Source organism: Geodermatophilus africanus, from assembly GCF_900107105.1.
GTDB lineage: Bacteria > Actinomycetota > Actinomycetes > Mycobacteriales > Geodermatophilaceae > Geodermatophilus > Geodermatophilus africanus.
The window spans coordinates 273,006-330,057 of the sequence record NZ_FNOT01000005.1 but is presented as its reverse complement, the minus strand read 5'-3'; the positions used below and the strand labels follow the sequence as shown (position 1 = coordinate 330,057).

The following is a 57,052-nucleotide window of genomic DNA, read 5'->3' as shown; positions in this document are numbered from 1 at the left end:
CCCGCCGCCGCGGGTCACGAAGCCGAGGACGCCGTCACCGGGCACCGGGGTGCAGCACTTGGCGAGCTTGGCCCACACGTCGGTCATGCCGTGGACGACGATGCCCGGGTCGCCGCCGGAGGAGCGCCGGTGCACCGGGCGGCGCATCGGGATGGTGGTCTCGGCGATGTCCTCGACCGCGCCCTCGGTGCCGCCTAGGGCCGCGATCAGCTTCTCGACGATCGACGAGGCCGAGATCTGGTTCTCCCCGACCGCGGCGTACAGCGCGGTGACGTCGGCGTAGCGCAGGTCCTTGGCCAACGTGCCGAGCGCGTCGCCGCCGAGCAGCCGCTGCAGCGGCAGGCCGGCCTTGCGCATCGCGCGGGTCAGCGCCTCCTTGCCCGCCTCGACGGCGTCCTCGCGGCGCTCCTTGGTGAACCACTGGCGGATCTTGGTGCGTGCCCGGGAGGAGCCGACGAACGACAGCCAGTCCTGCGACGGCCCGGCGCTCGGCGACTTGGAGGTGAAGATCTCGACGACGTCGCCGTTGCCCAGCTTGCTGTCGAGCGAGACCAGCGTGCCGTTGACCCGGGCGCCGATGCAGCGGTGGCCGACCTCGGTGTGCACCGCGTAGGCGAAGTCCACCGGGGTGGCGTTGCCCGGCAGGCTGACCACGTCGCCCTTGGGCGTGAAGACGAAGACCTCCTGCGGCCCGAGGTCGTACCGCAGCGTCTCCAGGAACTCGCCGGGCTCCTGCGCCTCTCGCTGCCAGTCGAGCAGCTGCCGCAGCCACAGCATGTCGTCGGGCGACCCGGTCTTGCCGCCGCGGCCCTCGCCCGGCGCCGGCCGACCGCCCGACCTCGCCTTCTCCTTGTACTTCCAGTGCGCCGCGATGCCGTACTCGGCGGTCCGGTGCATGTCGTGCGTGCGGATCTGCAGCTCGACCGGCTTGCCCTGCGGCCCGATCACCGTCGTGTGCAGGGACTGGTACATGTTGAACTTCGGCATCGCGACGAAGTCCTTGAACCGGCCGGGCACCGGCTGCCAGTGCGCGTGCATGATGCCCAGCGCCGCGTAGCAGTCGCGCACCGAGTCGACCAGGATGCGGATGCCCACGAGGTCCCAGATGTCGGTGAAGTCGCGACCGCGGACGATCATCTTCTGGTAGATCGAGTAGTAGTGCTTGGGCCGGCCGGTGACGACGGCCTGGATGCCCGCGGCCTTGAGCTGCTCGGTGACGGCGGCGGCGACCTCGGCCAGGTAGGTGTCCCGGGACGGCGCCCGCTCGGCGACCAGGCGGACGATCTCGTCGTAGCGCTTCGGGTAGAGCGTCGCGAACGCGAGGTCCTCGAGCTCCCACTTGATGGTGTTCATGCCCAGCCGGTGGGCCAGCGGGGCGAGGATCTCCAGCGTCTCGCGCGCCTTCCTTTCCTGCTTCTCGGGCGGGAGGAAGCGCAGCGTGCGCATGTTGTGCAGCCGGTCGGCGAGCTTGATGACCAGCACCCGGGGGTCGCGGGCCATCGCCACGATCATCTTGCGGATCGTCTCGGCCTGGGCGGCGTCGCCGAGCTTGACCCGGTCGATCTTGGTGACGCCGTCCACCAGGTGGGCGACCTCGGGGCCGAACGCGTCGGTGATCGACTCCAGCGTCTGGCCGGTGTCCTCGACGGTGTCGTGCAGGAGCGCCGCGACCAGCGTCGTGGTGTCCATCCCCAGCCCCGCCAGGATGGTCGCCACGGCCAGCGGGTGGGTGATGTAGGGGTCGCCGCTCTTGCGCTTCTGCGTGGCGTGCGCGCTCTCGGCGAGGTCGTAGGCCCGCTGCAGGAGGGCCAGGTCGGCCTTGGGGTGGTTCTGCCGGTGCAGCGCGGCCAGCGGCTCCAGCACCGGGCGGACCACCCCGCTGCGCTGGCCGGCGACGATGCGGCGGGCCAGCCGGTCGCGCACCCGGCGCCGCGGCGGGCCGCCCGGCGCGTCCTCCTCGCCGGGGGGCTCGGCACCTACGTCGTCGGGACGGCGGATCACGGGTCGGCTCGGCAGTGGCTGCCGGTCGCCCCCGTCGGGCGACCCGGCCGGGAGGGCCGGCGCTGCGTCACCGGCCGGGAGGGCGGGCGCGTCGGGCCGCGCGCCAGCCACGTTGGTGGCGGCGTCGGGGCCCATGGCGACTCCTGCTCGGCCGTCGGTCGGGTGGCCCTCCCCATGCTAGACGCGCAGGCCCGGCCCGCGACCCCACCCGGAGGGTCGGCTTCCTCTCAGGTGGTCCAGAGGGCGTGCACGGCATGGGGAGCCAGCCGCTGGCGGCCGCCGAGGTCGACCAGCTCGATCACCACCGACACCGCGACGACGACCCCGCCGAGGGCCTCGACCAGCTGGACGCTGGCGGCCAGCGTGCCGCCGGTGGCCAGGACGTCGTCGACGAGGAGCACCCGCTGCCCGGGCGTGATCGAGTCGGTGTGCACCTCGAGGGTCGCGGTGCCGTACTCGAGGGTGTAGTCGGCCGACAGTCGCTCGCGCGGCAGCTTGCCGGCCTTGCGCACCGGCACCACGCCGACGCCGGCGTCCAGCGCCACCGCCGCGGCGAGCAGGAAACCGCGCGCCTCGACGCCGACCACGACGTCGTAGCCGGTGCCCCCGGTACCCGACGGAGCCAGGGCGGCCGCGCGGGGGTCGCCGAGGGACGGCGCGGCCAGCCCCTCGACCGTGCGGCGGAAGGCCGGCCCGTCGGCGAAGACCGGTGTCAGGTCGCGGAAGACGACCCCCGGCTCGGGGAAGTCCGGGATCTCGACGGCGTGCGAGGCGATCAGCTCGTCGAGCGGGGTGCTGTCCGCCGGCGCGTCGGCGCTCACCGGCGCTTCCGCCCGCCGGAGCGGCGGGTGCCCGGCTGCTGGGGCCGGGCACCGGGCCGCGGCGCGGCGGTCGCGCCGCTGCGGGCGGGCTGCGGCGCCCGCCCCGCGTCGGGACGCACGGATTCCGGCGACTCGACCACCAGGTCGGCCCGGGCCGGGCCCAGGTCCTCCTCGCGCTCGGCGAGAGCGACCCCCGCCGGCCGGCGGGCGGCGCCGCCGGCACGGCGGGCGCTGGCGACCGGGCCGGCCCCGGTGGCGCGGTCGGCGCCCTGGCGCGCCTGGGACGACCGGCGGGCCAGCACACGGCGGCGCAGCGCCTGCACCCCCGGCTCGCGCTCCTTGAGGTCGGCGACGATCGGGGTGGCGAGGAAGATCGACGAGTAGGCACCCGCGGCCAGGCCGACGAACAGCACCAGCGCGAGGTCCTTGAGCGTCCCGACGCCGAGCAGCCCGGCACCCACGAACAGCAGGCCGGCCACCGGCAGCAGCGCGATCACCGAGGTGTTGATCGAGCGCATCAGCGTCTGGTTGACCGCCAGGTTGGCCGCCTCGCCCCAGGTCATCCGCGCCGACTTGTCCAGGTCCTTGACGTTCTCGTCGACCTTGTCGAACACCACGACGGTGTCGTACAGCGAGAAGCCCAGGATGGTGAGGAACCCGATGACCGTGGACGGGGTGACCTCGAAGCCGACCAGCGCGTAGACGCCGGCGGTCACCACGATGTCGTGCAGCAGCGCCGCGATCGCGCCGACCGCCATCTTCGGCTGGAAGCGCACCGCCAGGAAGGCGATGACGGCGACCAGGAACACGGCCAGCGCGACCAGCGCCTGGTTGGTGATGTCCTGCCCCCACTCGGCGCTCACCGCCTCGGGGCTGACCTGGGCCGGGGTCACCCCGGCCGCCGCAGCGACGGCGTCCACGACCGCGCGCTCGGTCTCGTTGTCCAGCGCGCCGGTGCGCAGCAGCAGGGTGTCGCCACCCACGACCTGCGCCGAGGCCACCTCGGCACCGGCGTCCTCCGCGGCCTGCTCCACCTGCGCGAGCTGCTCGGTGCTGCCCGGCAGCCGCAGGCTGTTGCCGCCGGCGAAGTCGATGCCGAAGTTGAAGCCCCGGACGACCATCGCGGCGATGCACAGCAGCACCACGACGGCGGTGATCTGGTAGATCAGCCGGCTGCGGCCGACGACGTCCAGCCCGGCCTCGCCGTTGTAGAGCCGGTGCGACAGCGAGCCGCGGCGGCGCGCGGGCCGGGGGCCGGTCTCGCCCTCCCGGGGCAGGCCCGCGTCGGCCAGCGCGGTCTCGTCGGCGGCCGCGGTGGCGTCGGCGGTCGCGGTGCGCGCGGCCGCCGCCTCGTCCGCGTCGGTGCCGACCGGCAGCTCGTCGGCGTCCGGTCGGGGGTCGCGGCCGGTCATGCGTCGCTCCTGTCCTGCGCGGTGCGGCCGGTGCCGGCTCCGACGAGCTCGCGGTCGGCGGAGGGACGGCGTTCCGGCGTCACGCGCGCGCGGTCGAGGTGGCGGCCCAGGCCGGAGAAGCGGCTGCTGCCGAACACCTTGTACCGGGCCAGCACCGCCATCAGCGGGTGGGTGAAGAGGAAGACGACGACCAGGTCGAGCACCGTGGACATGCCGAGGGTGAACGCGAAACCCTTCACGTCGCCGATCGCCAGCACGTAGAGGATCGCGGCGGCGAGGAAGCTGACCGCGTCGGCCGACAGGATCGTGCGGCGGGCCCGGACCCATGCCCGCGGCACCGCCGAGCGCAGCGTGCGGCCCTCGCGGATCTCGTCCTTGAGGCGCTCGAAGTAGACGACGAACGAGTCCGCGGTGATGCCCAGCGACACGATGAACCCGGCGATGCCGGCGAGGCTGAGCGTGAAGCCGATCTGGCGGCCGAGCACAACCAGGACGGCGTAGACGACGACCGCCGACAGCAGCAGGCTCGCGATCATCACCAGGCCGAGCAGGCGGTAGTAGAGCAGCGCGTAGACGAAGACCAGCGCGATGCCGATGGCACCGGCGATCAGGCCGGCCTCCAGCTGCTCGGCGCCCAGCTCCGTCGAGATCGACTGCGCGGTGGCCTGCGTGAAGGTCAGCGGCAGCGCGCCGTAGCGCAGCTGGTTGGCCAGCTCCTCGGCGCTCTCCTGGTCGAAGGAGCCGGTGATCGTCGTCGGGTTGCTCGTGATCGCGCCCTGGATGGTGGGCGCGGAGATGACCCGCCCGTCCAGGGTGAAGGCCACGTTGTTGCCGACGTTGGCCGCGGTGTAGGCCGCCCAGGTGGACTCGGCGTCGCTCTCGAAGTCCAGCAGCACGACCCACTCGCCGGTGGCCTGCTGCGTGCCGGCGCTCGCGTCGGCGACCTGGGTGCCCTCGATGATCGCCGGGCCGAGCAGGTACTTGGCCGAGCCGTCCTCGGTGCACGCGGCGACGAAGCTCTCGGGCAGGTCGATCTCGGGGGTGGTGTCCTCGGGGTCGCAGGTCAGCGTGGCGTACTCCGCCGCGGCCGCCTCCTGCGTCACCGGCGGGGCGCCGGGCTCGGGCAGCGAGGGGTCGGCGACGGCGCCGTCGGACGGCGCGGCCGGGTCGCTCGGCGCGGCGCCGTCGGTGGGCGCCGTGGGGTCGGTCGGCGCGGCTCCGGTGGGCGCGGCCGGGTCGCTCGGCGCGGCGGGGTCGCCGGGTGCCGCGGGCTCCCCCGGGGCCGGGGTCTCCGCGGCCGCCGGGGCGGCCGGCTCCGGGCCCTGGACGACCGGGCGGAACCGCAGCTGCGCGGTCTGGCCCAGCTCGCGCGCCTGCTCGCCGTCGTCCCCGGGAACGGAGATGACGATGTTCGAGTCGCCCTCGGTCACCACCTCGGCCTCGGCGACGCCGAGGCCGTTGACCCGCTGCTCGATGATCTGGCGGGCCAGCTCGAGCTCGGTCGGGTCGGGGGCCTGGCCGTCGGGCGTGGCGGCGGTGAGGGTCACCGTCGTCCCGCCGCGCAGGTCGAGGCCGAGCTGCGGGGTGCGCGTGTCGCCGGTGAGGAAGACCAGGCCGTACAGGACGGCGACGACGAGCAGGAAGACGCCGAAGTACCGGCGCGCCGGGAGCGTGCGTTGGGCCACGGTGCGCCTCCGGGTCAGCGGGTGCGGTCGGCCGGGCCGCCGTCCGCGTCGTCCCCGGGCAGGACCGTGCCGTCGGCGGCCGGGCCGGCCACCGCCGGCCTGCGGATCTCGAGGACCGCCTGCCGGGCGAAGGTGACGACCACGCCGGGGGCGATCTCCAGGTCGACGGTCCCCTCACCGAGCGCGGCGACGGTGCCGTGCAGGCCCGCCGTCGTCAGGACGGGGATGCCCGGGGTCAGCGACTCCTGCAGTGCCCGCTGCTGCTCCTGGATCTTCTTGCGCTGCCGCGCCGGCACGACGATGAGCAGCACGAAGGCCAGCACGAGGATGACGAGCGGGAACAACTCCACGACAGATGTGCCTCTCTACCGCGGCGTACCGGCCGCGGTGGGTGCGGCCCGGGACGGGGCCGCTCGGGTGCGTCGGCTGCGGCGCGGGGTATCCGGGCGACCGTGCGGAGCGCGCGCGGGCGACGCCGGACGAGTTGCGCGCCAGCGCTCCGCAGTCTATGCGTCGAACAGCGTCTCTGACGACGACCCCGGGGCCTGTGGGTCGGCTGTGACCCGACCGAGGGGGACGCCACCGCGCGGCAGCGGCTGACCGAGGTGCTGCCAGGCCGCCTCGGTGGCCACCCGGCCGCGCGGGGTGCGGGCGAGCAGGCCGGCGCGGACGAGGAACGGCTCGCACACCTCCTCCACGGTGTGCGGCTCCTCCCCCACCGCCACGGCCATCGTCGCGACGCCGACCGGCCCCCCACCGAAGCGCATCACCAGCGCCTCCAGGACGGCGCGGTCGAGCCGGTCCAGGCCGAGGTGGTCGACGTCGTAGAGGGCGAGCGCGGCCTCGGCGACCGCGCGGGTCACCCGCCCGTCGGCGCGGACCTCGGCGTAGTCGCGGACCCGGCGCAGCAGCCGGTTGGCGATGCGCGGGGTGCCCCGGGACCGGCCGGCGATCTCGGCCGAGCCGTCCGCGGTGAGCTCGACGCCCAGCAGCGCGGCACTGCGGGCCAGCACGCGCTCGAGCTCGGCCGGCTCGTAGAACTCCATCTGGCCGACGAAGCCGAACCGGTCGCGCAGCGGCCCGGTGAGCAGGCCGGCGCGGGTGGTCGCGCCGACCAGCGTGAACGGGTTGATCTCCAGCGGGATGGCGGTGGCCCCGGGCCCCTTGCCGACGACGACGTCGACCCGGAAGTCCTCCATCGCCATGTAGAGCAGTTCCTCGGCCGGCCGGGCGATCCGGTGGATCTCGTCGATGAACAGCACGTCGCCGGGCGCGAGGTTGGACAGCATCGCGGCCAGGTCGCCGGAGCGCTCGATCGCCGGGCCGCTGGTGATCTTCACCGCCGTCCCCAGCTCGGAACCGATGATCAGGGCGAGGCTGGTCTTGCCCAGCCCGGGCGGGCCGGAGAGCAGCACGTGGTCCGGCGGGCGGCCGCGCCGCTTGGCGCCCTCGAGGACGAGCTCCAGCTGGCGGGCCACCTTGGGCTGGCCGATGAAGTCGGTCAGCGAGTGCGGCCGCAGCGCCGACTCGACGACCCGCTCCTCGTCACCGGCCCCCGCCGACACCGGGACGTCGCGGGCGAGGCCCTCCGCGGGCTCGGCGGACAGCCCGCGGTCGAAGGGGCCGCTCACCGCGTCACCTGGTCACTCGCGGCCGACGGGGCCGGCACGGTCACGGAGCCGCTCACGACCGCCCCAGCATGCGCAGCGCCTGGCGCAGCAGGACGGCGACCTCGACCGAGCCCGAGGCGGTGACCTGCTCGTCGGCCAGCGGGGCGAGCTGGACGATCGCCGCGTCGGCCTCCTTGGCCGTCCAGCCCAGGCCCACCAGGGCCGAGGTCAACTGGTCACGCCACGGCGCGACGGGGGTCACGCCCGGCAGGCCGGCGGGCGCCACCACGCCGTCGAGCTGGGTGTCGGTCGTGGTCGCACCGAGCCGGTCGCGCAACTCGAGGATCAGCCGCTCGGCGCCCTTCTTGCCGATGCCCGGCACTTGCATGAGCGCCTTGACGTCGGCCATCGACACCGCGCGGCGCACCTCGCGAGGCGGGTGGATGGCCAGCACCGCCTGCGCCAGCCGCGGCCCCACGCCGTTGGCCGTCTGCAGCAGCTCGAACAGCTGGCGCTCGTCGTCGTCGGCGAAGCCGTAGAGGGTGAGCGAGTCCTCGCGGACCACCAGGCTGGTCGCCAGCCGGGCGCTCTCCCCCACCTGCAGCCGGGCGATGGTGCCCGGCGTGCACTGCACCGCCAGGCCGATGCCGCCGACCTCGACCACCGCGCCGTCGGGGGACACCGCGGCGACCCGGCCGTCGACCGACGCGATCACTTCGACAACCCCTGCCAGCGCGGCAGCGTCCGCTGCACCACCGGGGCGCCGATCCCGCCGGCCAGGGCGGCCACCCTGAGCCGCTGCTGCGCCGGCCCGCGCCAGGCGTGGCAGACCGCCAGCGCCAGCGCGTCGGCGGCGTCGGCCGGCTTGGGGGCCGCCGTGAGCCCCAGCACCCGGGTGACCATGAGGGTGACCTGCTCCTTGTCCGCGCGGCCGCTGCCGGAGATGGCGGCCTTGACCTCGCTGGGCGTGTGCCAGGCGACCGGCCGGTCGGCCTGCGCCGCGGCCAGCGCCGCCACGCCCGCGGCCTGCGCCGTCCCCGTGGCGGTGCCCTTGTTGTTCTGGGTGAAGACCCGCTCGATCGCGACGACGTCGGGCCGGTGCTCCCGCAGCAGCGCGGTGACGGCGGTGTGCAGCTCGAGCAGCCGCAGCTCCAGGTCGAGCTCCGCGGCGGTGCGCACGACCCCCACGCCGACGGCGACCGGCCGCGCGCCGGGGCGCCCGTCGACCACTCCCCACCCGCACCGGGTGAGGCCCGGGTCGATGCCCAGCACCCGCATGGAGGCGCCTCCTGATGTCAGCCGAACTGGTGTTCGACCCACGCTAACCGCCCGGGACGACAGCCGGGCACGACACGCCCGCGCCAGCTGACGTGATGGGACAGCCCCCTTGCAGGGGCCCGCCGCGAGCCCGGTGAGTCGCTGGAACGGCCACCGTTCAGAGACCCGCGCCGAGCTCGCGAGGCGTGGGGGAAGGGTGGTCCTTCACCCGATCTTCTCGAGCACCTCGTCGGAGACGTCGTAGTTGGCGTAGACGTTCTGCACGTCGTCGCAGTCCTCGAGCGCATCGATGAGCCGGAACACCTTGCCCGCGGTCTCCTCGTCGAGCTCGACCGAGACGCTGGGCACGAAGCCGGCGTCGGCGGAGTCGTAGTCGATGCCGGCGTCCTGCAGGGCGGTGCGCACGGCGACCAGGTCCGTCGGCTCGCACACGACCTCGAAGCCGTCGCCCAGGTCGCGCACCTCCTCGGCGCCGGCGTCGAGCACGGCCATGAGCACGGTGTCCTCGTCGACGCCGTCGGACTTCGGCACCACGATGACGCCCTTTCGGGAGAACAGGTAGGAGACCGAGCCGGGGTCGGCCATCGACCCGCCGTTGCGGGTCATCGCCGTGCGGACCTCCATGGCCGAGCGGTTCTTGTTGTCGGTCAGGCACTCGACGAGGACGGCGACGCCGCCGGCCGCGTAGCCCTCGTAGGTGATCGTCTGGTAGTCGACGCCGCCGGCCTCGAGACCGGCACCCCGCTTGACCGCGCGGTCGATGTTGTCGTTGGGCACCGAGCTCTTCTTCGCCTTCTGGATGGCGTCGAACAGCGTCGGGTTGCCTGCCGGGTCACCGCCGCCGGTGCGGGCCGCGACCTCGATGTTCTTGATCAGCTTGGCGAAGAGCTTGCCGCGCTTGGCGTCGATCCCGGCCTTCTTGTGCTTCGTCGTCGCCCACTTGGAGTGGTCGCTCACGAGTCCTCCTCGCTGGCGCTCGTCGGCCGCGTTCGCGGCCCCGCTGCCGTGCTCGCCGGTGAGCTCGCGAGCTCGCTCACGAGTCCTCCTCGCTGGCGCTCGTCGGCCGCGTTCGCGGCCCCGCTGCCGTGCTCGCCGCTGAGCTCGCAGGCTCGCTCACGAAGTGCCCCTCCCGTTCCCGGCGTCCACGCCGGCCTGCTCGGCCAGGTGACGGCGGACGATGTCGACGAACAGCGCGTGCACCCGGCGGTCCCCGGTCAGTTCGGGGTGAAAGCTGGTGGCCACCAGGTTTCCCTGGCGGACCGCGACGATCCTACCGTCGGCCGGTCCGCCCACGACCCGGCCGAGGACCTGCACCCCCTCCCCCGCCTGCTCCACCCACGGTGCCCGGATGAAGACGGCGTGCACCGGGCCGCCGGCCACGCCGTCGACCTCGACCCGCGACTCGAAGGAGTCCACCTGCCGGCCGAAGGCGTTGCGGCGCACGGTCACGTCCAGCCCGCCGACGGTGACCTGGTCCGGCGGGGCGTCCAGCAGCCGGTCGGCCAGCACGATCATCCCGGCGCAGGAACCGTAGACCGGCAGGCCCGCGGCCACCGCCGCGCGCAGCGGCTCGAGCAGGCCGAACCGGGCGGTCAGCCTGGCCATGGTGGTCGACTCCCCACCGGGGACGACGAGCGCGTCGACCGCGGCCAGCTCCTCGGGACGGCGGACCGTCACCGCCTCGGCGCCCAGCTCCCGCAGCGTCGCGAGGTGCTCCCGGACGTCGCCCTGCAGGGCCAGCACACCGACGACGGGGGTCCGGGACACGAGGTACCAGGCTACGGCCCGGCCGCCCGCTGCGAACTCCAGGTCAGCAGCCGCTCCAGCGGTCCCCGGCCCAGCCGCCAGCGCCACACCGACGCCAGCAGCAGGGCGGTGAGCGTGAAGCGCACCCAGGTGCCCCAGTCGTCGGAGGAGTCGACCTCCAACAGCCGGATGGCCACCAGCTGCGCGGTGTAGACCGACAGCGCCAGGGCGCCCACCGAGGCCAGCGGGTACGTCAGCCGGGGCAGCAGGTCGGCGACCACCAGGCACGCCCCGATCACGGCGACCGCGACCCCGCCGGAGCCGACCACCTCGAACGTCGTCGACGTGTGCGGCTGCGCGCCCGCGAACCAGACCGCGTCCCAGTCGCCGGAGGCACCGAAGCCGGCCTCAATCCCGTCCAGGTCCTGCCCCGGCGCCAGCTGCCGGGTGCTCAGCCAGCCGCCGAGGTAGCCCAGCACCGCGGCGCCGGTCCCGCCGGCGAGCAGGCCCGCCCGCACCCGGGCCGCTCCCAGGTCCAGCCGGCCGACCGCGAGCCCGACCAGCACGAACGCCAGCCAGACCGCGGCCGGGTAGTAGCCGGTGACCAGCAGGAAGGCGAAGGCGCCGCCCTCCTCGTCGCGCGCCGTGGCGTACTGCCCGACCGCGAGGGTGAGCGGCGGCGCGGCCAGGGCGACGACGCCGGCGGCGAGCAGCAGCCGCGCGGGCGGCCAGCGCAGGAAGGGCAGCGCCAGGACGAAGAGCACCGCGTAGACGCCGAGGATCACCGCGACGAAGGTGTCGAGCAGCTCCAGGACGCCGCCGATCGCGAAGACCCACGCCGCGCGGACCAGCACGCGGGTGCGCGCCCGGGCCAGCTCGCGGCCGGCGTACGGGGTGCGACCGCCCGAGATCAGCGCGATGGAGACCCCGGCCAGCGTGGCGAAGAGGATCGACGACCGGCCGTCGACCAGTGCCCGCCAGGTGGCCGGGTCCCAGCCCAGCTGGCCGGTGTCGCCCAGGTGCGCGCCGAACATCCCCAGGACGGCGAGGCCGCGGGCGACGTCGAGGCCGCCGATCCGCCGTCCGCCGGCGGTCTCCCGCGACGGGCGTGCGGCGACGCGATCGACCTCGTCCCGCTGCGCCGTCACGGACTCACCAGCCGCGGGTGGCGTACCGCTCGCTCTCCGGCAGGGTGGCGACGTTGATGCCGACCATCGGCTCGCCGAGCCCGCGGGAGACCTTGGCGATCACGTCGGGGTCGTCGTGGAAGGTGGTCGCCTGCACGATCGCCGCGGCGCGCTGCGCCGGGTCGCCGGACTTGAAGATGCCCGAGCCGACGAACACGCCCTCGGCACCCAGCTGCATCATCATCGCGGCGTCCGCGGGGGTGGCGATGCCGCCGGCGGTGAAGAGCACGACCGGCAGCTTCCCCAGCCGGGCCACCTCGGCGACCAGGTCGTACGGGGCGCGCAGCTCCTTGGCGGCGACGAACAGCTCGGTCTCGTCGAGCGTGCCCAGCCGGCGGATCCCGGCGCGGATGGCCCGCATGTGGCGGGTGGCCTCGACGACGTTGCCGGTCCCGGCCTCGCCCTTGGAGCGGATCATCGCCGCGCCCTCGGCGATCCGCCGCAGCGCCTCGCCCAGGTCGGTGGCGCCGCAGACGAACGGCACGGTGAACGCGCTCTTGGCGATGTGGTGCGCCTCGTCGGCCGGGGTGAGCACCTCGGACTCGTCGATGTAGTCGACCCCGAGGCTCTGCAGCACCTGCGCCTCGACGAAGTGGCCGATGCGGGCCTTGGCCATCACCGGGATCGAGACCGCCTCGATGATCCCGTCGATCATGTCGGGGTCGCTCATCCGCGCGATGCCGCCCTGGGCGCGGATGTCGGCGGGCACCCGCTCGAGAGCCATGACGGCGACCGCGCCGGCGTCCTCGGCGACGCGGGCCTGCTCCGGGGTGACGACGTCCATGATGACGCCCCCCTTGAGCTGCTCGGCCATGCCGCGCTTGACGGCCATGGTCCCGGTGGTGCTGGTGCCGGTGGTGCTGAGGGGGGTCGCGCTGTGCTCTGCCACGGGACTGCCTCGGTCTCGGACGTCGGGAGGGTCGCCCCTGATGCTACGGGCGCGCCCGGCCGCCCCCGGCGGCGCTGCCGGTGACCTCGCGCAGGTCGTCCTCGATGTCGAAGAACCGGGGCACCGGCCGGGACGCGTGCAGCCGCAGCAGGCTGGGCAGCCGGCGGGTGCGCAGCGCGGCGGTGTCCCGGACGGCGTCGTTGTAGAAGCGGCGGGCCAGGCCGATCCGGGTCGCCGTCCCGTCGAGGTCGGCCCGCAGTGCGGCCGGCACGCCGGGCAGGTCGGCGGGCAGCTCGCGCAGCTCGCGGCCGAGCGCGTTCTCCGCGTGCTCGCGGTCGCCGGACCGCGGCGCGCGGACCTCCCGGGCGCACGCCGCCAGCCGGGCGGCCCGCTCCTCCCCCACCGCGCCGGCGTGCTCGCGGGCGAGCTCGGCGGCGAGGGCCGCGCGCCGCGTCAACTGGGTGTCCAGGGCTGTCCAGGCCCGCCCGACCCGGGCCTCCAGGCGGCGCAGCCGGGTGAGCGTCCACGCCACCCAGGCGGCCAGCAGCAGGACGACGACGGCGGCGGTGAGCAGCAGCCAGACGTCGGGGGTCACGACGGGTCAGGCTAGCGCTGCACCCACCGCCGCAGGGCCGACCAGGACGGCGGGTCACCCGGGCCGGTGGCGAGGCCGGCCAGCCGCTCGTCGTCGTCGTCGGACGCGGTCACCTCGCCGCTGCCCGGCAGCACGACGGTCTCGTAGACGGCGAGCACCCGGCGGGCCACCACCGACCAGTCGTACTCCGCGGCCACCCGGCGGCCGGTCGCGGCCAGCCGCGCGCGGCGCGGGGGGTCGGCCAGCAGGTCGGAGAGGGCACGGGCGAGCTCGCGGGCGTCGCCGCGGCGGACCAGGACGCCGGCGGCGCCGTCCTCGAGCACCGCGGCGAAGGCGTCGAGGTCGCTGGCGACGACCGGCGCCCCGGCGGCGAGGGCCTCGATGAGCACGATGCCGAAGGACTCCCCCAGCAGGTTCGGCGCGCAGTACACGTCGACCGACCGCAGGAAGGCCCCCTTCTCCGCCTCGCTGAGCTCGCCGAGCAGCGACACGTGCGGCGCGAGGTCCTCGCCGAGCAGCTCCCGGACGGCGTCGGGGTCGCCGCGGCCGGCGATGAGCAGCTGCGCGCCGGGGTGCCGGCGGACGACGGTGGGCATGGCCTCGAGCAGCACCGGCAGCCCCTTGCGCGGCTCGTCGTAGCGGCCGAGGAAGCCGATGGTCGGCCCGTCGACGCCGCGGCTGCGGCCCGGGAGCGAGGGCCCCGCAGCGAACGCGCGGACGTGCACGCCGTTGGGAATGATCACTGCGTCGCCGCCGAGGTGCTCGACCTGCACGCGGCGGGCGAAGTCCGACACCGCGATCCGCCCGGAAATCTTCTCCAACCAGGGCCGCACGAGCGGGCCGAACGCGGCCAGGGTCTTGGACCGGGTCGTGGCGGCGTGGAAGGTGGCCACGATCGGGCCCTCCGCCATCATGCAGACCAGCAGGCCGACCGACGGCGGCACGGGGTCGTGCACGTGGACGACGTCGAAGTGCCCCTCGCGCAGCCAGCGGCGCACCCGGGTGGCACTGACCGGGCCGAACTGCACGCTGGCCATCGAGCCGTTGTACGGGACGGGCACGGCACGCCCGGCCCACGTCGCGTGCGCGTCGGGCAGCGACTCCTCGCGCTCGGCGGGGGCGAGCACCTCGACGTGGTGGCCCAGCCCGCGCAGCGTCTCGGCCAGGTCGCGCACGTGGTACTGCACGCCGCCGGGGACGTCCCACTGGTAGGGGCAGACCAGGCCGATGCGCATCAGGCGTCCCGCGGCGGGTCGGGTGGGACGTCCGCCCAGATCCGGCCGGGCACGTGCCAGTCCTCGGGACGCTCGGCGATGCCGGCGGTGAACGCGCCGGCCACGCCCTGCATCGCGGCGGGCACCCGGTCGCGGAGCCGGCCGGGTCCGTGGACCGGCACCTCGGGCCGGACGTCGAAGGCCCAGCCGCGGTCGGTGAACCGGCAGATCGCGGGGTGCAGCGCGGCGCCGGTCCGGGCCGCCAGCAGGGCGGGCCCACCCGGCATGGTCGCCCGCCGGCCGAAGAAGTCCACCGGGACACCGCCCGCACCCAGGTCGCGGTCGACCAGCAGGCAGACCCAGCCGCCGCCGTCCAGCCACTCGCCCAGCACCGCCGAGCTCGACCGCGGCCCTCCGGTGAGCGGGACGACGCGCATGCCCAGCGTCTCCCGGAACGCCAGGAACCGCCGGTACAGCGACTCCGGCCGCAGCCGCTCGGCCACCGTCATGAAGGGCCCGCCCAGGAAGTCCACCAGCCACACGCCGGCGGCGTCCCAGTTGCCGCTGTGCGGCAGCGCGAAGACCACGCCGCGGCCGTCGGCCCGGGCCCGCTCCATGTGCTCGACACCGGAGCTCACGGTGTCGGCCACGATCCGCTCCCGGGACAGCCGGGGCAGCCGGAACGCCTCCTGCCAGTAGCGGGCGTAGGAGCGCATCCCCCGCGTGGTCAGCTCGTCGAGCGCGGCCTCGTCCAGCCGGCCGCCGGTCGCGACCCGGAGGTTGGCGCGCAGCTGCCGCACCCCGCGGCCCTCCCGCGCGGCGGCCCAGCGGCCGGCCGCGTCGAAGGCGCCCCGCGCCACCGGCTCGGGCAACGCCCGGACCGCGCGCCAGCCAGCGGCGTAGCCGAGGTCGGTCAGCTGTGCCGTGGCGCGGGCCCGCAGCCCCGGCTGCCCGGACACCAGCCGGAGCCCGGCAGCCGTCTCCCGCGACCCCGTCCCCGCCGACCGCGCCGCCGCGGCGTCGGCCCCGGGCGCGTCGGTCACGGCACCACGCCCTGGGCGGGCGGGGCGGGCGGGGGCGGGGTGGGCAGGGCCCGACCGCGGGCCTGCCGGTGGACCTCGGCGAACCGCTGCGCGACGGTGACCGCGCTGCCCACGGTGAGCACCCACAGCGCCACGTGCAGCGCGTACGGGATGCCCAGGCCCAGGAACCCGGTACCGACCAGCACGAGGATCAGCCGCTCGGTGCGCTCGACGACGCCGACGTCGCAGCGCAGCCCCATGCCCTCGGCGCGGGCCTTGACGTAGGAGGTCAGCATCCCGAGGACCAGGCACAGCAGCGCCAGCAGCACGATGAGCCGGTTGTCCCCGGCCCCGGAGAACCACCAGACCAGCGCGCCGAAGATGGCCGCGTCGGCGGCGCGGTCGCCGGTGGAGTCCAGGACCGCGCCGAACACCGAGCCGCCGCCGCGGGCGCGCGCCAGGGCGCCGTCGAGCATGTCGAGCAGCACGAAGACGGTCACGGTGAACGCGCCCCAGAAGAGCTGCCCGGTCGCGATCAGCCCGACCGCGCCGCCGATCGCGCCGAGCGTGCCGAGCAGCGTGACCGCGTCCGGGGTGACCCCCGCGCGGGCCAGCCGGGCCACGACCGGTGCCCAGAACCGGCCCACCGCGGCGCGGGCGTTGACGCCGAGCACCTCAGGCCCCCGGCACCGGCCGGCCGTCCGGCCAGTGGTGGGCCAGCAGCGCCCGCGTCTCGCGCAGCACCTGCGGCAGCACGCGGGTCAGCCCGATGACCGGCATGAAGTTGGTGTCCCCGCCCCAGCGCGGCACCGCGTGCTGGTGCAGGTGGTCGGCGATCCCCGCGCCGGCGACCGAGCCCTGGTTCATGCCGATGTTGAACCCGTGCGCCCCGGAGACGGCACGCACCACCCGCATGGCCGTCTGGGTGAACTCGCCCAGCTCGGCGACCTCGGCGGGCGTGAGGTCGGTGTAGTCGGGCACGTGCCGGTAGGGCACCAGCATCAGGTGCCCGGCGTTGTACGGGTACAGGTTGAGGACGGCGAAGACGGTCTCGCCGCGCGCGACGACCAGCCCCTCCTCGTCGTCCATCTGCGGGATGAGGCAGAACGGGCAGTCGTGGGCGCCGGTGGGCTTGCCCTCACCGCGGATGTAGGCCATGCGGTACGGCGTCCACAGGTGCTGGAACACCGTGGTCGGCCCCTCGTCCGCGGTGACGGGGAGCCGGTACGCCTCCGGGACCTCGCCGCTCATCCGGCCACCAGGGCCTCGGCGATCGGGTCGGTGTTGGCCCGGCTGGCGACCCACTCGGCGATCGCGGGGACGGCCTTCTCCACGGGCACGCCGTTGTGCTGGCTGCCGTCGCGGAACCGGAAGGACACCGCCCCGGCCTCGGCGTCGGTCGCCCCGGCGATGAGCACGAAGGGCACCTTCTGCTTGCTGGCGGTGCGGATCTTCTTCTGCATCCGGTCGTCGGAGTCGTCGACCTCCACCCGGATGCCGCGGGCACGCAGCTGGAGCGCGACGTCCCGCAGGTAGCCGACCTGCTCGTCGGTGACCGGGATGCCGACCACCTGCACCGGCGCCAGCCACGCGGGGAACGCCCCGGCGTAGTGCTCGGTGAGGACGGCGAAGAAGCGCTCCATCGACCCGAACAGCGCCCGGTGCAGCATCACCGGGCGCTGCCGCGAGCCGTCGGCGGCGGTGTACTCCAGGCCGAAGCGCTCGGGCAGGTTGAAGTCGACCTGGATCGTCGACATCTGCCAGCTGCGGCCGATGGCGTCGCGGGCCTGGACGGAGATCTTGGGGCCGTAGAACGCCGCGCCGCCCGGGTCGGGCAGCAGCTCGAGGCCGGAGTCCAGCGCCGCCTGGCGCAGCGCCTCGGTGGCGGCCTCCCAGCTCTCGTCGGTGCCGACGGACTTCTCCGGGTCCCGTGTGGACAGCTCGAGGTGGAAGTCCGACAGGCCGTAGTCGGCCAGCAGCCCGAGGACGAAGTCGAGGAGGCCGCGCAGCTCACCGGGCATCTGCTCGGGGGTGCAGTAGATGTGCGCGTCGTCCTGGGTGAAGCCGCGGGCGCGGGTCAGCCCGTGGACGACGCCGGACTTCTCGTACCGGTAGACGGTGCCGAACTCGAACAGCCGCAGCGGCAGCTCGCGGTAGGACCGGCCGCGGGACCCGAACACCAGGTTGTGCATGGGGCAGTTCATCGGCTTGAGGTAGTAGTCCTGCCCCTGCCGGCGCACGTGGCCCTCGGTGTCGCGCTCCTCGTCGAGCTGCATGGGCGGGTACATGCCCTCGGCGTACCAGTCGAGGTGACCGGAGACCTCGAACAGCCGCGCCTTGCTGATGTGCGGGGTGTTGACGAAGGAGTAGTCGGCCTCCTCGTGCCGCCGGCGGCTGTAGTCCTCCAGCTCCCGCCGGACGACGCCGCCCTTGGGGTGGAACACGGCCAGACCCGAGCCGATCTCGTCGGGGAAGCTGAACAGGTCCAGCTCCGCACCCAGCCGGCGGTGGTCGCGCCGCTCGGCCTCGGCCACCTGCTCCAGGTGGGCCTTGTGCGCCTCCTTGCTCTCCCAGGCGGTGCCGTAGATCCGCTGCAGCTGCGGGTTCTTCTCGCTGCCCCGCCAGTAGGCGGCCGCCGACCGGGTCAGGCTGAACGCGGGGATGCTGCTGGTCCGCGGCAGGTGCGGACCGCGGCACAGGTCGGTCCAGACCAGGTCGCCGGTGCGCGCGTCCCGGTTGTCGTACATGGTCAGCTGCGCGCCGCCGACCTCGACGTCGGCGCCGTCGGCAGCCTCACCCGCGCGCCCCTTGAGCCCGATCAGCTCGAGCTTGAACGGCTCGTGCGCGAGCTCGGCCTGGGCGTCGGCGTCGCTGATCTCCCGCCGGGAGAAGTACTGGCCGGCCCTGACGATCTCCTGCATCCGCTTCTCGAGGGCCGCGAGGTCCTCGGGCGTGAAGGGCCGCTCGGGGTCGAAGTCGTAGTAGAAGCCGTTCTCCACGGGCGGCCCGATGCCCAGCCGGGTGCCCGGGAAGAGGTCCTGCACCGCCTGCGCGAGCACGTGCGCGGTCGAGTGGCGGATGACCGCGCGACCCTCGGGGCTGGCGGCGGGCACCGGCTCGACCTCGGCGTCGGCCTCGGGGGCCCAGGCGAGGTCCCTGAGGTCGCCGGTGGCCAGGTCCCGGACGACGACCGCGCCGTCGGCGCCCTTGAGCGGGATGCCGGCCGCCTTGAGCGCGTCCTGGGCCGTCGTCCCCGCCGGCACCCGGATCGAAGCGGGAGCGGCGAGGGTGGGCGCGGCTGACACGGGGGCTCCTGCGGGGTCGAGGATCGGGTACCTCCGAGCCTAGTGCGCGGCGCACGTCACCCCCGGACGCCCGGGCCGGCTCAGCCGGGCAGCACCTCGACGCGGTCGCCGACGCGCACCGTCCCCGGCCGCCGGACCTCGGCGTAGACGCCGAGGCAGTGCTTGGGGGTGCGGGTGACGGCGACCTCCACCTCGCCGAGGCGCACGGTGCGACCGACCCACGACCGCTCGTCCTCGCCTCCGGGCAGGTCGAGCAGCAGGTTGGCGCGCGGATCGTCGGCCGCGCACCCCTCGGGGACGTCGCCGGCGTCGGCGCGCGCGATCGCCCCGCGGCTGACCAGGTGCACCGCGGCGGCGTCGACCTGCGGCTCCCCGGACCGCTGCAGGCGCACCGGCCGGCCCAGGACCTCGGTGAGCGTGATCGTGTCGGCCTCGTCGTCCCCGGTGGCCACGACGCCGGCCATCTCCGGGGTGCTCTTGACCGTCACGCGCTCCCCCGTCGCGGCGTCGACGACGGTCCAGGCACGGTCGCCGACCAGGCCGGCCGGCTCGACCCGCGCCTCCCCGACGGTCCGCCCACCGAGGCTCTTCACCGGGTAGACGCTCACCTGCACGACGCTGCCCGCACTCGTCACGAGGCGACCGTACGTCCATCCCCCGAGGGCGGTCGCCGGCGGCGCAGCCGGCGCAGCTGCGCGTCGAGGTAGGGCCGCGCCCGCCGCTGGCCGCCCTCGCGGTCGATCGCGGCCTGCAGGGCGTCCAGCGCCCGGCCGAGCCGGCCGGCGTCGGGCTGCCAGCCGCGCCGCTCGCACTCCTCCAGCCAGTCGACCGGCGCCCGGTGACCGCGCTCAGCGTTGCAACGGCGGCAGGCGGCGACCTCGTTGGCCAGCCACGAGGGCCCGCCCTTGAGCCGGGGGACGACGTGCTCCGTGGTCGGCTGGACCAGGCCGCCGAGGACCCGGCCGCACCAGATGCAGGTGTCGCCGTCCCGCTCGAGCACCTCGGTCAGGCGCTCGGCGCGCCCGGGCTGGCGCGGGCGGACCGGCACGGGCGGGGCGGGTGGCCGGCGGCGGGACATCGTCCCCATGGTCCCCCGCTCCGGGCCCGCGTGCCGGGGCGTCGGCCGCGGGCTGCGCCCGGGGACCCGGTCGGAGAGGTCGCGGGGCACCCTGCCCGGACGGCGCGCTGCCCACCGATGAGAAACGGGATCGGCCAAGGTCTCCCCCACGACACCGACTCCCGGCCCCGCGACGACCTCCGCGGCCGGGCCCCAGCACACACGGAGGACCACAGATGGGCGCGATCAGGGTGCACGAGTTCACCACCGTCGACGGGGTCGTCGACGCACCGATGTGGACGATGGACTACGGCTTCCCCGACGACCTGGCCGCCTCGATCGGGGCGATCACCGCCCCGGCCACGGGCATCCTGCTGGGCCGCACGACCTTCGAGATGTTCGCGCCGGCCTGGTCGACGCGCACCGTCGAGGACGACCCGGGCGCGCCGTTCTTCAACGACACCCAGAAGTACGTCGTCTCCTCGACCCTCACCGACGCCGAGTCGGTGTGGCGCAACTCCACCGCGATCGGCGGCTACGACGCCGGCCGGATCCGCGAGCTCAAGCAGCAGGGCGACCTCTACGCCAGCGGCAGCGCCACGCTGGTGCGGGCACTGCTGGCCGACGGTCTGGTCGACGAGCTGCACCTGTACGTCTACCCGGTCGCGGTCGGCACCGGCATCCGGCTGTTCCCCGAGGGCACCGCGCAGAAGCTGTCGCTGCTGGGTGTGGAGGACCTGAGCAACGGGGTGGCCCACCTGACCTACGGGCCGGCGACCGCCTGACGACAGCCGGGTGAGCAGCGCAGCGAGTTCTGCGAGCGGGGAGCGGAGCCCGGCGCGGAGGCAGGCCGTGGGGGCCGCCCGACCCCTGGACGGCGGGAGGCCCGGGTCCGACGGACCCGGGCCTCTCATGCTGTGGGCGATACTGGGTTCGAACCAGTGACCTCTTCGGTGTGAACGAAGCGCTCTACCACTGAGCCAATCGCCCCGCGGCAGTCATTCTGCCAGACGCTCAGCGCCAGAGCGGCACCCACCCCGGCACCCAGTCCGGGACGCCCATGGCGTGCAGCACGACCACCAGGACGCCGTAGACGAAGGCGGCGGTGGCCAGCCCGACGGCCACCCGCACCCACACCCGTTGCCGGCCCAGCCACTCGGTCCACGCCCGAACGTGCCGGCGGGTGAAGTCCAGCAGCCGCTCGGCCCAGGTGAACTCGGTGGCCAGCAGGAACAACCCGGCGATGACGGTGAGCCAGCCGGGGCCGGGCAGCGGGATGGTGACCAGCCCGAAGGTCACGACCAGTGCCCCGACAGCGCCGACGACCAGCCGGTAGCCGTGGTCGAGCGGACGGCGGGCGGCCAGCCGCCGGCGCCAGTGCGTGGCGGCCACGCGCTCGCGCAGCCTGCGGTGGTGGCCCTCCTCGGACGCGCGGGGCCGCCGCGCCGCCGACACGGGAGCCACCGGCTGGCCGGTGCCGGAGGAGGCCACCGTCTCCGGACCGTTCAGCTCGGCACCTCCCCCGACGCGACGACGTCACTGGGCTCCGGCGGAGCCGAGCGGCCGGGCTCGAGGCTCACCGCGTAGCCGGTGTAGGCGTCCGACCCGGACGTTCCCGAGCCTACGGTCCGGAGCGCCGGTTGCGGCGACGTGACGTCGAAGACGCCCAGCGGGGTGGGCGCCCCGGGGCCGAGCCCCCACACCACGTACGTCTGCTCGCGGACGTCGTTGGGCGCCAGCCCCTGGGACACCACCTGCAGCTCGCCGTCGCGGGCGACGACGGTGGCGACCGTCGCGCCGTCGGCCGACAGCGGCGCGATCGTGGCCTGGCCGGGGACCAGCAGCGCGTCGACCAGTTCGGCCTGCTCGGTGGCGGCCGCCTGCGCCTCTTCGCGGGCCGAGTTGAGCACCACGTTCCACGTGCCCAGGGCGAGGATCGCCGCGACCGCGGCCGCCACGAGGGCGTTGGGCACCACCCGGCGCCACGGGGACCGCGGGTCCACCGCGCCCGCCGGCACCGGCGCCCGGTGCGCGCCCGCGGCCGAGATCTCGAACCGGTAGACGGGGACGGGGTCGTCGGTGGCCGCGGGCGGGACCGGCGGCGTCCGCTCGTCCCCCCGGGCCGGGCGCGGCAGCTGCTCGGTCTCCTCCACCGCGGCGCGCAGCCGGTCGCGCAGCCGCTCCGGGGGGTCGACCGGCGGCAGGTCGCCGACCAGGGCGCCCATGACGTCGGTCGTCTCGGTCACCGTCCGCCGGCAGCGGGGGCACGTGGGCAGGTGGGCGGCGAAGAGCTCCTCGTCCTCGGGCTCGAGCGCGTGCAGCGCCCAGCCGACGGCGAGCTCGTCGAAGGTCTCGTGCTCCTCGCGCCGCGGGTCCTGGGGAACGGTCACCGGCTCGTCCCGTCGGCCGGCGCGGACGCGCCGAGGGCGCCGCCCGGAGCGACGCCCGCGCCGCCGAGCTCCTCGCGGAGCCGGCGCATCCCGGCGAGCATGCGGGTCTTGACCGTGCCCAGCGGCGTGCTGGTCAACGCCGCGACCTCCCGCTGTGTGTAACCGCCGTAGTAGGCGAGGGTGAGCGCCTCCCGCTGGGGGGCGGGCAGGGCGCTCAGCGCGCCGCGCACCTGGTCGGACACCACCCGGCTCCACGCCTCGTCCTCGACGTCGCGCGACGACGTCGGGGACGCCAGGGCGAGGTCGTCCCCGGCCCGGGTCTGCCGGCGGCGGTGGGACTCCTCCCGGCGGACGGCGTCGACCGCCTTGTGGTGCACCATCGCCATCAGCCAGGAGGAGAAGGAGCCCCGGGCGGCGTCGAAGGCACCGGGGTCGCGCCACACGCTGAGGAAGACGTCCTGCACGACGTCCTCGGCCAGGACGTCGTCGGCGAGGATCCGCCGGGCGAGCGCGAAGGCCGGGCGGCTGTACCGGTCGTAGAGCTCGTCCACGGCGCCCCGGTCGCCCGCGCGCATGCGCAGGAGGAGGTCGGCGCCCACGGGGTCGTCCCCGACGCGCCGTGCCGGACTGCTCACGAGCCCCATCGTCACACGCGGTCTTCGCGACAGGAGGGCGACGCGGTTCAGCTGTGCCCGGAAGGGGCACACAGCGGAACGACACGCCCGGTGATCGCCGGGCGTCACCTCGGTCAGGGAAGGTCGTTGTTCGAGACATGATCAACCGCGCCACGCCCGGGTACACGTGCCCGACGACGTTGCACCTGGTCGGTCCGCAGTCGTGGACCGAGGTGCCCGCTCTGCTCAGCTACGAGGTGAGCGACCCGTTCGCCGTGCGGATCACCTTCGGCGACGGCGCCGAGGAGGACGGCATCTCCTGGCTCGTGGGCCGGGACCTGCTGCAGGCCGGCCTCGGTCAGCCCACGGGCGAGGGCGACGTCCGGCTGTGGCCGTCCCGCACGTCCGGCGACGTCCTCTTCCTGCACCTGCGCGCGCCCTCTGGCGAGGCGCTGTTCGAGGTGTCCCGCGGCACGGTCGCCGGCTTCCTCCAGCTGACCGCGAGCGTCGTCCCCTTCGGCGAGGAGTCCTCCGTGCTCGAGGTGGACGGTGAGCTCGCCGCCCTGCTGTCCAACGGCGGCGCCGACCCGACGGGTCGGTGAGCCCGGGGAGACCCCCTGCGAACCCCCACCCGGGGTCGGGTATGGTTCTCCCTGCACACAGCAACGCGGACGTGGCTCAGTTGGTAGAGCATCACCTTGCCAAGGTGAGGGTCGCGGGTTCGAATCCCGTCGTCCGCTCGGAACCTCGGGCGCTGGTCGTCAGATCGGCGCCCCCGTGCGGTGGAGTGGCCGAGAGGCGAGGCAACGGCCTGCAAAGCCGTCTACACGGGTTCAAATCCCGTCTCCACCTCGGCCCCGCCGAGAACGGTGGAGCGGACCGGCCGGTCGGCCGGAACGGGCGATTGGCTCAGTGGTAGAGCGCTACCTTGACACGGTAGAGGTCACTGGTTCGAACCCAGTATCGCCCACGGCGCGAGAGGCCCGGGTCCCACGGACCCGGGCCTCTCGCCGTTCCCGGAGATGGACGCCCGCCCGGGACCGGTGTCCCCCCGCCGTCGGCGACCCGTCAGTCGAGGGCCGGCGCCACGCGTTCTGCCCAGAAGCGCTCCACCTGCGCCTCGAGCTCCTCGACGGTCCCGCTGTTGTCGAGAACGACGTCGGCCACCGCGCGGCGCTGCTCGTCGGTCGCCTGCGCCGCGATCCGGGCCCGGGCGTCCTCCTCGGACAACCCCCGGCCGACCAGCCGCCGCACCCGGGTGTCCCGGTCGGCCTGCACGACGAGCACCAGGTCGTACGAGCCGGCCTGGCCGGTCTCGACGAGCAGTGGCACGTCCTGCACCACCACCGCGTCCGGCGGCGCCGCGGCGACCAGCTCGGCCGCGCGGGCCCGCACCAGCGGGTGCACGATCCCGTCGAGCCGGCGGCGGGCGTCGGGGTCGGCGAACACCACGGCGGCGAGGGCCGGGCGGTCCAGGGCGCCGTCGGGGGTCAGCACGCCCCGCCCGAACGCCGCAACGACGGCCTGCAGGCCCGGCGTGCCCGGCTCGACGACCTCGCGGGCGATGCGGTCGGCGTCGACGACCCGCGCGCCGCGGGCGGCCAGCAGGCCGGCCACCGTGCTCTTGCCCGATCCGATCCCGCCGGTCAGCCCGATCCGCAGCACGCACGGACAGTAGCCAGCGCCCGGGAGACGGTCACGGACGGGTAACACCCACCTGTCGTGCCCGGCGCGTCGCTCCAGTCACACGTGCCCCATGGGCAACTCTCTCCCCGGCGATCTCCCCCGCCCAGAGAGGCAGAACCGACCATGTCCCGTCCCGCGCACGCCGCCCCCTCGTCGACCCCCGCCGCCACCCGACGCAGCCCCGGTCGGCACCGGCTCGACCGCCCCACCGGCGTGCGGTGCACGGACCTGCCCATGGTCCGCGAGCGGCTGGAGCGCAACGCCGCCCGTCCGCGCAACGCCTTCCTCCGCTGGCTGTCGGCGACCGCCCCGGCCGGCCGGCACACCTGGCAGTTCCTCGCGAACTCCGGCGGCCGCCCGCGCACCGCGTTCGCGATCATCCTCAGCCTCTGAGCAAGGACCCCGTCCCACCCGGCCGCCCGGCCCTGCAGGGTCCCGCCGCGAGCCTGCGGGTGGCGGGGGCAGGGGTCCTCCGATCGTCCCTCTTCGGGGATGGGAGGGACGACCGAGGCCCGGGACCCCGCGGGGTCCCGGGCCTCGGCCTCAGGTGGTGCTGCTCAGCCGCGCTGAGCGCGGGTCACTCGCCGCCGGCGAGCTTGGCCCGCAGAGCCGCGAGCGCCTCGTCACTGGCGAGGGTCCCGGCGGAGGTGTCCCCGGTCTCGACCTCGCCGCTGGAGTAGTTGCCGCCGGCCGCGGCCTCGGCGTCGGCCTCGCGAGCCGCCGCGATCTGCTTGCGGTGCGCCTCGAAGCGGGACTGGGCCTCGGCGTACTGCCGCTCCCACGTCTCGCGGGCCTCCTCGTAGCCCTCGAGCCACTCGCCGGTCTCCGGGTCGAAGCCCTCGGGGTAGATGTAGTTGCCCTGGTCGTCGTACGAGGCGGCCATGCCGTAGGCGGCCGGGTCGAACTGCTCCTCGTCGCCGATGACGCCTTCGTTGGCCTGCTTGAGGGACAGCGAGATGCGGCGCCGGTCGAGGTCGATGTCGATGACCTTGACCAGGATCTCGTCGCCGACCTGCACGACCTGCTCGGGGATCTCGACGTGGCGCTCGGCCAGCTCGGAGATGTGCACCAGACCCTCGATGCCCTCGTCGACGCGGACGAACGCACCGAACGGCACCAGCTTGGTGACCTTGCCGGGCACGACCTGGCCGATCTGGTGGGTCCGGGCGAACTGGCGCCACGGGTCCTCCTGCGTCGCCTTGAGCGACAGCGAGACCCGCTCGCGGTCCAGGTCGACGTCGAGGACCTCGACGGTGACCTCCTGGCCGACCTCGACGACCTCGGACGGGTGGTCGATGTGCTTCCAGGACAGCTCGGAGACGTGCACCAGACCGTCGACGCCGCCCAGGTCCACGAACGCACCGAAGTTGACGATGGAGGAGACGACGCCGGTGCGGACCTGGCCCTTGGCGAGCTTGTTGAGGAACTCGCTGCGGACCTCGGACTGGGTCTGCTCCAGCCACTGCCGGCGGGAGAGGACGACGTTGTTGCGGTTCTTGTCGAGCTCGATGATCTTCGCCTCGAGCTCGCGGCCCACGTAGGGCTGCAGGTCGCGGACGCGGCGCATCTCGACCAGCGAGGCGGGGAGGAACCCGCGCAGGCCGATGTCGAGGATGAGGCCACCCTTGACGACCTCGATGACGGTGCCGGTGACGACCTCGTCGGCTTCCTTCTTCGCCTCGATCGTGCCCCAGGCGCGCTCGTACTGGGCGCGCTTCTTGGACAGGATCAAACGGCCTTCCTTGTCCTCCTTCTGGAGGACGAGGGCTTCCACCTCGTCGCCGACGCTCACGACCTCGTTGGGGTCGACGTCGTGCTTGATGGACAGCTCGCGCGAGGGGATGACGCCCTCGGTCTTGTAGCCGATGTCCAGCAGCACCTCGTCCCGGTCGACCTTGACGATGACGCCTTCGACGATGTCGCCGTCGTTGAAGTACTTGATCGTCTGGTCGATGGCGGCGAGGAAGTCCTCGGCGGTGCCGATGTCGTTGACGGCGACCTGGGGGGTGCTGTTAGGACGGACCTGGGTGGAGGTCATGTGGTCGAGTGCTCCGGACGGGGGGTGCGTAGGGACAGGACGACCCGCGGCCGGGTGACCGCGGGGAGCGGGGAGAGCCGGCGCGCGCCGATCCCGACGGGGACAGCACTGACAGACCTCTGGCGCATTCCCATGGTACGGAGCCCGGCACCGCCCGGTCCACCTGGGTCGACCCCCTCGCCGGGACCTCCCGGCGTGTCACGATCGGCGTGTCATGGACACCCCGGCCGCACCCCCACCCGCCCTGTCCCTCGCCGACGACGGCTACCCGGCGCCCAGCGGTGTCGCCCGCCGGCCGGCGGGGACGGCGGAGTCGGTGCGGGCCAACCGCCGGTGGTGGGACGCCGCGGCGCCGGCCTACCTGGCCGAGCACGGCGGCGACCTCGGGGACGTCGACTTCCTGTGGTGCCCCGAGGGGCTGCGCGAGTCCGAGGCGCACCTGCTCGGGGACGTCGCCGGCCGCCGGGCGCTCGAGGTCGGCTGCGGGTCGGCGCCGTGCGCGCGCTGGCTGCGCCGGGAGGGGGCCGACGTCGTCGCCCTCGACCTGTCCGGCGGGATGCTGGCCCGGGCCGCCGCGCTCAACCGCGCCACCGGCATCGACGTCCCGCTGCTGCAGGCCGACGTCGGGGCGCTGCCCCTGACGACGGGGAGCGTCGACCTGGCCTGCTCGGCGTTCGGCGGGCTGCCGTTCGTCGCCGACGTCGAGGGCGCGCTGGCCGAGGTGGGGCGGGTGCTGCGGCCCGGCGGGCGCTTCGTCGCCTCGGTGAACCACCCGTTCCGCTGGCCGCTGCCCGACTCCCCGGAGCCGGAGGACCTGCGGGTCGTCTCCTCCTACTTCGACCGGACGCCGTACGTGGAGACCGGGGAGGACGGCGGGACCGTCTACGTCGAGCACCACCGCACGGTCGGCGACTGGGTGCGGGCGGTGGTCGGCGCGGGGTTCGTCCTCGAGGACCTGGTCGAGCCGGAGTGGACGCCGGGCCGCACGCAGGAGTGGGGTCAGTGGTCACCCGCCCGCGGCGCGCTGGTCCCCGGGACGCTGCTCCTGGTCTGTCTCAAACCCCGCTGAGGACGGAGCGGCCCGGATGCAGGGGCCCGCGCCGAGCGTGCGAGGCGTGGGGGGCATCCGGGTCCTTTACCAGACGTCGCCGTCGCGCCAGTCGCAGGTCAGGGACCCGTCGAGGTCGAGCGGTACGGCGTGGGGGAGGACGAGGACCGCCCCGTCGTCCTCCGGGGTGCGGACGGTCCCCGCCGGACCGAGCACGGACGTCGGCCCGCGCCACCGCTGCCACCCCCGGTGGGCGTAGAGGGCGGCGCCGTCGTCGGTCGCGCCCAGGGCGCCGAGGTCGTACGCGTCGCGGACGACGTCCTCGAGCCGGGCCATGAGCGCCGACGCGACGCCGCTGCGGCGGTGGGCCGGCGCGACGGCGACCGCCTCGACGTAGCCGGTGCGCAGCGCTCGGCCGCCGTGGAGCAGCCGGCGCTGGACCACGGCGCCGTGGCCGACCAGCTGCCTGCCGTCCCACGCCAGCGCGTGCAGCCCGCCGAGGGCGTGGTCCCAGTCCTCGTCGTCGAAGTCGCCGTCGAACGCGTCGTCGAGCAGCGCCCGGGCCGCGGCGAGGGTCCGCGCCGGCAGGTGGGCGGTGTGCCGCAGCTCGACGGTGGCCATCCCGGGATCCTCGCAGCCCGACCCTCGACCTCGAGTCGAGGGTGAGAGCCGGGCGTGGTCCGCGCCGATCGTGGTGACACCGCGAGCCCGGCCGGGGACGGCACCCGGCAGGGTGGACCGGTCGCGGGGCCCGGAGGGCCTCCCGACCGGGGCACGGGCAGCGGCCGGCCCCGTCCCGGGGCCCGCCCTGAGCCTGCGAAGGGTGGGGAGGACGGGGTCCTTCTTCAGTGCGCGGCCTCGTTCCAGGTCCGACCGAAGCCCACCGACACCTCCAGCGGCACCGAGAGCTGCGCGGCGCCGGCCATCTCGCGGCGCACCAGGGCCTCCAGGGCCTCCCGCTCCCCTGGCGCCACCTCGAGCACCAGCTCGTCGTGCACCTGCAGCAGCATCCGGGAGCGCAGCCCCTCGGCGGCGATCGCCTCCTCCACGCGCAGCATGGCGACCTTGATGACGTCGGCCGCCGAGCCCTGGATGGGGGCGTTGAGCGCCATCCGCTCGGCCATCTGGCGCCGCTGCCCGTTGTCACTGGTCAGGTCGGGCAGGTAGCGGCGGCGGCCCAGCGTCGTCTCGGTGTACCCGGTCTGCCGGGCGTCGTCGACGACGCCGTCGAGGTACTCGCGGATGCCGCCGAAGCGCTCGAAATAGGCGTGCATCTGCTCGCGCGCCTCCTCGACGGAGATGCGCAGCTGCCCGGCCAGCCCGTACGCCGACAGCCCGTAGGCCAGGCCGTAGCTCATCGCCTTGATCCGGCGGCGCATCTCCGGGTCGACGTCCTCGATCGGGATGTCGTAGGCCCGGGACGCGACGAAGGAGTGCAGGTCCTCCCCCGAGGTGAAGGCCTCGATGAGCCCCTCGTCGCCGGACAGGTGGGCCATGATCCGCATCTCGATCTGGCTGTAGTCCGCCGTCATCAGGGACTCGTGGCCGGCCCCGACGACGAACGCCTGCCGGATCCGGCGGCCCTCGGCGGTGCGGATCGGGATGTTCTGCAGGTTCGGGTCGATCGAGGACAGCCGGCCGGTGGCGGCGATCGTCTGCTGGTACGTGGTGTGGACGCGCCCCACCTCGTCGACCATCGGGATGAGGCCGTCGATGACGGTGCGCAGCCGGGTGACGTCGCGGTGCCGGAGCAGGTGCTCGAGGAACGGGTGACCGGTCTGCGCCAGCAGGTTGGTCAGCGCCTCGGCGTCGGTCGTGTAGCCGGACTTGATCTTCTTGGTCTTGGGCAGGCCCAGTTCGTCGAACAGCACGGCCTGCAGCTGCTTGGGCGAGCCGAGGTTCACCTCGCGGCCGATGACCGCGTAGGCCTCGGCGGCCGCGGCGGCCACGCCGTCGGCGAACTCCCGCTGCAGCTCGTGCAGGAAGTCCAGGTCGGCGGCGATGCCGCGCTGCTCCATTCGGGCGAGCACGAAGGTGAGCGGCAGCTCCATCCCGCCGAGCAGCGCGTCACCGCCGCGCTGGCCGAGCACGGACTCCAGCGCGTCGGAGAGGTCGTTGACCGCCACGGCCTTGAGGACGTCGGCGTGCGCGGCCTCCCGGGCGAGGTCCTCCTCGGAGGGCCCCATGCCGTCGAGGGTCAGCTGGGACTCCTCGGCGGCGTCGTCCTTCAGCTCGCGGCGCAGGTAGCGGACAGCGAGGTCGGCCAGGTCGAACGAGCGCTGCCCGGGCAGCGCCAGATAGGCGGCCAGCGCGGTGTCGCTGACCACGCCGGCGAGGTCCCAGCCGCGCGCCCAGACGGCCAGCAGCGGGCCCTTCACCTCGTGCACGACCTTCTGCGTGGCCGGGTCGGCCAGCCAGTCGGCCAGCGCCTGCTCGTCGGCGGCGTCGAGGTCGGGGCCCAGGTCGACGAAGGTGGCGTGGTCGTCGGCCGCGGCCAGCGCCAGGCCGGTCAGCTCGCCGGTGCCCCGGCCCCAGGTGCCCCGGAAGATCAGCCCGGTGCGGCTGGTGCGGGCGTGCTGGTCCAGCCAGGCGCCCAGCCCGCCCGCGGGCACCTCGTCCTCGGTGACGTCGAAGCCACCCTCGGCCTCCGGCTCGGCGCTGGTGAGCGTGGCGAACAGCCGGTCGCGCAGCACCCGGAACTGCAGGTTGTCGAAGAGAGTGTGCACCTCGTTGCGGTCCCACGGGCGGACGGCGAGGTCGGCCGGGCCCACCTCCAGCGACACGGCGCGGTCGAGCTCGGTCAGCCGGCGGTTCTGCAGCACCGAGGACAGGTGCTCGCGCAGCTTGTCGCCGACCTTGCCCTTCACCGTGTCGACCTGGTCGACCAGCGCGTCGAGCGAGCCGTACTCGCGGATCCACTTGGCCGCGGTCTTCTCCCCCACGCTCGGGATGCTGGGCAGGTTGTCGCTGGGGTCGCCCCGCAGCGCCGCGAAGTCGGGGTACTGCGCCGGCGACAGGCCGTACTTGGCCTCGACCTCCTCCGGCGTGAACCGGGTCAGGTCGGAGACCCCCTTGCGCGGGTAGAGCACGGTGACGTGCTCGTTGACCAGCTGCAGCGCGTCGCGGTCGCCGGTGCAGATGAGCACGTCCATGCCCTGCTCGACGGCGGCCACGGTGAGGGTGGCGATGACGTCGTCGGCCTCGTAGCCCTCGGCGGTGATGACCGGGACGTGCAGCGCGGCCAGCACCTCCTGGATGAGGCTGACCTGGCCGCGGAAGTCGGTCGGGCTCTCGCTGCGGTTGGCCTTGTACTCCGCGTAGATCTCGCTGCGGAAGGTCTTGCGCCCCACGTCGAAGGCGACCGCCACGTGCGTCGGCTGCTCGTCGCGCAGCACGTTGATCAGCATCGAGGTGAAGCCGTACACCGCGTTGGTCGGCTGCCCGGTCGTCGTCGAGAAGTTCTCGACAGGCAGCGCGAAGAAGGCGCGGTAGGCCAGCGAGTGCCCGTCGAGCAGCAGCAGCCGAGGACGCGTGCCGTCAGCGGCGGGGAGGGCAAGGCTGGGCGCGGGGGCGGAGACCGGAGCGGACATCGCCGACGATCCTAAGAGGACCCACCGACGCCCCGGGTTCGACGAGCCCCGGCCGTCCCCCGGAACGGTGCTGGCTACGGTGCCGGGGTGACCGTGGACCGCCCCGCCTGGCTCGACGCCGGGCAGATGAGCCCCCTGGACGACAAGCTCGGCATCCGGATCACCGACTTCGACCCCGACCACGTCGTCGGCACCATGCCGGTCGAGGGCAACCAGCAGCCGTTCGGGCTGCTGCACGGCGGCGCCACCTGCTCGCTGGTCGAGACGGTCGGCTCCTGGGCCGCGGCGCTGGGGGCGGGCCCCGGCCGGCAGGCCGTCGGCGTGGAGCTCAACGTCAGCTACCTGCGGGCCGCCACCCAGGGGACCGTCACCGCCGTGGCCACGCCGGTCCGCCGAGGGCGGACGCTGGCCACCTTCACGATCGAGGTCACCGACGAGCAGGGCCGCGTCACCGCGACCGCCCGGCTCACGTGCATGCTCCTGGCCGCTTGATCCGGCCCTCCTGCAGGGGCCCGCCGCGAGCCTGCGAGTGGCGGGGGACAGGAGGGTCCTTCTTCAGCCTTCGGCCGCGTCGGGGAGTGGCAGCAGGCGGGCGGGCACGCGCCGGCGCACCGGCGGACGGCGTGGCACCGGGACGGCACCTCCGCCGCGCTGCCAGGCCGCCAGCGTCCGCGCGAGGGTCTCCCGCGGCACGATCCGCCGGGTGGTCAGCGGCGCGAACCCCATCCGGGCGAAGAAGCGCTGCCGCTCGGCCTCGTGCCCGCCGACGGCCCCGACGACGTGCGCGGCGCCCATCTCGGAGGCGTACGCCACGGCGGCCGACAGCAGCGCGGCACCGGCGCCGCAGCGGCGGTGGTCGCGGTGGACGACGAGGTTGTCGACGGTCACCTGCGGGACGCCGAGCACCACCGACAGCGGGTCGACGCCGAGCACGGCCAGGCCCACGGCCAGCTCGCGACCGTCGCCACCGCCGTCCGGGGCGTTCGGGCCGGGCAGCACGGCGAGCACGACCCGGTGCGCCGGGTGGGCGAGCAGCCGGCGGAAGCCTGCGGCCGCCGCGGCCCCGGGGGTCTGCCCGGTCAGCACCCCCTCGGCGTGGGCCTCGGCGCGGTGCTGGCGCACCAGGGTGAGCACGGCGGGCAGGTCGGCGGGACGCGCGGTGCGCGCCGTGACGCGGGACCGGGAACCGGGAACTGACACGGGGGCCTCCCTGGACGGTGGCCAGAGCCTGCACCCGCCGGCGGGCGTGATCACGACGGCGCGCCGCCCGTGGGACGGGCGTGACGGGTGCGGCGTGTCGCGGAGAGGTAACAGCTGGGCCGCGAGGACGTCGAACCGCAACACCGCTGGGTTACCGTCGCCCGTCATGCACAGAGCCAGGGAGGTCGAGTGACGCACGCACCAGGCCGTGTACCGGGACGCGGTGCACCCAGGGGACCCGGCCCCGCCCGGCGCCGGTCCGCGCGGGGAACCCGCGCCTCCGGTGGCCGGATGCTGCTCCGGCTGCTCCTGCTGACCGTCCTCGGCGGCCTCGCCCTGACGCTTGCACCCGCGGCCGCGTCGGCGCAGACCGAGGAGCCCGCGGCCACCGAGCAGGTGTCGGGCACCCTGCGGACCAACGTCATCGGGCCGGTCGAGGGCGTGGAGGTGGTCGTCACGACCGCCGACGGCGACGAGGTCGACACCGTGGAGACCGACGAGAACGGTCAGTGGGCGGTCCCGGTGCCCGGTCCGGGCCAGTACACGGTCACCATCGACGCCGAGGACCTGCCCGAGGGCGTCGTCCTCACCGGGGAGAACACCCGCACGGTCACCGTCGACGCCGGCCGCAACCAGGGCGTGATCATCGCGCTCAGCGACGGCAGCCGGGAGGCCGGCGGCGGCACGGTCCGGTGGATCCAGCTGTTCGTCGAGGGCCTGCGCTTCGGCCTGCTCATCGCCATGGCGGCGGTCGGCCTCTCGCTGATCTTCGGCACCACCGGGCTGACCAACTTCGCGCACGGCGAGCTGGTCACCATCGGTGCGATGGCCGCGTGGTTCATCAACGTGGACGGCGGCGTGCCGCTGATCCCGGCCGCACTGATCGCCATGGTGATCGGCGCGGGGGTCGGAGCGCTCAACGAGCTGGCGATCTGGCGGCCGCTGCGCCGGCGCGGCACCGGCCTGGTCGCCGCGCTGGTCATCTCGATCGGCCTGTCGCTGCTGCTGCGCTACCTGTACCAGATCATCTTCGGCGGCGGCTCGGAGGCGTACGCGGACTACCGCGGCCAGCGGGCGGTCGACTACGGCCCGTTCACCATGACCAACGCCGACCTGGCGTCGATCGTCATCGCGCTGGTCGTCCTGGTGCTGGTGGCCGTCATGCTGCAGCGCACCAAGATCGGCAAGGCGATGCGGGCGGTCGCCGACAACCGCGACCTGGCGGCGTCGTCGGGCATCAACGTCAACCGGGTGATCCTGGTCGTCTGGATGATGGGCGGCGCGCTGGCGGCCCTCGGCGGCGTCCTGCTCGGCCTCTCCGACGAGGTGCAGTGGGACATGGGCTTCCGGTTGCTGCTGCTGATGTTCGCCGGGGTCACCCTCGGTGGTCTCGGCACCGCCTACGGCGCCCTCGTGGGCAGCATCGTGGTGGGTGTCTTCGTGCAGATGTCGACGCTGGTCATCCCGAACGACGTCAAGTACGTCGGCGGGCTGCTCCTGCTGATCGTCATCCTGATCGTGCGGCCGCAGGGCATCCTCGGCAGCCGGGTGAGAGTGGGCTGAACGATGGGTGAGCTGATCGACGCCCTGGCCATCGCGCTCAAGGCCGGCCTGGGCTTCCAGGCCGTCTTTCTCGCGCTGCTGGCCATCGGCATCAACGTGCAGTTCGGCTACGCCGGGCTGCTGAACTTCGGGCAGATCGCCTTCGCGATGCTCGGCGGCTACGGCATCGCCATCTCGGTGAGCCAGTGGGGGCTGCCGTTCTGGGTCGGCGTCGTCGTCGGCCTGCTCGCGGCGGTCGTCCTGGCCCTGCTGCTGGGTCTGCCGACCCTGCGGCTGCGCGCGGACTACCTCGCCATCGCGACCATCGCGGCGGCCGAGGGGCTGCGGCTGCTGTTCCGCTCGGTGTCGGCCACCCCGGTCACCAACGGCACCCGGGGGCTGTCCGGCTTCAACGCCGACTTCGTGGCCATGGCGCCGTGGGACACCTCCCGCCGCTACCCGATCCTGGGCACCCAGTGGAGCGGCGCCGAGCTGTGGGTCACCACGGTGGGCTGGGTCCTCGTCGCGCTGTCCTGCCTGCTGATCTGGCTGCTGGTGCGCAGCCCCTGGGGCCGGGTGGTGAAGTCCATCCGCGAGGACGAGGACGCCGTGCGCTCCCTCGGCAAGAACGTCTACGTCTACAAGATGCAGGCGCTGGTCCTCGGCGGCGTGCTCGGCGCCCTGGGCGGCATGGTGTACGCGCTCGGCACCGCGTCGGCCAACCCCGACCAGTACCAGAACGCCAACACGTTCCTGGCCTACGCCGCCCTCATCCTCGGGGGCGCGGCCCGCGTCCTCGGCCCGGTCGTCGGTGCGATGCTGATGTTCTTCATCATCCAGTTCGCCGACACCGGGCTGCGTACGCTCATCGGCAACGGTGTCATCCCCGAGGACCTGCTCTCGGCGACCGACGTGGCGCAGATCCGGTTCGTGCTGATCGGGCTCGGACTCATGCTGCTGCTGGTCTTCCGACCACAGGGCATCTTCGGCGACCGACGAGAGGTGATGCTCGATGCCCGCTGACCCGACCCCCGGACAGCCGGCCCCGCACGGCGCGCACGCCTCCGGCGCGACGGCCTCCTCCGGCGCCGCCCCGGGCGCCTCGGCCCCGGAGCCCGCCTGGCGGACGGGTGACGCGCCGCGCCGGGTGGCCCAGGCGGCGCTCAAGGACCTCCCGTGGGAGGTCGGGGTGGCCAAGCCCGACCCGGCCATCGTCGTCGACGGGGTCACCCGCACGTTCGGCGGCCTCACCGCGGTGTCGGTCGACCACCTGGAGGTGCAGCGCGGCGGCATCACCGGCCTGATCGGGCCCAACGGTGCCGGCAAGACCACGCTGTTCAACCTGCTGACCGGGTTCGACCAGCCCAACACCGGGACGTGGTCCTTCGACGGCCGCCCGCTGGGCAAGCTCGCGCCGCACCAGGTGGCCCGGCTGGGCGTCGTCCGCACCTTCCAGCTGACCAAGGCGCTGTCGCGCCTGACCGTGCTGCAGAACATGCTGCTCGGGGCACAGGGGCAGCGCGGCGAGAGCTTCCTGCGCGCGCTGGTCCCCGGCATCTGGCGCGGCCAGGAGCAGGCGAACACCGAGAAGGCGATGGACCTGCTCACCCGGTTCAAGCTGGACCGGAAGAAGGACGACTTCGCCGGGACGCTCTCGGGCGGCCAGCGCAAGCTGCTGGAGATGGCCCGCGCGCTGATGAGCGACCCGAAGGTCGTCATGCTCGACGAGCCGATGGCCGGCGTGAACCCGGCCCTCACCCAGAGCCTGCTGGGCCACGTCAAGGACCTGCGCGAGCAGGGCATGACGGTGGTCTTCGTCGAGCACGACATGGACGTCGTCCGCGACATCAGCGACTGGGTGATCGTCATGGCCGCCGGCAAGGTGATCGCCGAGGGCCCCCCGGAGTCGATCAGCCAGAACCAGGCGGTCGTCGACGCCTACCTCGGCGCGCACCACGACGCCCCGCTCACCGTCGAGGAGGAGGACCGCGTCCTCGCCGAGGCCGAGGCCGCCATCGCCCGCGAGGAGAACGCCGACGGCGACGTCATCGGCTCCGAGACCCGACGCCAGGAGGACCGATGAGCACCATGGACGACCCGGCCATGGAGGACCCGATGTTCCAGGTCGGGCACTCCGACGGCGGCACGCCCGATCAGCGGGCGGTCGCCGGGGAGCTGTCCCGGGCCGAGCTCGCCGCCACCCGCGAGGAGCACGCGCGGCTCGCCGAGGGCGCGCTGGTGCGGGCCGACGAGCTGGTCGCCGGGTACGTGCCCGGCGTCAACATCCTCAACGGCTGCGACTTCTACCTGCAGGACGGCGAGCTCGTCGGCATCATCGGCCCGAACGGCGCCGGCAAGTCCACGCTGCTCAAGACGCTGTTCGGGCTCATCCCGGTGCGCTCGGGCACGGTCAGCCTCCGCGGCGAGGACATCACGTCTGCGCCGGCCCACCGGCTGGTCTCCCTCGGCGTCGGCTACGTGCCGCAGAACAACAACGTGTTCCCCTCACTGACCATCGAGGAGAACATGCAGATGGGCGCCTACCTGCGGCCGAAGGTCTTCCGCGAGCGCTTCGACTACGTGGCCGACCTGTTCCCGCTGCTCGGGGAGCGCCGCAAGATCAAGGCCGGGTCGCTGTCCGGCGGTGAGCGGCAGATGGTGGCCATGGGCCGGGCGCTGATGATGGAGCCGTCCGTCCTCCTGCTCGACGAGCCGTCGGCCGGTCTCTCCCCCGCCTACCAGGACGAGGTGTTCATCCGCTGCCGGCGGATCAACGCGACCGGCGTCTCGATCATCATGGTCGAGCAGAACGCCCGCCGGTGCCTGCAGATCTGCGACCGCGGCTACGTCCTCGACCAGGGTCGCAACGCCTACACCGACACCGGTGAGTCGCTGATGCACGACCCGAAGGTCATCGAGCTCTACCTGGGGACGCTGGCCAAGGCCCACTGAGGAAGGACCCCGCTGCCCCCCACCACTCGCGAGCTCGTGGCGGGACCCTGCAGCGGGGCCGTTCCAGTGCCTCACCCCGATGGCGCCGGTCTCCTATGGGGCCGGCGCCGTCGTGCTGGGTAGCCCCGGGGCATGAACTGGACCTGGGAGCTGCGGTCCCGCGACGGCGGGATGAACGGCCTGGAGTTCGCCCGGTGCACGACGGCGAGCGGCTTCTCCCGCGTGCTGGTGCACGCCGCGCCCGCCCAGCTGCACCTGGAGGTGCGGGCCGACGACGGCGGGCTGGTGCTGCGGGCCGACGCCGACCGGGACGGGGACTACTCCCCCGTCACGCTGCTGGAGTTCGACGGCGGGCAGGTCCGCCGCCGCGAGGTCTGGCCGGAGCCGGAGCTGTACGGCCTGCCGGTGCTGCTGCCCGGCGGTGAGGTCGGCGTCCTGACCTCCTGGGAGCACGCCGACGACCACAGCTGGTGGCGCTGGTCGGTCGAGTTCTCCAACCACACCGGCCGGCCGGCCGACTGGCGACCGGCCGGACAGCACCTGCAGCGCTGACGGGGCCGGACACACCGGTGGCCCGGCACCCACGCGGGGTGCCGGGCCACCGGGCCGGTCGGTCAGGCGCCACGTCGGACGCCTGCGGGGATCAACGCGCCGGGCCGATGCCCTGCGAGTTGAGACCCTCGATGATGCGGGCGGACTCCTCGAAGCCGATCACCACGACGGCGTCAGGGGCGAAGTCGACCATCTGCTGGATCTCGGCGTCGTAGTTTGCCGCCTGCGGGTCGTAGGTCAGCGACTGGATGGCGTCCTCGGCGAGGCCGGCCGCGATCAGGTTCTCGCGGGTGTTCTCCGCCAGACCGGTGCCGTACGGGTCGTTCAGCGCCATGATCCCGACGGTGTTGTTGCCGTCGTTGATGATCAGGTCCGACAGCGCCCGGGCCTGCAGCGTGTCCGGGGGCGCGCTGCGGAAGTACAGCCCGTTGTCGTTGTAGTCGGTGAACTGATCGGAGGTGTTCGCCGGCGAGAACTGGACGACGCCGGACCCGGTGATCCGGTCGATGACCGTCAGGCTGACCCCCGAGGACGCCGCACCGATGATCGCGTTGACGCCACCCTGCAGCAGGCGGTCGACCGTCTGCGTCGCGGTGTCGGTCGAGGCGTCGCCGGAGTCACCCTCGGTGAGCTGGACCGGCTGGCCCAGCGCGCCGCCGGCGGCGTTGACGTCGTTGACCGCCAGGCGGGCGCCGGCGACCTCGGGCGGGCCGAGGAAGGCGAGGTTGCCGGTCAGCGGCAGCAGGGTGCCGATCACCAGCGGCCCGCCGGAGGCGCCGGCCGCGGCGGGGGCCGGGCCCTCGTCGGTGGTGGCGTTGGCCTCGTCGCCGGCGAGGACGTACTCGGTGGCGTCCTGGTCGAGCTGGTTGTCCTCGCCGAACTGCAGGATGCCGAAGCTGGCCTCCGCCGGCTCACCGGCCTCGGTGAAGCTCAGCGGACCGGAGATGCCGTCGTAGTCGACGTTCCCGCCGTTGTTGAGGATCTCCAGGCAGGCCGTGAAGTCGGCGCACTGCTCGCCGCCCACGGTGATCCCGTTGATGAACTCCTTGAAGACGTTGGCGTCGTTGGTGCCGGCCGCCTGCGCGGCGAGCGCCGTGACGATGATCGCGTCGTAGGTCTCGCCGGCGTAGTTGTAGTCCTGCAGGTTCGGGTCGATCTCGAGCAGCCGGTCGGTGAACTCCGAGCCGAGGTCGGTGAGCGGCGTCGTCCCCTTCATACCGGCCAGCGAGCCGTCCTCGGAGAAGGACTCACCCAGGGCGTTGCCCATGTTGCCGTCGGTGCCGTAGACGTTGACCTGCCGCTCGCCGCCGTCGCCGGCCGCGTCGCCACCGCCACCGCCACCGCCGCCGTCGTCGCCACCGCCGCCGCAGGCGGTGAGGACGAGGAGGGCCGCAGCCGCGACGGCGGCGTTGCGCGCGAGGATGCCTGTGCGCATCAAACAACTCCCACTGTGGTGTCGGTCGTGCACCAGTCCGCCCGGGCGGGCGACCGGTCAGTGGGGGGAAGGTAACTGCCGGATACGGGGGTGGAGCGGGGGTCGCCCGGACCGTGATCAGGTCGTGACCTGCTCGCTCCCGACTCGTCACACGGCGTGTCGGCCACGCCACCACCGTCACACCGCGGGCGTCAGGCGCCCGTCGCCGGGTCCGCGGTGGCCTGCGGCTGCAGGATGCGCTGGGCGAGCGCCCTCATCGACGTGCGCTCGTTCATGGCCGTCCGTTGGATCCACCGGAACGCCTCGGCCTCGGTGAGCCCCTGGTCGGCCATCAGCTTGCCCTTGGCCTGCTCGACCACCTTGCGGGTCTCCAGGCGCTCCTCGAGCGTGCGCACCTCGCCGTCCAGGGCGGTCATCTCCGCGAACCGGCCGCGGGCCACCTCGATCGCCGGCACGAGGTCGTTCTTGGAGAACGGCTTGACCAGGTAGGCCATCGCGCCGGCGTCGCGGGCCCGCTCGACCAGCTCGCGTTGGCTGAAGGCGGTCAGCACGATGACCGGGGCGATGCGCGCCGAGGCGATCTGCTCGGCCGCCGAGAGCCCGTCGAGCACCGGCATCTGGATGTCGAGGATGACCAGGTCCGGCCGCAGCTCGGTCGCCCGGTCGACGGCCAGCTGTCCGTCGCCGACCTCGGCGACGACGGTGTACCCCTCCTCCTCGAGCATCTCCTTGAGGTCGAGGCGGATGAGCGCCTCGTCTTCGGCGATGAGGACCCGGATCGGCTCGCTGCTCACGGGCCGGAGCCTAGCGATGCCGGACGGAACGCGAGGGCCCGTTAGGCTGCACCCCGGCCACCGGCCGGTACGCCCCCGTACCCCAATCGGCAGAGGGAGCGGATTCAAAACCCGCACAGTGTCCGTTCGAGTCGGACCGGGGGCACTCTGACAACGCGGTCCTCCGGACCGCACCGCGACCACGTGCCGTCCCCCAGCCCGCCTGGAGCGCCAGACCCCCGTCCCCGCTCGGGGGACCTCCGGCCCCCACTCCCGGGAACCGCACCGCGACCACGTGCCGTCCCCCGGCCGCCGTCGAGCCGCTGCCCGTGTCCCCGGTCGCCACGACGGGGCACGGCAACGTCCGATTACGGTGGGGCCGTGAGCGAGCCCGAGCCGACGCCGTCCGCCCCGCACATGAGCCCGGAGCAGTTCCGTCGGCACGGCCACGAGGTCGTCGACTGGATCGCCGACTACTGGACGCGCGTCGGCTCGCTCCCCGTCCGCTGCCCCGCCGCCCCCGGCGACGTACGCGCCGCGCTGCCCGACGCCCCGCCCGAGCGGGGCGAGCCGTTCGACGCCGTCCTGGCCGATCTCGACCGCGTCGTCGTCCCCGGGCTCACCCACTGGCAGCACCCCGGCTTCCTCGGCTACTTCCCGGCCAACACGTCCGGGCCCTCGGTGCTCGGCGACCTCGTGTCGGCCGGCCTGGGCGTGCAGGGCATGTCGTGGGTGACCAGCCCCGCCGCCACGGAACTCGAGCAGCACGTCCTCGACTGGTTCGCCGGCCTGCTCGGCCTGCCGGAGACCTTCCTGTCGACCGGGCCCGGGGGCGGCGTGGTGCAGGACTCCAGCTCCGGCGCCAACCTCGTCGCGCTGCTGGCGGCCCTGCACCGGGCCGACGGCGGCGCGACGGTGCGCTCCGGCGTCCGGCCCGACGAGTACACCGTCTACGTCTCCGCGGAGACGCACTCCTCGATGGAGAAGGCCGTGCGCATCGCCGGCCTCGGCACCGACGCCGTCCGGATCGTGGAGGTCGACGCCGACCTGGCGATGCGCCCGCAGTCGCTCCGGGCGCGGCTGGAACGGGACGTCGCCCGCGGGTACCGCCCGGTGCTGGTCTGCGCCACCGTGGGGACGACGTCGACGACTGCGGTCGACCCGCTCGCCGAGCTGGGGCCGATCTGCCGCGACGCCGGCGTGTGGCTGCACGTGGACGCCGCCTACGCGGGCGTGAGCGCCGTCGTCCCCGAACTCCGGGAGCTGCAGGCCGGCGTCGAGTGGGCCGACAGCTACACCACCGACGCACACAAGTGGCTGCTCACCGGCTTCGACGCGACGCTGTTCTGGGTGGCCGACCGGGCCGCGCTCACCGGCGCGCTGGCGATCCTGCCGGAGTACCTGCGCAACGGCGCCACCGACGCCGGCGCGGTCGTCGACTACCGCGACTGGCAGATCGAGCTCGGCCGCCGCTTCCGCGCGCTCAAGCTGTGGTTCGTGCTGCGCTGGTACGGCGCGGAGGGCCTGCGGGCGCACATCCGGTCGGGTGTCGCGCTGGCGCAGGAGCTGGCCGGCTGGGCGGCTGGCGACGACCGCTTCGAGGTCGTCGCCCCGCACCCGCTGTCGCTGGTGTGCCTGCGCCCGCGCTGGAGCGCCGAGGTGGACGCCGACGTCGCGACCATGACGCTGCTGGAGCGGCTCAACGACGGCGGCGAGGTGTTCCTGACCCACACCACCGTGCGCGGCCAGGTGGTGCTACGGGTGGCGATCGGCGCGCCGGCGACGACGCGGGCGCACGTCGAGCGGGCCTGGGCGCTGCTGAGCGAGGGCCACGACTGGCTGGCCGCCGACTTCGCGGAGTCCGCTGCCGAGCGCGGGCGGGCGGAGGCCGAGCGCCGCGACGCGGCTGAGCGGGCACGGCAGGACGCCGCGGCCGGGACGCCGGCGGTGCCCGTCGAGACCCCTGCCGCGCAGGACGAGACGGCCACCCAGGCCCGGGCCCAGGAGGAGCTCGCGCCGCCGCAGGCCGCGCCGGACGGGCACGCCGACCGTGGGGAGCTCGCGCCGCCGCAGGCCGCTCCCGAGGGGGACGCCGGCCGTCCGGAGGCCGACGGCGGGGTCCCCGGGGACGCCGCGGCGGAGGCAGCGGCCGACACCGGCGCCGGCCGGGGCACCGGCTCCTGACTCAGGCGCGCAGCGACCGGATGAGGCCCTGCTGCGCGACCGTCGCGACGTGGGTGCCGTCAGCGGCCCACACCTGGCCGAAGCACAGCGCGCGGCCACCGGAGGCCGCGGGACTGTCGGTCTCGTAGAGGAACCACTCGTCGGCCCGCACCGGCGCGTGGAACCACACCGCGTGGTCGAGGCTCGCCCCGACGTGCTCCCCGCCCCAGCCGCCGCCGATACGGGCCAGGCCGGCCGAGAGCAGGGTCAGGTCGCTGACGAAGGTCAGGGCGGCGCGGTGCACGCTGCCGTCCTCGGGCAGCCGGCCGGCGACCCGCATCCACACGCAGGTGCGGGTGTCCGGCGGTGACTTCGGCGTCCGGTCGAAGGGGTCCTCGAGCAGCCGCTGCTCCACCGCCTGGCTGATGGCCAGCGCGGCGGCGGCGCGCTGGCCGTACGGGGCGACGACCTCGGGCAGGGTCGGCAGGGTCTCCGGCGCGGGCACCTCGGGCATCGGCAGCGCGTGCTCGACGACCGGGGTCTCCGGGACCGCGGCGTCGGCGGTGAGGGCGAAGATCGCGACGTCCTCACCGCGGCGCCGCTGCCAGGCGATCACCCGCCGGGTGCTGAACGTGCGACCGTCCCGGATCCGCTCGACGGCGTAGCGGATCTCCTCGTGCGGGTCGCCGGGCCGCAGGAAGTACGAGTGCAGCGAGTGCACGCTGCGCTCCCCCGGCAGCGTCCGCGCCGCGGCCATGAGCGCCTGCCCCGCCACCTGCCCGCCGAAGATGCGCTGCAGCGGCGTGCGCGGTGTCTGACCGACGTACAGGCCGGGCTCGCGCTCCTCGAGGTCGAGGACCGCCATCAGGGACGCGGCCTGGCTGCCGTCCCGCAGGCCCGTCACGGGGTCCCCTCGCCGGCGCGCGTCGCTCCCGTGCCCGACGGCGCCGCGCCTCCGCGTGACCTCGCGAGCCCGGTCACGAGTCGGTACCCACCTCGTGCACCCGGATGAGGTTGGTGGACCCGGGCGTGTTCGGCGGGCTGCCGGCCACGACGACGACCCGGTCGCCCTCCTTGAGCCGGCCGATCGACAGCAGCGAGAAGTCGACCTGCTCGACCATGTCGTCGGTGTGCTGGACCGCGGGGACGAGGAAGGTCTCCACCCCCCACGACAGCGCCAGCTGGCTGCGCACCCGCCCGTCGATGGTGAAGGCCAGCAGCGGCATCCGGGGGTGCAGCGCGGCCAGCCGGCGGGCGCTGCCGCCGGTCTGGGTGAAGGTGGCCAGGGCCTTGACGTCGAGGGACTCGGCGATGTCCCGGGCGGCCCGGACGATGGCCCCGGACCGGGACCGCGACCGCCGGACCAGCTCGGGGACGCGCACGGGGTCGCTCTCGACGGCGTCGATGATCCGCTCCATCGTCCGCACCGCGGCGATCGGGTAACGCCCCACCGAGGTCTCCCCCGAGAGCATCACCGCGTCCGCGCCGTCCAGGACGGCGTTGGCGACGTCGGAGGCCTCCGCGCGCGTGGGACGCGAGTTGGTGATCATCGACTCGAGCATCTGGGTGGCCACGATGACCGGCTTGTTGCGCTCGCGGGCGGCCTGCACCGCGCGTTTCTGGACGAGCGGCACCTGCTCCAGCGCCAGCTCCACACCCAGGTCGCCGCGGGCGACCATGACGCCGTCGAACGCCTCGACGATCGCCTCGAGGTTCTCCACCGCCTCGGGCTTCTCCAGCTTGGCGATCACGGGGACGGAGACGTCCTCCCGGCGCATGACGTCGCGCACCAGGTCCATGTCGCGCGGGGACCGCACGAAGGACAGCGCGACGAAGTCGACGCCCATGTGCAGGGCGAAGCGGAGGTCCTCCTCGTCCTTGTCCGACATCGCCGGCACGCTCACCGCGACGCCCGGCAGGGACAGGCCCTTGTTGTTCGACACCTCGCCGCCCTCGACGACCAGGCAGCACACGTCCGGGCCCTCGATGGCGACGACCGAGAGCGCCAGCTTGCCGTCGTCCACCAGGAGCCGGTCGCCGACCTTGGCGTCGGCAGCCAGGCCCTTGTAGGTGGTGGAGACGCGCTCGGCGGTGCCCTCGACGTCGTCGACGGTGATGCACACCCGGCTGCCGGTCTCCCACTGGACCGGGCCGTCGGCGAACGTGCCGAGACGGATCTTGGGGCCCTGCAGGTCGGCCAGGACGGCGACGGCGCGACCGGTGCGGTCGGAGGCCTCGCGCACCAGGCGGTAGGCCCGCTGGTGGTCGGCGTGCGCGCCGTGGCTGAAGTTCAGCCGGGCGACGTCCATCCCCGACTCGACGAGGGCGGTGACCTGCTCGAGGGAGCCGGTCGCCGGACCGAGCGTGCAGACGATCTTCGCGCGACGGGACATGGGTCAGACGCTAGTGGCGCGGCCCGGCGAGCGTGGGGAGGGTGCCCTGTGACGTTGCCCCACACGGCAACGGGGCCGGTAGAAGGACCCCGTCCTCCTCACCCCTCGCAGGCTCGGGGCGAGCCTCGGGACGGGGCCAGGACGGGGTCCTCCTACGGCGGGGCAGGGGATCCCTACCGGAGGGCCACCGCGGTGGGCGTCACCGGGCGCGGCAGCGTCGTCGAGCCGGTCAGCCAGGCGTCGACGGCGCCGGCGGCGGCCCGGCCCTCGGCGATCGCCCACACGATGAGCGACTGGCCGCGGCCCATGTCCCCGGCGACGAAGACGCCGGGGACGGTCGACATGAACTCGCCGTCACGGGCGATGTTGCCGCGCTGGTCGAGCTCGACCCCGAGCCCCTCGACGAGGCCCTCGCGCTGCGCGCCGGTGAAGCCCATGGCGAGGAACACCAGGTCGGCGGGCAGCTCCCGCTCGGTGCCCTCGACCTTCTGGAACCGCCCGTCGACCCGCTCCACGTCGTGGATGAGCAGCGCGCGCAGGTTGCCGTCCTCGTCGCCGACGAAGCGCTCGGTGTTGACCGAGTAGAGCCGCTCCCCGCCCTCCTCGTGGGCGCTGGAGACCCGCATGACCATCGGGTAGGTCGGCCACGGGTTGGCCTCCGCCCGGCGGTCCGGCGGCGCCGGCATGATCTCCAGCTGGGTCACCGAGAGCGCACCCTGCCGGTGGGCGGTGCCCAGGCAGTCCGCGCCGGTGTCACCGCCGCCGATGATCACGACGTGCTTGCCGTGGGCGTCGATCGGCGGCTGGTCGAGCTCGCCGAGCGCCTGCCGGTTGCCGAAGGGCAGGTACTCCATGGCCAGGTGGATGCCGGCGAGCTCCCGGCCCGGCGCCGGCAGGTCCCGGCCCAGGGTGGCGCCCCCGGCCAGGACGACGGCGTCGAAGTCCTCGCGCAGCTGCTCGACGGTCGGGGCGCCGTCCCGGCCGCTGCCGACCTCGACCCCGGTGACGAACCGGGTGCCCTCGGCGCGCATCTGGTCCAGCCGCCGGTCGAGCACGGCCTTCTCCATCTTGAACTCGGGGATGCCGTAGCGCAGCAGTCCGCCGACGCGGTCGGCCCGTTCGAAGACGGTGACGTCGTGCCCGGCGCGGGTGAGCTGCTGGGCGGCGGCCAGCCCGGCGGGCCCGGAGCCGATGACGGCGACCCGCTTGCCGGTGTGCTCCTGCGGGGGGACGGGCTTGACCAGGTCGCGCTGGAACGCCTGGTCGATGATCTCCCACTCGATCTGCTTGATGGTGACCGGCGACTCCTGCAGGTTCAGCACGCAGGAGCCCTCGCACGGCGCGGGACACAGCTTCCCGGTGAACTCCGGGAAGTTGTTGGTCGCGTGCAGCCGCTCGATGGCCTCGGTCCAGTCGTCGCGGCGGGCGAGGTCGTTCCACTCCGGGATCAGGTTGCCCAGCGGGCAGCCGTGGTGGCAGAACGGGATGCCGCAGTCCATGCAGCGGGCGGCCTGCTGGCGCACCGCGGTGACCGGGAAGACGGCGTCCTCCCCGTTCTGGCGGGAGAGGTAGACGTCCTTCCAGTCCAGGATCCGCACGTCGACGGGACGCCGCGGCGGCAGCGCCCGCTCGTGCTTGAGGAATCCGGTCGAGTCAGCCACGTGCGGCCTCCATCACAGCCCTGTCGACATCCGTTCCAGCGGCCTCGGCGGCACGCCGGGCCTCGAGTGCGCGGCGGTAGTCGCGCGGCATGATCACGCTGAACCGCTCGGACCAGCGGCCCCAGTCGGCCAGCAGCGCGGCGGCCACCGGGGACGCGGTGTCCGCCGCGTAGCGGACCAGCACGTCGCGCAGCCACTGCGCGGACTCGCCGTCCAGCGGCTCGACGTCCACCATCTCGGCGTTGACCCGGTGCCGGGCCAGGTCCAGCACGTAGCCGATGCCGCCGGACATGCCGGCCGCGATGTTGCGGCCGGTCGGGCCGAGGATCACCGCGGCGCCGCCGGTCATGTACTCCAGCGCGTGGTCGCCCACGCCCTCGACGACGGCCAGCGCACCGGAGTTGCGCACGCAGAACCGCTCACCGACGCGGCCGCGGAGGAAGACCTCGCCCGCGGTGGCCCCGTAGGCGATGACGTTGCCGGCGAGGACGTTGTCCTCGGCGGCGAAGGTGGCCTCCCGCGCCGGGCGGACGACGATCCGCCCGCCGGACAGGCCCTTGCCGACGTAGTCGTTGGCGTCGCCGAACAGCCGCATCGTGATGCCCCGCGGCACGAAGGCGCCGAAGGACTGGCCGGCCGACCCGGTGAAGGTCAGGTCGATCGTGCCGTCGGGCAGCCCCTCGCCGCCGAAGCGCCGGGTGACCATCGAGCCGAGCATCGTGCCGACGGTGCGGTTGACGTTGCGCACCGGCAGCTCGAGGCTCACCGGCCGCGCGTCGAGCAGCGCGCCCTCGCAGAGCTGGATCAGCGTCTGGTCCAGCGCCACGTCCAGGCCGTGGTCCTGGCTGCGCACCCGGTGCCGGGCAGCGCCTTCGGCCAGCTCCGGCACGGCGAGCATGCGGGAGAGGTCCAGCCCGGCGGCCTTCCAGTGGTCGACCGCCTTGCGGGTGTCGAGCAGCTCGGCGTGGCCGATCGCCTCGTCCAGCGAGCGGAAGCCCAGCTCGGCGAGGTACTGGCGCACCTGCTCGGCGAGGAACTCGAAGAAGGTCTCCACGAACTCCGGCCGCCCGGTGAACCGCTTGCGCAGCTCCGGGTTCTGCGTCGCGACGCCGACCGGGCAGGTGTCGAGGTGGCAGACGCGCATCATCACGCAGCCGGAGACGACCAGCGGAGCGGTGGCGAAGCCGTACTCCTCGGCGCCCAGCAGGGCGGCGATGAGCACGTCGCGGCCGGTCTTCATCTGCCCGTCGGCCTGGACGACGATGCGGTCGCGCAGGCCGTTGGCCAGCAGCGTCTGCTGCGTCTCGGCCAGGCCCAGCTCCCACGGCGAGCCGGCGTGCTTGAGCGAGGTCAGCGGCGCCGCGCCCGTCCCGCCGTCGTGCCCGGAGATGAGGACGACGTCGGCGTGCGCCTTGCTGACGCCGGCCGCGACCGTCCCGACCCCGACCTCGCTGACCAGCTTGACGTGGACCCGCGCCTCGTTGTTGGCGTTCTTCAGGTCGTGGATCAGCTGCTTGAGGTCCTCGATCGAGTAGATGTCGTGGTGCGGCGGCGGGCTGATCAGGCCGACGCCCGGCGTGGAGTGCCGGGTGCGCGCCACCCACGGGTAGACCTTGGCGCCGGGCAGCTGGCCGCCCTCGCCGGGCTTGGCGCCCTGGGCCATCTTGATCTGGATGTCGTCGGCGTTGACCAGGTACTCGCTGGTGACGCCGAACCGGCCGCTGGCCACCTGCTTGATCGCCGAGCGGCGCAGGTCGCCGTTCGGGTCGGGCTGGAAGCGGTCGGGGTCCTCGCCGCCCTCACCGGTATTGGACTTGCCGCCCAGCCGGTTCATGGCGATCGCCAGGGTCTCGTGCGCCTCCTGCGAGATGGAGCCGTAGCTCATCGCGCCGGTCTGGAAGCGCCTGACGATCTCGCTGGCCGGCTCGACCTCGTCGATCGGCACGGGCGGGCGCACGCCGGTCCGGATCGTGAACAGGCCGCGCAGCGTGGCGGCCTCCTCCGACAGCTGGTCGACGGTCTCGGTGTAGCGCTGGAACACCTCGTACTGCCGCGAGCGGGTGGCGTGCTGGAGCAGGAACACCGTCTCGGGGTTGAACAGGTGCACCTCGCCCTCGCGGCGCCACTGGTACTCGCCGCCGGTCTCCAGCCGCCGGTGCGCGCGCTCGGGCGGGTTCTCCGGGTAGGCGCGGCGGTGGCGCATGGCCACCTCCTCGGCGAGCACGTCGATGCCGACGCCGCCGAGCGGGCAGGAGGTGCCGGTGAAGTACTCGTCGACGACCTCCTGGGAGAGGCCGACCGCCTCGAAGATCTGCGCCATCGTGTACGAGCCGACGGTGCTGATGCCCATCTTGCTCATGACCTTCAGGACGCCCTTGCCCAGCGCCTTGGCCACGTTGCGCACGGCCTGCGGGGGCTGGATGCCGGTGAGGACGCCGTCCCGGATCAGGTCCTCGATGGACTCGAAGGCCAGGTACGGGTTGACCGCGGCGGCGCCGTAGCCGAGCAGCAGCGCGACGTGGTGCACCTCGCGGCAGTCGCCGGACTCGACGACCAGGCCGACCTCCATGCGGGTCTTCTGCCGCACGAGGTGGTGGTGGACGGCGGCGGTCATCAGCAGCGACGGGATCGGGGCGCGCTGCTCGTCGCAGTCCCGGTCGGAGAGCACGATGATCCGGGCGCCGGCGGCGATCGCCTTGCTCACCTTGGTGCGCAGCTGCTCGACCGCCTGGGCCAGCGCCGTCCCGCCGCCGTTGACGTCGTAGTGGCCGGTGATCCGGACGGCGGCGTACCCGGGCAGGTCGCCGTCGTCGTCGATGTGCAGGATCTTGGCCAGCTCGTCGTTGTCGATGACCGGGTAGGGCAGGAAGAGCTGCCGGCAGGACGCCGGGGTGGCGTGCAGCAGGTTCTGCTCGGGGCCGAAGGTGCGGCCCAGGCTGGTCACCAGCTCCTCGCGGATGGCGTCCAGCGGCGGGTTCGTCACCTGGGCGAACAGCTGCCCGAAGTAGTCGTAGAGCAGCCGCGAGCGGTCCGACAGCGCCGCGACGGGGGTGTCGGTGCCCATCGAGCCGATCGGCTCGGCGCCCGAGGAGGCCATCGGGGTGAGCAGGACGCGCAGGTCCTCCTCGGTGTAGCCGAACAGCTGCTGCCGGCGGACGACGGACTCGTGGCTGGGCCGGGCGCGACGGCGTTCGGGCAGCTGCGGCAGGTGCACCAGGCCGGCGTGCAGCCAGTCCTCGTAGGGGTGCTCGGCCGCCAGCGCGCCCTTGACCTCCTCGTCGGAGACGATCTTTCCGGCCCTGGTGTCGACGAGGAACATCCGGCCCGGCTGCAGCCGGCCCTTGGCGCGGACCTCGGCGTCGGGGATCTCCAGGACGCCGACCTCGCTGGCGAGCACCACCAGGTCGTCCTTGGTGTGCCACCAGCGGCCCGGGCGCAGCCCGTTGCGGTCGAGGACGGCGCCGATGAGCGTGCCGTCGGTGAACGCGACCGCGGCGGGTCCGTCCCACGGCTCCATGATCGAGGCGTGGAACCGGTAGAAGGCCCGGCGGGCCGGGTCCATCTCGTCGTGGTTCTCCCACGCCTCCGGGATCATCATGAGCACCGCGTGCGGCAGCGACCGCCCGGACAGGTGCAGCAGCTCGAGCACCTCGTCGAAGGTGGCCGAGTCGCTGAAGTCGCTGGCGGTGACCGGGAAGACCCGCTCCAACCCGAGCTCGGAGGCCGGGCCGGCGGGGCCGTCGAACAGCTCGGTCTCGAGCTTCGCCTCGCGGGCCCGCATCCGGTTCCGGTTGCCCTTGATGGTGTTGATCTCGCCGTTGTGCGCGATCACCCGGAACGGGTGGGCCAGCGGCCAGCTCGGGAAGGTGTTGGTGGAGAACCGGCTGTGCACCAGCGCGATCGCCGACGCGTACCGCTCGTCGCGCAGGTCGGGGAAGAAGGCGGGCAGCTGGTCGGTGGTCAGCATGCCCTTGTAGGTGATGGTGCGGCTCGACAGCGAGGCGACATAGAGCGAGCTGCCGGCCTCGGTCGCGGCCCGCTCGGCGCGCTTGCGCAGGACGAAGGCGCGCCGCTCCAGCCGGGTCACCCCGTTGACGGCCTGGGCGCCGCCGAACGCGGTGGCGTCGGCGCGGGCGCCGATGGTCTCGGCGACGAACACCTGGGCGAAGTGCGGCATGACCGCGCGGGCGGTCGGGCCGACGTCGGCGCCGTCCGGGTCGACCGGCAGTTCGCGCCAGCCGAGGACGGTCAGGCCCTCCTCGGCGGCCAGGCGGGCGACGTCCTCGACGCGCGCGGCACGCTCCGCCTCGTCGACGGGCAGGAAGGCGATGCCGACGGCGTACTCGCCCACCGGTGGCAGGTCGAAGTCGACCTCGGCGCGCAGCAGGCCGTCGGGGACCTGCGTGAGGACGCCGGCGCCGTCGCCGGAGTTCGGCTCGGAGCCCGCCGCGCCGCGGTGGTCGAGGTTGTGCAGGGCGGTGAGCCCCGCGGCCACGATCTTCCGGGAGGCGCGACCCTGCACGTCCGCCACGAAGGCGACGCCGCAGGCGTCCTTGTCGTTGGCCGGGTCGTACAACCCGCTCGCGGCCGGGACCGCGGAGAAGGGCACGGCGGTGCCGCCGGAGGCGGGGGGCGCGGCGGGGGCGGTGGACTCGGACATGTCACTCCCGTCGTCGGCACGCCGCTCGGTCGCCGTCGGCGGTGACGGCAGCGGAGCGGGGGGCGGGGCCCGGCCGGTGGTCAGAGGTCGGAGGAGCGGGGCACTGCGGGAGGCCGGTCGGCGAGCGGTCGGCTGACCGCCGGGCCGACACGGCCGGGCGAGCTCCAGGGGTGGTGCCCGGGGAGCTGTCGTCCGCGGGGCGGCGCTGGCCCGGTTCCGACGCGTGCGACCCCGCAGGATCGCTGTGGGGTCTTGGCAGAAGGGTACACAGACCTAACACCGATCTCGTACGCCCAAACCCGGGGGACGGCGCGTCGTCCTCAGGCGTCGGTGTGTTGCCGGTCGCCGTCGCCACCAGCGTCTTCGCCGTTTCGGGTCTCCGCGGTGGCCGGTGCGGGGCTCGGGGTGGCCGTCGGCGCGGACTCCGGACGGGGGCGGCGGGCCGGCGCGGTGTCACCAGCGTCACGTCCGCGGGTGATCACCTCGCGGGGCCGGCCGCGCTGCCAGACGAGGTAGGCCACCGCCAGCAGGCCGACGACGACGGCGGTGAAGACGTTGAGCCGGATGCCGAAGAAGGTCTCCGCCGGGTCGGTGCGCAGCAGCTCGATCCAGAGCCGGCCGGCGCAGTAGAGGGCGACGTAGAGCGCGAAGGCCCGCCCGTGGCCGAGCCGGAAGCGCCGGTCGGCCCAGATGACGACCGCCGCCGCGGCCAGGTTCCACAGCAGCTCGTAGAGGAAGGCCGGGTGGAAGGTGCCGAGCACGACCGGTTGGCCGTCGGGGCCGACGACCGCCTCGGTGCCGGTCCAGTCGTAGATGGTCAGCGCCCAGGGCAGGTCGGTGGCGCGGCCGTAGAGCTCGTTGTTGAACCAGTTTCCCAGCCGGCCGATGGCCTGGGCCACGAGCAGCCCGGGGGCCAGGGCGTCGGCGAACGCCGGCAGCGGGATGCCGCGGCGGCGGCAGGCGATCCAGGCGCCGACCCCGCCGAGGGCGATCGCGCCCCAGATGCCGAGGCCGCCCTCCCAGATGGCGAAGGCGCGCAGCGGGTCGCCGCCCTCGCCGAAGTAGGGCCGGGGGCTGCTGACGACGTGGTAGAGCCGGCCGCCGACGATGCCGAACGGCACCGCCCAGACGGCGATGTCGAGGACCTCGCCCTTGGCCCCGCCCCGGGCGACCCAGCGGCGCTCGGTGAGCACGACCGCCGCGGCGATGCCGGCGAGGATGCACAGCGCGTAGGCGCGGATGGGCAGCGGGCCCAGCTCCCAGACGCCCTGCGTGGGGCTGGGGATGGCGCTCAGGACCCTCACGGGACGGCCACCGGGCGGCGCACGCCGGCGGCGAGGTCCGCCGAGAGCCGGCGCACGCCCTCGGCGCCCCGGCCCTCGAGCAGCTCGCGCACGTAGGCCGACCCGACGATGACGCCGTCGGCGAAGGACGCGACCTCGGCGGCCTGGTCGCCGTTCGAGACGCCCAGGCCCACGCACACCGGCAGGCCGGTGACCGCCCGGGTGCGGGCGACCAGCCGCTCGGCGGCCTCGCCGACGGTGGCCCGGGTGCCGGTGACGCCCATGGTGGAGGCGGCGTAGACGAACCCGCGGCAGGCGGCGGTGGTCGCAGCCAGCCGCGCGTCGGTCGAGGACGGCGCGACCAGGAACACCCGGTCGAGGTCGGCGGCCTCCGACGCGGCCAGCCACGGCCCGGCCTCGTCGGGGATGAGGTCGGGGGTGATGGCCCCCGCTCCCCCGGCGGCGGCGAGGTCGGCGGCGAACCGCTCGACGCCGTAGCGCTCGATCGGGTTCCAGTAGCTCATCACCACCGGCACCGCACCGGCCGCGGCCACCGCCCCGACGGCGCGCAGCACGTCGCGCATGCCGACGCCGGCGCGCACCGCCGGGTCGACGGCCTGCTGGATGACCGGGCCGTCCATGCCCGGGTCGCTGTAGGGGACGCCGACCTCGATGACGTCGGCCCCGCCCTCGACCGCCGCCACCATGGCCGCGATCGAGCCGTCGACGTCGGGGTACCCGACCGGCAGGTAGGCGACCAGCGCCGCCCGCCCCTCGGCCCGGGCGGCGCCGATCCGCTGCTCCAGCAGGCTCACGCCGACTCCCCCGCGTCCTGCCCGGCGACCGCGTCGCCGGAGGTGACCGCGCCCTCGGTGGGCTGCTGGTCGGTGTCCATGCCGGCGCCGGACTCGACGTGCTCGCGGTCGCCGAGGCCGAACCAGCGCGACGCCGTCTCGACGTCCTTGTCGCCGCGGCCGGAGAGGTTGACCAGCAGCAGTGCGTCCGGGCCCAGCTCCCGGCCCAGCCGGAGCGTCCCGGCCAGCGCGTGCGCCGACTCGATCGCCGGGATGATGCCCTCCGTGCGGCACAGCAGCGCGAAGGCCTCCATGGCCTCGGCGTCGGTGACCGCCCGGTACTCCGCCCGGCCGATGTCGTGCAGGTGGGAGTGCTCCGGGCCCACACCCGGGTAGTCCAGGCCGGCACTGATCGAGTGCGACTCGACCGTCTGCCCGTTCTCGTCCTGCAGCAGGTACGAGCGGGCGCCGTGCAGCACCCCCGGCGTCCCGCCGGTGATGGTCGCCGCGTGCCGGCCGGTGTCCACGCCGTCCCCGCCGGCCTCCAGGCCGACCAGCCGGACCCCCTCGTCGGGGACGAAGGCGGTGAAGATGCCGATGGCGTTGGAGCCGCCGCCCACGCAGGCCAGGACGGCGTCGGGCAGCCGGCCGACCCGCTCGAGCAGCTGGGCGCGCGCCTCGTCGCCGATGACCCGCTGGAAGTCGCGGACCATCTCCGGGAACGGGTGCGGACCGGCCACGGTCCCGAAGACGTAGTTCGTCGTCTCGACGTTGGTGACCCAGTCGCGGAAGGCCTCGTTGATCGCGTCCTTGAGGGTGCGCGAGCCGGTGGTGACCGGGACGACCTCGGCGCCGAGCAGCCGCATCCGGGCGACGTTGAGCGCCTGGCGCCGGGTGTCCTCCTCGCCCATGTAGATGGTGCAGGACAGCCCCATGAGCGCCGCCGCGGTCGCGGTCGCGACGCCGTGCTGGCCGGCCCCGGTCTCGGCGATGACCCGCTGCTTGCCGATCCGCTTCGTGAGCAGCGCCTGGCCCAGCACGTTGTTGATCTTGTGCGAGCCGGTGTGGTTGAGGTCCTCGCGCTTGAGCCAGACGCGCGCCCCGCCGGCGTGCTCGGCGAACCTCGGCACCTCGGTGATCGGGCTCGGCCGGCCGGTGTAGTCCCGCTGCAGCGCGGCGAACTCCTCGATGAAGGCCGGGTCGACGCGCATCGCGCGGTAGGCCTCGGTCAGCTCGTCGAGGGCGGCGATCAGCGCCTCGGGGACGAACCGGCCGCCGAAGACCCCGAAGTGGCCGGTGGCGTCGGGCCAGCTCGGGCGCGCCTGCTCGAGTCGCGCTTCCGGCGGGGAGACGGCGCTCGTGGTCATGGCCCCAGTGTCCCGCGTCCGGGCGCCGGGGTGGCGGGGAGGGTGGGCAACACGCTGGTGGAGGGCGTCGGCGCGGCTGCGGGCCGGGCTGCCGACCACTCCCACGCCGTTGCGCGCGTACTCGCGCCGCTGCACCGGCGCGGGAGCGGGGGCAACGGCGCGAGAGTCGCCCGGCCCTGGCCTCGCGGCGTGACGGACGACGGACGGCGGGCGGTGCTGGAGCTCTTCCGGTGGGTGGACGGCCACGCCGACGTCTGGGCGGTCCTCGCCTCCCCGCGCGCCCTCGCCGCGGTGGTCGCCGGGCTGGCCGCCGCGTGGGCCGACGCGGGCGTGACGCACGTGGCCGGTCTCGAGGCGCGGGGCTTCGCCGTCATGGCTCCCACCGCCGTCGCGCTGGGCGCCGGCTTCCTCCGCTCCGCAAGGGCGGTCACCTCCCGGGACCGGTGCTGTCCGCCGCCACGGCTCCCGACTACCGCGGCCGCCGTCACGAGCTGCGGCTGCCGGCCGTCCCGGGGTCCGGGGACCGGGTGCTGCTGGTCGACGACCGGGCCGAGCGGCAGCCAGGCCGAGGCGGCGCGGAGCCGGTGCGGCGGCAGGGCGCCGAGCTGCTCGGGCTGGCGCTGGTCGTGGACGAGCTGCCCGACGCCGTCCGGACGCGGCTGGGCCGGGGCGGCCCCGTCCAGAGGCTCGCGCCGAGCCTGCGAGGCGTGAGGACGGGGTCCTCTTTCAGCGGGGGGTGTGCGGGGTGGCCGGGTGCGCGCCGGCCGTGACGAGGTCGGCGACCGCCTGGCGGGCGTCGCCGGCGGTGACCAGGCCCTCGCCGACGAGGACGGCGTCGGCGCCGGCCGCGGCGTAGGAGATGAGGTCGTGCGGCCCGCGGACGCCGGACTCGGCGACCTTGACGACCTCCGACGGCAGCCCGGGCGCGATCCGCTCGAAGGTGGAGCGGTCGACCTGCAGCGTGGTCAGGTCGCGGGCGTTCACGCCGATCACCGCGGCGCCGGCGGACAGCGCCCGGTCGGCCTCGGCCTCGGTGTGCACCTCGACCAGCGCGGTCATCCCCAGCGACTCGACCCGCTCCAGCAGGCCGACGAGGGCGTTCTGCTCCAGCGCGGCGACGATCAGCAGGACGACGTCCGCGCCGTGGGCCCGCGCCTCGTGCACCTGGTAGCTGGTGACGACGAAGTCCTTGCACAGCACCGGGACGTCGACGGCCGCGCGGACGGCGGCGAGGTCGGCCTGGCCGCCTCCGAAGCGGCGCCGCTCGGTGAGCACGCTGATCACCCGGGCGCCGCCGTCGGCGTACTGCCGGGCCAGCACCGCGGGGTCGGGGATGTCGGCGAGCGCGCCCTTGGAGGGGCTCTGCCGCTTCACCTCGGCGATGACGCCGACACCGGCCGCGCGCAGCGCCGCGAGGGCGTCGAGGGGCGGGCGCGCGTCCTCCGCGGCGGCCTTCACCTCCGCCAGCGGGGTGGTCGCCTCGCGTGCCGCCAGGTCCTCACGGACCCCGGCGACGATCTCGTCGAGCACGGACACGAGTCCTCCCCGCTGCTGCTCGTCAACCGCCCACCGGGTTCCAGGGACACCCACCGGGCGCGGCCCGGCACGGGCCTGCGATCCGTGGACCCACTCTAGAGGCGGGGACCCGACACGCTGCCCGCGGGGGCGCGCGCACACCCCGGACGGGGGTGTGGACCAGGGGACCCCGGGTACTCAGCGGGGTTCGGTCGTCCCCTCGGTGGGGTCCTCGCCGCGATCGAGAGCCCGCCAGGCGTCCAGCGCGCGGTCCTCGTCGGTCCGCGGGCGGGGGGCGGCCGGAGCGGCGGCGGTGCGCTCGTAGCGGCGTCCCATGCCCGGCCAGCTGCGGCCGCGCAGCACGGTGAGCAGGCCGGCCGCGACCGCGAGCAGACCGGCCAGGAGGGCGAGTAGCGGCCAGCCGGCGGAGACCTCGGCCGTGACCGTGCCTGCCGGGGTCCCGCTGCCGACCACCCCCGCCGCCGCGGCGCCCCCGTCGGTGCCGACCGTGCGCAGGCCCGACCAGCCGAGCACTCCCCCGGCGACGGCGGCCAGCAACCCGACCAGCACCCGGCCGCCGCCCCGGACCGCGACCAGCGCGACCGCCGCGGCCAGCAGGACCAGCCCGCCGGCCGGGACCAGTGGCGCGAGCGCCGACCCGGTGAGCTGCTCGGTGACCGGCGGCAGGGGCTCGGGGCGCGCGACGGTGGCGGTCAGCCAGGTCTGGCCGCCGGTGGACAGCGCCAGGCCACCGGCCGCGGCCAGCCCGACGACGGCCGCGGCCATCTCGCGGCGGTCGCTCACGGTCCGCCTCCGCCCGGCGGAGCCGGCCACACAGCGGGGCGGGTCACGGCAGCTCCCGCATCCCCTCCGCCGTCGCGATCGCCGACAGCACCGCCCGGGCCTTGTGCCGGGTCTCGGCCTCCTCGGTGGCCGGGTCGCTGTCGGCGACCACGCCCGCGCCGGCCTGCACGTAGGCGCGGCCCTGGTGCAGCACCGCCGTCCGGATGGCGATGGCGACGTCCATGTCGCCGCTGGCGTCGACGTAGCCGACGGTGCCTGCGTACAGCGCCCGCCGGGTGGGTTCCAGCGACTCGATGATCTCCATCGCGCGGGGCTTGGGCGCCCCGGAGACGGTGCCCGCGGGGAACGTCGCGTCGAAGACGTCGAGGGCGTCCCACTGCAGCGCGACCTCACCGGTCACCGTCGACACCAGGTGCATGACGTGGCTGTAGTGCTCGATGCGCATGAAGTCGGGCACCTCGACCGTCCCCGGCACGCAGACCCGGCCCAGGTCGTTGCGGGCCAGGTCGACCAGCATCACGTGCTCGGCGCGCTCCTTGGGGTCGGCGAGCAGGCCCTCGGCCAGCCGCACGTCCTCCTCGGGGGTCGCGCCGCGGGGCCGGGTGCCGGCCGGCGGGTGGACGACGGCCGAGGTGCCGGTCACGGTGACCAGCGCCTCCGGCGAGGAGCCGACGACGTCGAACGGCGACTCCCGACCGGCGAACCGCAGCAGGTACATGTACGGCGAGGGGTTGGTCGCCCGCAGCACCCGGTAGAGGTCCAGCGCCTCG

At 74.3% G+C, this 57,052-nt stretch carries 52 protein-coding genes and 5 tRNA genes (2 of these 57 only partly in view); 16 read left to right on the top strand and 41 right to left on the bottom strand.

The features are described from left to right. The 20 genes from BLW63_RS11740 to BLW63_RS11645 all read right to left on the bottom strand — a co-directional run. A protein-coding gene (locus tag BLW63_RS11740) for a RelA/SpoT family protein (RefSeq protein WP_091155754.1) crosses the window boundary here: on the bottom strand, positions 1-2,136 show its 5' portion. The gene continues 336 nt to the left of window position 1, outside the view; 2,136 of the gene's 2,472 nt are visible here — the first part of the coding sequence; it begins with the start codon at positions 2,134-2,136; the stop codon falls past the left edge of the window. Between the two features lie 92 nt (positions 2,137-2,228). Then, positions 2,229-2,822 carry an adenine phosphoribosyltransferase gene (locus BLW63_RS11735; protein WP_091155750.1) on the bottom strand — a complete coding sequence of 198 codons (594 nt, stop codon included), beginning with the start codon at positions 2,820-2,822 and terminating at the stop codon, positions 2,229-2,231. Continuing rightward, positions 2,819-4,234 carry a protein translocase subunit SecF gene (secF, locus tag BLW63_RS11730; RefSeq protein WP_091155746.1) on the bottom strand — a complete coding sequence of 472 codons (1,416 nt, stop codon included), beginning with the start codon at positions 4,232-4,234 and terminating at the stop codon, positions 2,819-2,821. Before secF ends, BLW63_RS11735 begins: the two co-directional genes overlap by 4 nt. Further along, positions 4,231-5,919, bottom strand: a complete 1,689-nt coding sequence (gene secD / locus BLW63_RS11725) for a protein translocase subunit SecD (RefSeq protein ID WP_091155744.1) — start codon at positions 5,917-5,919, stop codon at positions 4,231-4,233. The genes secF and secD overlap by 4 nt, the downstream gene beginning before the upstream one ends. 14 nt (positions 5,920-5,933) lie before the next feature. Beyond that, complete coding sequence (yajC, locus tag BLW63_RS11720) at positions 5,934-6,269, bottom strand: preprotein translocase subunit YajC (protein WP_091155741.1); 336 nt, start codon at positions 6,267-6,269, stop codon at positions 5,934-5,936. A gap of 156 nt (positions 6,270-6,425) precedes the next feature. Then, positions 6,426-7,550 (bottom strand): Holliday junction branch migration DNA helicase RuvB, encoded by a 1,125-nt coding sequence (gene ruvB / locus BLW63_RS11715; protein WP_342028707.1) that lies wholly within the window; start codon positions 7,548-7,550, stop codon positions 6,426-6,428. Between the two features lie 52 nt (positions 7,551-7,602). Continuing rightward, positions 7,603-8,244: a Holliday junction branch migration protein RuvA gene (ruvA, locus tag BLW63_RS11710; protein ID WP_091155738.1), complete on the bottom strand. Its 642-nt coding sequence runs from the start codon at positions 8,242-8,244 to the stop codon at positions 7,603-7,605. After that, a complete protein-coding gene (gene ruvC / locus BLW63_RS11705; protein WP_091155735.1) occupies positions 8,241-8,807 on the bottom strand; it encodes a crossover junction endodeoxyribonuclease RuvC in 567 nt (188 codons plus the stop codon). Before ruvC ends, ruvA begins: the two co-directional genes overlap by 4 nt. Before the next feature lie 204 nt (positions 8,808-9,011). Next, entirely contained in the window at positions 9,012-9,764 is a 753-nt protein-coding gene (locus BLW63_RS11700; protein ID WP_091155733.1) for a YebC/PmpR family DNA-binding transcriptional regulator, read from the bottom strand. Between the two features lie 156 nt (positions 9,765-9,920). Beyond that, a complete protein-coding gene (gene pdxT / locus BLW63_RS11695; protein ID WP_091156253.1) occupies positions 9,921-10,574 on the bottom strand; it encodes a pyridoxal 5'-phosphate synthase glutaminase subunit PdxT in 654 nt (217 codons plus the stop codon). A gap of 11 nt (positions 10,575-10,585) precedes the next feature. Next, entirely contained in the window at positions 10,586-11,701 is a 1,116-nt protein-coding gene (locus BLW63_RS11690) for a heparan-alpha-glucosaminide N-acetyltransferase domain-containing protein (RefSeq protein WP_211517088.1), read from the bottom strand. Between the two features lie 4 nt (positions 11,702-11,705). Continuing rightward, positions 11,706-12,629: a pyridoxal 5'-phosphate synthase lyase subunit PdxS gene (gene pdxS / locus BLW63_RS11685; RefSeq protein WP_170856739.1), complete on the bottom strand. Its 924-nt coding sequence runs from the start codon at positions 12,627-12,629 to the stop codon at positions 11,706-11,708. A gap of 43 nt (positions 12,630-12,672) precedes the next feature. Further along, on the bottom strand, positions 12,673-13,224 hold the full coding sequence (locus BLW63_RS11680) for a LemA family protein (protein ID WP_091155726.1): 552 nt from the start codon (positions 13,222-13,224) through the stop codon (positions 12,673-12,675). 11 nt (positions 13,225-13,235) lie between these two features. Next, positions 13,236-14,459, bottom strand: a complete 1,224-nt coding sequence (locus BLW63_RS11675) for a glycosyltransferase family 4 protein (RefSeq protein WP_091155722.1) — start codon at positions 14,457-14,459, stop codon at positions 13,236-13,238. Next, positions 14,459-15,481, bottom strand: a complete 1,023-nt coding sequence (locus tag BLW63_RS11670) for a phosphatidylinositol mannoside acyltransferase (RefSeq protein ID WP_244522517.1) — start codon at positions 15,479-15,481, stop codon at positions 14,459-14,461. The genes BLW63_RS11675 and BLW63_RS11670 overlap by 1 nt, the downstream gene beginning before the upstream one ends. Beyond that, positions 15,478-16,134, bottom strand: coding sequence for a phosphatidylinositol phosphate synthase (pgsA, locus tag BLW63_RS11665; RefSeq protein ID WP_091155720.1), 657 nt, complete (start codon positions 16,132-16,134; stop codon positions 15,478-15,480). Before pgsA ends, BLW63_RS11670 begins: the two co-directional genes overlap by 4 nt. A gap of 1 nt (position 16,135) precedes the next feature. After that, positions 16,136-16,711 carry an HIT family protein gene (locus BLW63_RS11660; RefSeq protein WP_170856738.1) on the bottom strand — a complete coding sequence of 192 codons (576 nt, stop codon included), beginning with the start codon at positions 16,709-16,711 and terminating at the stop codon, positions 16,136-16,138. Next, positions 16,708-18,765: a threonine--tRNA ligase gene (gene thrS, locus BLW63_RS11655; protein ID WP_091155716.1), complete on the bottom strand. Its 2,058-nt coding sequence runs from the start codon at positions 18,763-18,765 to the stop codon at positions 16,708-16,710. The genes BLW63_RS11660 and thrS overlap by 4 nt, the downstream gene beginning before the upstream one ends. A gap of 80 nt (positions 18,766-18,845) precedes the next feature. Beyond that, complete coding sequence (locus BLW63_RS11650; protein ID WP_091155713.1) at positions 18,846-19,400, bottom strand: MOSC N-terminal beta barrel domain-containing protein; 555 nt, start codon at positions 19,398-19,400, stop codon at positions 18,846-18,848. Beyond that, complete coding sequence (locus tag BLW63_RS11645; protein ID WP_244522516.1) at positions 19,397-19,843, bottom strand: HNH endonuclease; 447 nt, start codon at positions 19,841-19,843, stop codon at positions 19,397-19,399. The genes BLW63_RS11650 and BLW63_RS11645 overlap by 4 nt, the downstream gene beginning before the upstream one ends. 215 nt (positions 19,844-20,058) lie before the next feature. Here BLW63_RS11645 and BLW63_RS11640 point away from each other — a divergent pair, with 215 nt between their 5' ends. Next, positions 20,059-20,607: a dihydrofolate reductase family protein gene (locus BLW63_RS11640; RefSeq protein ID WP_091155707.1), complete on the top strand. Its 549-nt coding sequence runs from the start codon at positions 20,059-20,061 to the stop codon at positions 20,605-20,607. Between the two features lie 133 nt (positions 20,608-20,740). On the opposite strand, the gene BLW63_RS11635 is transcribed toward BLW63_RS11640, so the two are convergent. The 4 genes from BLW63_RS11635 to BLW63_RS11620 all read right to left on the bottom strand — a co-directional run bounded on the left by BLW63_RS11635 (position 20,741) and on the right by BLW63_RS11620 (position 22,856). After that, positions 20,741-20,812 (bottom strand) — tRNA-Val (locus tag BLW63_RS11635). A gap of 24 nt (positions 20,813-20,836) precedes the next feature. Further along, a complete protein-coding gene (locus BLW63_RS11630; protein WP_244522515.1) occupies positions 20,837-21,286 on the bottom strand; it encodes a TIGR02611 family protein in 450 nt (149 codons plus the stop codon). A 41-nt stretch (positions 21,287-21,327) separates the two neighbouring features. Continuing rightward, complete coding sequence (locus BLW63_RS11625; RefSeq protein WP_091155700.1) at positions 21,328-22,212, bottom strand: anti-sigma factor domain-containing protein; 885 nt, start codon at positions 22,210-22,212, stop codon at positions 21,328-21,330. Continuing rightward, a complete protein-coding gene (locus BLW63_RS11620; RefSeq protein ID WP_091156239.1) occupies positions 22,209-22,856 on the bottom strand; it encodes a sigma-70 family RNA polymerase sigma factor in 648 nt (215 codons plus the stop codon). Before BLW63_RS11620 ends, BLW63_RS11625 begins: the two co-directional genes overlap by 4 nt. A 128-nt stretch (positions 22,857-22,984) precedes the next feature. Between BLW63_RS11620 and BLW63_RS11615 the strand changes: the two genes are divergently transcribed. The 4 genes from BLW63_RS11615 to BLW63_RS11600 all read left to right on the top strand — a co-directional run bounded on the left by BLW63_RS11615 (position 22,985) and on the right by BLW63_RS11600 (position 23,796). Next, positions 22,985-23,428: an SsgA family sporulation/cell division regulator gene (locus BLW63_RS11615; protein ID WP_091155696.1), complete on the top strand. Its 444-nt coding sequence runs from the start codon at positions 22,985-22,987 to the stop codon at positions 23,426-23,428. Between the two features lie 65 nt (positions 23,429-23,493). Continuing rightward, positions 23,494-23,566: transfer RNA gene (locus BLW63_RS11610), tRNA-Gly, on the top strand. Positions 23,567-23,607: 41 nt separating this feature from the next. Then, positions 23,608-23,678 (top strand) — tRNA-Cys (locus tag BLW63_RS11605). Positions 23,679-23,724: 46 nt separating this feature from the next. Continuing rightward, positions 23,725-23,796: transfer RNA gene (locus tag BLW63_RS11600), tRNA-Val, on the top strand. 98 nt (positions 23,797-23,894) lie between these two features. Here the strand turns inward: BLW63_RS11600 and coaE are convergent. Further along, positions 23,895-24,491, bottom strand: coding sequence for a dephospho-CoA kinase (gene coaE, locus BLW63_RS11595; protein WP_091155692.1), 597 nt, complete (start codon positions 24,489-24,491; stop codon positions 23,895-23,897). 144 nt (positions 24,492-24,635) lie between these two features. Between coaE and BLW63_RS11590 the strand changes: the two genes are divergently transcribed. Then, complete coding sequence (locus BLW63_RS11590) at positions 24,636-24,905, top strand: hypothetical protein (RefSeq protein WP_091155689.1); 270 nt, start codon at positions 24,636-24,638, stop codon at positions 24,903-24,905. 184 nt (positions 24,906-25,089) lie between these two features. Here the strand turns inward: BLW63_RS11590 and rpsA are convergent, their stop codons facing one another. Further along, positions 25,090-26,550 (bottom strand): 30S ribosomal protein S1, encoded by a 1,461-nt coding sequence (gene rpsA / locus BLW63_RS11585; RefSeq protein ID WP_091155685.1) that lies wholly within the window; start codon positions 26,548-26,550, stop codon positions 25,090-25,092. Between the two features lie 214 nt (positions 26,551-26,764). On the opposite strand from rpsA, the gene BLW63_RS11580 reads away from it, so the two are divergent. Then, on the top strand, positions 26,765-27,619 hold the full coding sequence (locus tag BLW63_RS11580; RefSeq protein ID WP_091155680.1) for a class I SAM-dependent methyltransferase: 855 nt from the start codon (positions 26,765-26,767) through the stop codon (positions 27,617-27,619). Positions 27,620-27,685: 66 nt separating this feature from the next. Here BLW63_RS11580 and BLW63_RS11575 read toward each other — a convergent pair whose 3' ends face one another. Both BLW63_RS11575 and polA read right to left on the bottom strand, forming a co-directional pair. Continuing rightward, entirely contained in the window at positions 27,686-28,219 is a 534-nt protein-coding gene (locus tag BLW63_RS11575; protein WP_091155676.1) for a GNAT family N-acetyltransferase, read from the bottom strand. 224 nt (positions 28,220-28,443) lie between these two features. Beyond that, positions 28,444-31,188, bottom strand: coding sequence for a DNA polymerase I (polA, locus tag BLW63_RS11570; RefSeq protein ID WP_091155673.1), 2,745 nt, complete (start codon positions 31,186-31,188; stop codon positions 28,444-28,446). Positions 31,189-31,275: 87 nt separating this feature from the next. Here polA and BLW63_RS11565 point away from each other — a divergent pair, with 87 nt between their 5' ends. Beyond that, positions 31,276-31,680 (top strand): PaaI family thioesterase, encoded by a 405-nt coding sequence (locus BLW63_RS11565; protein ID WP_091155670.1) that lies wholly within the window; start codon positions 31,276-31,278, stop codon positions 31,678-31,680. Between the two features lie 63 nt (positions 31,681-31,743). On the opposite strand, the gene BLW63_RS11560 is transcribed toward BLW63_RS11565, so the two are convergent. Then, positions 31,744-32,388: a GNAT family N-acetyltransferase gene (locus BLW63_RS11560; protein ID WP_170856737.1), complete on the bottom strand. Its 645-nt coding sequence runs from the start codon at positions 32,386-32,388 to the stop codon at positions 31,744-31,746. Between the two features lie 291 nt (positions 32,389-32,679). Between BLW63_RS11560 and BLW63_RS11555 the strand changes: the two genes are divergently transcribed. From BLW63_RS11555 to BLW63_RS11535, 5 genes are all read left to right on the top strand, one after another. Next, the gene (locus tag BLW63_RS11555; protein ID WP_170856736.1) at positions 32,680-33,951 is read left to right on the top strand and encodes a branched-chain amino acid ABC transporter permease; all 1,272 of its coding nucleotides are present in this window, start codon (positions 32,680-32,682) and stop codon (positions 33,949-33,951) included. Positions 33,952-33,954: 3 nt separating this feature from the next. After that, positions 33,955-34,953 carry a branched-chain amino acid ABC transporter permease gene (locus BLW63_RS11550; protein WP_091155662.1) on the top strand — a complete coding sequence of 333 codons (999 nt, stop codon included), beginning with the start codon at positions 33,955-33,957 and terminating at the stop codon, positions 34,951-34,953. Further along, positions 34,943-36,013 (top strand): ABC transporter ATP-binding protein, encoded by a 1,071-nt coding sequence (locus BLW63_RS11545; protein ID WP_211517087.1) that lies wholly within the window; start codon positions 34,943-34,945, stop codon positions 36,011-36,013. The genes BLW63_RS11550 and BLW63_RS11545 overlap by 11 nt, the downstream gene beginning before the upstream one ends. After that, positions 36,010-36,882, top strand: a complete 873-nt coding sequence (locus tag BLW63_RS11540; RefSeq protein ID WP_211517086.1) for an ABC transporter ATP-binding protein — start codon at positions 36,010-36,012, stop codon at positions 36,880-36,882. The genes BLW63_RS11545 and BLW63_RS11540 overlap by 4 nt, the downstream gene beginning before the upstream one ends. 132 nt (positions 36,883-37,014) lie before the next feature. Next, entirely contained in the window at positions 37,015-37,434 is a 420-nt protein-coding gene (locus BLW63_RS11535) for a DUF7712 family protein (protein ID WP_091155659.1), read from the top strand. Between the two features lie 91 nt (positions 37,435-37,525). Here the strand turns inward: BLW63_RS11535 and BLW63_RS11530 are convergent, their stop codons facing one another. Further along, positions 37,526-38,869: an ABC transporter substrate-binding protein gene (locus BLW63_RS11530; RefSeq protein ID WP_091155655.1), complete on the bottom strand. Its 1,344-nt coding sequence runs from the start codon at positions 38,867-38,869 to the stop codon at positions 37,526-37,528. A gap of 191 nt (positions 38,870-39,060) precedes the next feature. Further along, a complete protein-coding gene (locus tag BLW63_RS11525; protein WP_091155652.1) occupies positions 39,061-39,663 on the bottom strand; it encodes an ANTAR domain-containing response regulator in 603 nt (200 codons plus the stop codon). Between the two features lie 71 nt (positions 39,664-39,734). Between BLW63_RS11525 and BLW63_RS11520 the strand changes: the two genes are divergently transcribed. Both BLW63_RS11520 and BLW63_RS11515 read left to right on the top strand, forming a co-directional pair. Next, positions 39,735-39,808 (top strand) — tRNA-Leu (locus tag BLW63_RS11520). A 215-nt stretch (positions 39,809-40,023) separates the two neighbouring features. Continuing rightward, entirely contained in the window at positions 40,024-41,826 is a 1,803-nt protein-coding gene (locus BLW63_RS11515) for an aminotransferase class V-fold PLP-dependent enzyme (protein WP_244522514.1), read from the top strand. Position 41,827: 1 nt separating this feature from the next. Here the strand turns inward: BLW63_RS11515 and BLW63_RS11510 are convergent, their stop codons facing one another. The 7 genes from BLW63_RS11510 to trpB form a co-directional block, all read right to left on the bottom strand. Continuing rightward, complete coding sequence (locus BLW63_RS11510) at positions 41,828-42,709, bottom strand: acyl-CoA thioesterase (RefSeq protein ID WP_244522513.1); 882 nt, start codon at positions 42,707-42,709, stop codon at positions 41,828-41,830. A 73-nt stretch (positions 42,710-42,782) separates the two neighbouring features. Beyond that, a complete protein-coding gene (pyk, locus tag BLW63_RS11505; RefSeq protein ID WP_091155649.1) occupies positions 42,783-44,198 on the bottom strand; it encodes a pyruvate kinase in 1,416 nt (471 codons plus the stop codon). Positions 44,199-44,371: 173 nt separating this feature from the next. Continuing rightward, positions 44,372-45,859 carry a glutamate synthase subunit beta gene (locus BLW63_RS11500; RefSeq protein WP_091155645.1) on the bottom strand — a complete coding sequence of 496 codons (1,488 nt, stop codon included), beginning with the start codon at positions 45,857-45,859 and terminating at the stop codon, positions 44,372-44,374. Continuing rightward, on the bottom strand, positions 45,852-50,519 hold the full coding sequence (gltB, locus tag BLW63_RS11495; protein ID WP_211517085.1) for a glutamate synthase large subunit: 4,668 nt from the start codon (positions 50,517-50,519) through the stop codon (positions 45,852-45,854). The genes BLW63_RS11500 and gltB overlap by 8 nt, the downstream gene beginning before the upstream one ends. 320 nt (positions 50,520-50,839) lie before the next feature. Then, entirely contained in the window at positions 50,840-51,823 is a 984-nt protein-coding gene (gene lgt, locus BLW63_RS11490; protein WP_091155642.1) for a prolipoprotein diacylglyceryl transferase, read from the bottom strand. Further along, a complete protein-coding gene (gene trpA, locus BLW63_RS11485; RefSeq protein WP_091155637.1) occupies positions 51,820-52,617 on the bottom strand; it encodes a tryptophan synthase subunit alpha in 798 nt (265 codons plus the stop codon). Before trpA ends, lgt begins: the two co-directional genes overlap by 4 nt. Next, positions 52,614-53,963 carry a tryptophan synthase subunit beta gene (gene trpB / locus BLW63_RS11480; RefSeq protein WP_091155634.1) on the bottom strand — a complete coding sequence of 450 codons (1,350 nt, stop codon included), beginning with the start codon at positions 53,961-53,963 and terminating at the stop codon, positions 52,614-52,616. The genes trpA and trpB overlap by 4 nt, the downstream gene beginning before the upstream one ends. A 443-nt stretch (positions 53,964-54,406) precedes the next feature. On the opposite strand from trpB, the gene BLW63_RS27935 reads away from it, so the two are divergent. Continuing rightward, positions 54,407-54,733, top strand: a complete 327-nt coding sequence (locus BLW63_RS27935) for a hypothetical protein (protein ID WP_244522512.1) — start codon at positions 54,407-54,409, stop codon at positions 54,731-54,733. Here the strand turns inward: BLW63_RS27935 and trpC are convergent. From trpC to BLW63_RS11460, 3 genes are all read right to left on the bottom strand, one after another. Then, positions 54,690-55,499, bottom strand: a complete 810-nt coding sequence (gene trpC, locus BLW63_RS11470; RefSeq protein ID WP_170856735.1) for an indole-3-glycerol phosphate synthase TrpC — start codon at positions 55,497-55,499, stop codon at positions 54,690-54,692. The two genes, BLW63_RS27935 and trpC, sit on opposite strands and share 44 nt — an antisense overlap. Before the next feature lie 177 nt (positions 55,500-55,676). Continuing rightward, the gene (locus BLW63_RS11465; RefSeq protein WP_244522511.1) at positions 55,677-56,282 is read right to left on the bottom strand and encodes a Trp biosynthesis-associated membrane protein; all 606 of its coding nucleotides are present in this window, start codon (positions 56,280-56,282) and stop codon (positions 55,677-55,679) included. A gap of 43 nt (positions 56,283-56,325) precedes the next feature. Next, positions 56,326-57,052, bottom strand: the end of a protein-coding gene (locus BLW63_RS11460; protein ID WP_091155628.1) for an anthranilate synthase component I. 800 nt of this gene lie beyond the right edge of the window; 727 of the gene's 1,527 nt are visible here — the last part of the coding sequence; its start codon lies beyond the right edge, outside the window — the gene reads right to left on this strand; the stop codon is at positions 56,326-56,328.

Excerpts from the sequence above, each read along its gene's own strand:
- secF (WP_091155746.1), bottom strand. The coding sequence starts at position 4,234 with ATGACCGGCCGCGACCCCCGACCGGACGCCGACGAGCTGCCGGTCGGC.
- ruvC (WP_091155735.1), bottom strand. The coding sequence starts at position 8,807 with ATGCGGGTGCTGGGCATCGACCCGGGCCTCACCCGGTGCGGGTGGGGA.
- BLW63_RS11675 (WP_091155722.1), bottom strand. The coding sequence starts at position 14,459 with ATGCGCATCGGCCTGGTCTGCCCCTACCAGTGGGACGTCCCCGGCGGC.
- BLW63_RS11660 (WP_170856738.1), bottom strand. The coding sequence starts at position 16,711 with ATGAGCGGCGAGGTCCCGGAGGCGTACCGGCTCCCCGTCACCGCGGAC.
- BLW63_RS11645 (WP_244522516.1), bottom strand. The coding sequence starts at position 19,843 with ATGTCCCGCCGCCGGCCACCCGCCCCGCCCGTGCCGGTCCGCCCGCGC.
- BLW63_RS11640 (WP_091155707.1), top strand. The coding sequence starts at position 20,059 with ATGGGCGCGATCAGGGTGCACGAGTTCACCACCGTCGACGGGGTCGTC.
- BLW63_RS11620 (WP_091156239.1), bottom strand. The coding sequence starts at position 22,856 with ATGGGGCTCGTGAGCAGTCCGGCACGGCGCGTCGGGGACGACCCCGTG.
- BLW63_RS11615 (WP_091155696.1), top strand. The coding sequence starts at position 22,985 with ATGATCAACCGCGCCACGCCCGGGTACACGTGCCCGACGACGTTGCAC.
- BLW63_RS11590 (WP_091155689.1), top strand. The coding sequence starts at position 24,636 with ATGTCCCGTCCCGCGCACGCCGCCCCCTCGTCGACCCCCGCCGCCACC.
- rpsA (WP_091155685.1), bottom strand. The coding sequence starts at position 26,550 with ATGACCTCCACCCAGGTCCGTCCTAACAGCACCCCCCAGGTCGCCGTC.
- BLW63_RS11580 (WP_091155680.1), top strand. The coding sequence starts at position 26,765 with ATGGACACCCCGGCCGCACCCCCACCCGCCCTGTCCCTCGCCGACGAC.
- BLW63_RS11575 (WP_091155676.1), bottom strand. The coding sequence starts at position 28,219 with ATGGCCACCGTCGAGCTGCGGCACACCGCCCACCTGCCGGCGCGGACC.
- polA (WP_091155673.1), bottom strand. The coding sequence starts at position 31,188 with ATGTCCGCTCCGGTCTCCGCCCCCGCGCCCAGCCTTGCCCTCCCCGCC.
- BLW63_RS11555 (WP_170856736.1), top strand. The coding sequence starts at position 32,680 with ATGCTGCTCCGGCTGCTCCTGCTGACCGTCCTCGGCGGCCTCGCCCTG.
- BLW63_RS11550 (WP_091155662.1), top strand. The coding sequence starts at position 33,955 with ATGGGTGAGCTGATCGACGCCCTGGCCATCGCGCTCAAGGCCGGCCTG.
- BLW63_RS11545 (WP_211517087.1), top strand. The coding sequence starts at position 34,943 with ATGCCCGCTGACCCGACCCCCGGACAGCCGGCCCCGCACGGCGCGCAC.
- BLW63_RS11540 (WP_211517086.1), top strand. The coding sequence starts at position 36,010 with ATGAGCACCATGGACGACCCGGCCATGGAGGACCCGATGTTCCAGGTC.
- BLW63_RS11535 (WP_091155659.1), top strand. The coding sequence starts at position 37,015 with ATGAACTGGACCTGGGAGCTGCGGTCCCGCGACGGCGGGATGAACGGC.
- BLW63_RS11530 (WP_091155655.1), bottom strand. The coding sequence starts at position 38,869 with ATGCGCACAGGCATCCTCGCGCGCAACGCCGCCGTCGCGGCTGCGGCC.
- pyk (WP_091155649.1), bottom strand. The coding sequence starts at position 44,198 with ATGTCCCGTCGCGCGAAGATCGTCTGCACGCTCGGTCCGGCGACCGGC.
- gltB (WP_211517085.1), bottom strand. The coding sequence starts at position 50,519 with ATGTCCGAGTCCACCGCCCCCGCCGCGCCCCCCGCCTCCGGCGGCACC.
- trpB (WP_091155634.1), bottom strand. The coding sequence starts at position 53,963 with ATGACCACGAGCGCCGTCTCCCCGCCGGAAGCGCGACTCGAGCAGGCG.